A 49,994-nucleotide genomic window follows, 5' to 3' on the forward strand; every position below is an offset into this window, starting at 1 on the left:
CTGTGGTCCTACCCCCGTGCTTTTTGTTGCACGGGACCCATGGGTGCGATCGGCACCCGGCTTTCCCTGCGCCCTCATTTCTTCATGGGGGTGGAAAGTGACGCAGACCTCGGGCGCACCGCGTCGCGAGAATGCGAGCGCATATCCGATGACACCGCGAACAGGCGGTTGAGATGCGGGTCGAAAGCCGGTCAGCGACCTATGGTGGCAGAAAGCGCTACGCGCCAGCCGGCGCGGGATCGCTGGACAGCGCCGCGAACACCGTGTCCGGCGCATGCGCGATGACGGCAAGCAGTGCGCGGGCCGGCCCACGCGGTGCCCGCTTGCCCTGCTCCCAGTTGCGGATCGTCTCCACCGGCACGCCAAGCTTGGCGGCGAATTCGAGCTGGGTCAGTTGCGCCCGACGCCGCAAGTCACGCACTGCCGGCTGTGACCTCGCAGGCACCGTTTGGGTGGGCAGCGCAGGCACCAGCGGGAACTCCTGCCCGTCGCGCAATTCGACGATCCGTCCGTCCGCTTTGAGTCGCAAGCGCCGCATAATGTGCCCCTGTTGGAGTTACTGCATCATCGCCGCAGCGTGTTAAGGTCCACTTAAAGATAAAAACCCAGCAATTTCAGCCGGAACTGTGCCCGGGCCGGCGAACGAACGGCGGCCGGTCAGCGTCGATATTATCGGCGTTACCGTCGTTCGCCGGTTTGACAGGAGTGGAGGATTTGGCCGATTAATGCGGACGGACACCCATCGGCAGGGACCTGCGCAATGTGGAATGTTTCCGGCGGCCGTTCGAGCTCGAACGGAACTGCGATGTTTGTCGCCATCGCCGTAGCCTCCCTGGCCTCGTCCGCGCTGGCCGTCGAGTGCCCGCGCGCGGACGCGCTCGGAACCTCGCGCGTGCTCGCGGTCGATCCGTCGGCCTACCCCCGCGTCGGGGTGAAGAGCTTTCCCCAGACGCTGCCGCTCGAGGATCACGAGGTCGTCCTGACCTTCGACGACGGGCCGCAGCCGGCAAACGACCGCAAGGTGCTCGCGGCACTGTCGGCCGAGTGCGTGCGCGCCACGTTCTTCATGGTCGGCCGGCCGGCATTGGAGCACCCCGAGCTGGTGCGGAAGATCGCCGACCTCGGCCATACTATCGGCCATCACACCTGGACCCACGCCAATCTCAAGGATCTGCCGCCCGACAAGGCCGAGGCCGAGATCGACAAGGGGATCAGCGCGATCGAGAAGGTGCTGCACGGCAAGGCGAGCGCGACACCGAGTACACCGTTTTTCCGTTTTCCCTACTTCGATTCGACGCCGCAATTGCTCGACAATCTCGAAAAGCGTGGCATCGCGGTCTTCGGCGCCGATTTCTGGGCGAGCGATTGGGACAAGATGACACCGGATCAGCAACTGAAGCTGCTGATCCGCCGGCTCGAAGCGGCACGCAAGGGAATCATTTTGCTGCACGACACAAAGGACCAAACGGCGGCCATGCTGCCGCCTTTCCTGCGATACCTGCGCGAACATCACTATCGCGTGGTTCATCTCGTGCCGGCTGGGCCCAGGACCGCCGCCGCAGGGCGGGGTCTGGACTACGGACCGTTAAGGCGGCATTCATGGCGCCGCACGTAGGGATTCGAGTTCGTTGAAGGTGCGGCCAGATTTCATGAGCGCTAGCAACGTGATCAGTGTGCGGAAAGGGTCGTGGGCCGTGGTTTGTCTGGCGTTGCTGGGTAGCCTTGCCCCGCAAGCCGCGTTTGCGGCCAATTGCCAGGGCCGTTCCGACGCGCTCGGAACCTCGCGCACGCTCGTGGTCGATCCGAGGGAACATCCGCGGATCGGCACAATGCAGTATCCTCAGACCCTGCCACTCGCCGATCACGAGGTGGTGTTGACGTTCGATGATGGCCCGCTGCCGAAATACAGCAACCAGGTGCTGTCCATTCTCGCGAGCGAATGCGTCAAGGCGACCTTCTTCGCCATCGGCCGCCAGGCCAATGCCAACCCCGAAGGCGTGCGCAAGCTCGTCGCCGCCGGACATACCGTCGGCACGCACAGCCAGAATCATCCGCTGACCTTCAACAAGATGTCGGCGGAGAAGGCCAGACAGGAGATTGATGACGGCGTTGCCTCGACGGTGGCGGCGCTGAACGGCGACAAGAGCAAGCTCGCTCCGTTCTTCCGAATTCCCGGATTGCTGCGCGCCGAAATTCCCGAAAACTATGCTGCTTCCCAGGGCATCCAGGTCTGGAGCGCCGATTTCGTGGCCGATGACTGGCGCCACGTCTCGCCGCAGCGGGTCTATGATCTCGCGATCCAGCGGCTTGAGGCCAAGGGCAAGGGCATCCTGTTGCTGCACGACATCCAGGCGCGCACCGTCGCGGCCCTGCCGCGGATCCTGAACGAACTGAAGGCGCGCGGCTATCGCATCGTCCATGTCGTGCCTGCAACGCCGGACCGTCCCGCGACGCCGACCGAGCCGCAGCAATGGTACCTGCATCCACCGACCGAGACGGTGGCGATTACGCGCTGGCCGATCGTGCCGAACTTCGTGTTCACCGAGGCGCGAGCGTTGCCTGCGCCGGTGTTTGCCGACGTGGATTGGCGCGACGCTGACGTGCTCGATAAGGCGCAACGGACCCACGCCCCGCAGCCGCACTTGACCCGCTGGCCGCAGCCGCAACTCGCACAGGTCGCTTCACGCTCGACTTTGCCGAGCCCGGCAGCGAGTGTTTTTACAATTCCCGAAGGGCTCAGCCTGACGCTGCTCGCGACGAGATCAGCAGCCCGCGAACGGCTCGCGCAGCGAAAGCCCGATGCGTCGAGCGCAACCAACCCGGCCGCGTCCCGCTCGCATGCGCTTTCCGCGCGCCAGGCAAGTCACGCCAAGCGAGCCGCACATCAAGTCCCGGGTGCGTCGGTCCACGGCAAAGGCCGCGGTGCCGCCCAACATGCCGCGCAGCCTGGCAAGAGCGGCGGCCCAATGCATCTCGCGAGCTTAAAGAAGAGAACGCCGCGCGCAGACGCGGCCGCTATCGCCAAGCGCCCGCCGGAGTAACATGATCACACTCCGCGGAGTTAACAAATCGCAGCGTGCATACACCTACCGGGCCACTCTGGTGTGGCGATGGCAGTTAAGCCATCGCCACGAGGGCTACGAGCCGTCGTCAGCTCTTCGTCATTAGGCGAGCTGGAAGTCAGTGGTGTGAAGATCGGCTGCCTGCACACCTTCGAATACGATGGTCGCGCCATTCTCGAGATGGAGCGTCGCTCCATCATCAGTGTCTTGGATATGGGAAAGAACATCATTGATGTCCGTCCCGAACCCGGTGAGGCTGACGGAGTCATGGCCCGAATGGAAATCGGTGATATTGTCGAGCTGAACACCTTCGATCATCGAGAAACTGAAGGTGTCACTCCCGGCTCCGCCGGTCAGCACGTCGTCGCCCGAGCCGCCGGTGAGGTGATCATTGCCGTCGTCGCCATTCAGCGTATCGTTGCCGGTATCGCCGAACAAGTAATCAGCGCCGCCAACTCTGCCGACCGTATCACCGTCAATAATATCGTCACCAGTACCACCGTAAAGGTAGTCGCTCCCGACGCCGCCGTTGATCTGATCGTCGCCACCATCGCCGTACACGTAATCATTGCCGTTGCCTGCGCCGGCGTCATCCGCGAGGATAATGTCAGTACCGCTTCCACCGTGGATGATGTCGTCGCCGGCGCCGCCAATGATCGTGTCGTTCCCGGCTTCGCCATCTACCGTGTCGTTGCCGTTCAAAGCGACTATGGTGTCGTCCCCCGCAGTTCCGTTCAGCGCAGGATCCGTGCCGTCTGTGCCCGTGATGATATCGAATGCGTGTTGTTGGATGTCAGCTACTGTCTGTGCATTCATCGTAGTCGTCGTCCTCATGTGTGTTTCAACACAACCGCGTGTTGCAACACCGCCGAGGTTTGCAGTGCCGCGTTACCGAATGACTACAGGCGTTACGATGGATGGCCTTTTCCGTTACGGCTGCAATCCATGGGCTCGGCCAACTACACATCGGCGCGATATGGACTTGAGCGCGATATGAACTTGAGCCGCCAACGCCCACAAAGAAAATAAGCGGGCTTCCAGTTGGTTTGTAACCGTCCGCCGTCGCGGGACCATCGTCGGCGATCGATGGTGCACCGACGACCCACCTCCGTGATGCGTTTTGTCCGGCAAGAGGCTTCGTCACGTGGCGGCAGGCAAACGTTTTGCCCTCGACGAAGGCGTCGACCAGAGCTCCAAATCGGAGTGAGTTGAACCGGGAAGCGTTAATCAATGCAGGCCTCGCTTCGCTCAACACACAACGACTACACAGCTGATTCACCTGCGTTACGGAGGTAGCACAAAATTCCTAGATTTGTCGGAGCAAGCCTCTAAGCTCAAGGTTGTATACGCGCCACTGACGATTGCGGCCGGAGAACTCAAGCTATGAACTCGATGCCGAGGCTCGCGACGCTGGACCAGCGCGAGCGGACCGAAACGGTTCTCAGCCGTATGGTCAGTTGTTGCAAGAAGCAGTTGCTGCTGGTGGGTCTATTCAGTGGCATGGTGAATCTGCTGCAACTCACCGTTTCCCTGTACATGATGCAGATTTTCGACCGCGTGCTAACGACCCGTAACTTCAACACGCTGCTCTATCTCTCACTGATCGCAGGCACCGCCATCCTGCTGCTGGCTATTCTGGAATTTTCGCGTAACCAGATCATGCAGCGAGTGGCGAGCTGGGTGGAACTGAAGGTCGCGCCGGAGGGATTCGCAAGGGCAATCGAGAATGTTCTGTGCGGCCACACCTATCGTATGGAGGCGTTGCGCGACCTTGCCACCTGCCGCGGCTACGTCGGATCGACCGCTGCGCTCGCGTTGTACGATGTGCCCTGGGTGCCGGTGTTTCTTGGCGTCATCTTCATCCTGCATCCGATGCTGGGTCTTGTCGCGACGGGCGGTGCGATTGTTCTTTTCGTTCTTACCCTGCTCAATGAACTGATCACGTCGCGGCTGACGAAGGAAGCGAACATAGCCGCGATCAACTCGCAGCGTCGCGCCGACAGCATCGCGCGCAACGCGGAGGCGATTGACAGCATGGGCATGATGCCGGCGGTCATGGGCCGCTGGCAGGAGTCCGTGACGGAAATGATGATACCGCAGCGGCGCGCAGCGCAGCGAGCATCGGTGCTGTTGGCCATAGCCAAATTCGTGCGGTTAGGCGTGCAGATCGCCGTGCTCGGCGTCGGATGCTATCTGGTGTTGCAGCATGAGCTGACGTCAGGGGTCTCGACTGCGAGCTCTGTCATCATGGGTCGGGCGCTTGCGCCGGTCGAAATGCTGATCGGCGGCTGGAAGCAACTCGTTCAGGTGAGGCAGGCCTTCGCCCGGCTGCAGGCATTCCTGCGGCAGCCGCGCCTGCGTCCGCCCGGGCTTCCGCTACCGCAACCAGTCGGGCGTCTCACGGTGGAACGCGTCACATACGGTTTCCCCAACACCACTTCTGCAATCGTCAAAGGGGTCCAGTTCACCCTCAGCCCCGGCGACAGCCTCGCGGTGATTGGGCCGTCGGCCGCCGGCAAGACCACGCTGATCAAGATGCTGATCGGAACGCTGGCTCCCAGCGCCGGTTCAGTCCGCCTCGACGGCGCTGACGTGCATAAATGGATGCGGGAGGATTTTGGACGATATGTTGGCTACCTCCCGCAGGCCGTCGAGCTGTTTGACGGCACAGTGTTCCGCAATATCGCTCGGATGGGGGAAGCGAATCCGGAACAGGTATACGAGGCAGCACAGCTTGCGGGATGCCACGAGATGATACTGCGGTTGCCGCGGGGCTATGAGACCGAGATCGGCGAGAACGGCCAGCTCCTGTCCGGCGGCCAGCGGCAATTGATCGGCCTGGCGCGCGCCTTGTTCGGCAATCCGAAGTTCATCGTCCTGGACGAGCCCAACAGCAATCTCGATGGCGAATCCGAGAAAAATCTGATTATCGCGCTGGAGAAACTGAAGGCGCTTGAAACCACCGTCATCCTTGTCTCCCATCGTCCGGGATTGGTGCAGCACGTCGATCTGGTGCTGCTGATGCGGGATGGTGCCGTCGAGATGTTCGGACCACGCAGCGAGGTTTTGAATCGCGTTATTGCGCGGGCCGCCCCCGACGATCGCCCGGCCGCTGAAGTCCGCATCGCCAAGGTTGCCGGACCGCCACGACGCGAAAAGAGCCTCGCCGCATCATGACCCAGACCCCCGCCCTCTCGCAGAACATCGCTTTCTCGCAGCTTGAGCAGCCGGTTCCGTTACTGCCGCCGCCATGGATGAATGCGGCGCGTCCGCCGACGTACGGCGTCGTGCTGCTCGGCCTCATCTCAATAGCGATCTTCATCGGCGGCTTCGCGGCCTGGTCATTCTTCGCTCCCCTGGCCGAAGCCGCGATAGCGGAGGGCGTCATCAGCGATGAGGGAAGCCATCGGGTGATCGCCAACCAGGAGGGCGGATCGGTCCAGGAACTGCTGGTGCACAATGGCGAACACGTTCGGGCCGGTCAGGTCCTGATTCGAATGAATGACGCGCAGGCAAGTGCCACCGCCGAGACGGCGAAGGCGCAGCGATGGACGTTGCTTGCGCAACTGGCTCGCCTCGATTCAGAAACCGCGGGCGACGGCAAGATACAGTTTCAGCCGGAGCTGCTGGCCGCCGCCGTCGGGCGGGGTCTCGATGCCGCGCGAGCCGCCGATGCGATGAGCGTGCAGCGCGCGCTTTTCGAGGCGCGTACCGTCGGCCTGAACAGCCAGATCTCCGTGCTGAAGGATCGCATCGACCAGCAGCTTGCCGTCATCAGCTCAGCTGAACAACAGCAACAGGCGACCCAGCAGCAGCTCGGTCTGATACAGCGCGAGGTCGCGGTGAAGCAGACGTTGTTTTCAAAGGGATTGTCGAGGCTGAGTGAGGTGCTGCAACTACAACGCAGCGAGGCTGCGCTGAACGGCACCCTAGGTGATCTTGCCGGGCAGATACAACGCGCGCGCGCCACCATTGCTGAGTCACGTTCGTCCATCAAACAGACTCGGGATCAACGGCTGCAGGACGTATCGGACGACAGGCGTGAGGCTCGTTCCAAGCTGAACGAAACCGAGGACAATTTGCGGGCGGCACAGGATGTCGCCGTAAGGCGGGACCTCGTGGCGCCCGACGACGGTACCATTCTCAACATGCACATTTTCAATGTCGGCGCGGTCGTCAAGCCTGGCGACACGGTGATGGAACTCGTTCCTTCCCACGACCGGCTGGTCGCCGAGGTCAATCTCTCGCCCAATGACATCGACGTGGTGTACCCGGGCCTCGAAGCGCAGGTCCGTCTTCCAGCTTTCAAGCAACGCCTGGTGCCGTTTTTGGGTGGGCGTGTCATCTACGTTGCGTCAGACGTGACCACCGACGAGAAGACCAAGAACGATTACTTCAAGGTGCAGATTCTGCTGGACCGTGAGCAGCTGGACCGGCTGCCCAACATCCATCTCACGCCCGGAATGCCGGTGGAAGCGATGGTGCAGCTCGGGGAACGCAGCTTCTTCCACTACATCACCCAGCCGATCCGCGATAGCTTTCATCGAGCCTTTCGCGAGCAATAAAGCGGCGCATGTGCATCGTCACCGCCTGTCCCGGCCGACCGTAGTCGCAAGCGGAGCCGGTGAGTAGCAGCGCCGCGTGACTACGTCCCGATCGGGGGACGTTGATGTGTTCGACAAAAAGCCAGCCGACCCGCCTTCGCGGTCATCGGTGCCATCGTTACCGCCGCCGAACATCCCTGCCCGATCCCGATTGCCTCAGCTTTGAAGACCTCGCCTCTGAGATCGCAGTCGGAATGGGTCAGCCGGTACAGCTCGCAGGATCAGATCCATTGCACCTTGATCGGACGCCATCGCAAATCGGGGTTGCCGCCGCCGCAAAAGCACGAATGCGCCATCTTCGCACCTCACGAAGGCATCAGGGCGAAAGGCAAAGCAAAATCAAACCCGATTTTGGTGACTGGTGCGCTCGGAGGGACTCGAACCCCCACGATGTTACTCACTGCCACCTCAAGGCAGCGCGTCTACCAATTCCGCCACGAGCGCTTGGGATGCCGGCTGGAACCCCAGTGGGTACCGCCGGATCGACGGCGCCATGTAACAAATCACCGATGCAGGGACAAGGCGGTAAGTGACCGAAATTAACTACCTAACGCCCGGCGATTTCGGCAGCATTTGCTTGACCTCGACCGCAATCCGGTTGCGATCGACCAGCACGACGCCGCTGGCGACTGGGAGGTTGTTGGCGAGAATCTTGACCTCGTCCGCCTCGGTGGCGTCCAGTTCGATGATGGCGCCGCGGGAAAGCCGCATGACCTGGTGGATTGGCATGGTCGTGGTGCCCAGCACCACCATGAGATCGACGCTGACTTTATCGAGGGTGGCCACTTCTGAACCGCCGAACTGGAACTAGATTGTGGTTTCACCTGACCACGTTAGGGTTAGCGAATGGTTAATGATCGCCAAGGCCTTGATTTGACGAGCTTTGCCCGGGCGTCCGCCGGTGGCGAGGTCGAATGGCGGATTTCGGACCGTCCGGTCCCCTACCCCGATTCTCTGGCTGAGATGGACGCCCGCGTGGCCGCGATTGCCGCCGGCAAGGCGCCCGAACTGGTGTGGCTGCTGGAGCACCCCCCGCTCTATACGTCGGGCACCAGCGGCAAGGCCGGCGACCTGCTCGATCCCCGATTTCCGATGTTTCAGACCGGCCGCGGCGGCCAGGTGACCTATCACGGCCCCGGCCAGCGGGTCGCCTATGTGATGCTCGACCTGAAACGGCGCCGACCGGACGTTCGTGCCTATGTCGCTTCGCTCGAGCAATGGATCATCCGAACGCTTTCCGCCTTCAACATCCGTGGCGAGCGCCGCGAGGACCGCGTCGGGGTCTGGGTCAGGCGCCCGGACAAGGGGGCCGGCCACGAGGACAAGATTGCCGCGATCGGCGTGCGGCTGCGCCGCTGGGTCTCGCTTCACGGTATTGCCATCAATGTCGAGCCCGAGCTCACGCACTTCCAGGCAATCGTGCCGTGCGGAGTGGTGGATCCTCGCTACGGCGTGACGTCCCTGGTCGACCTCGGTCTGCCGGTCACGATGGCCGACCTCGACATCGCGCTCCGTCACGCCTTTTCGGAGGTGTTTGGCGGCGCCGACGCGCGCCTGCCAGAAGCGACGGAATAATTATCGGCCTCATGCCGCCTTCCGCGGCGAGACCTCGAGCTTGCCGGCGATATAGCGGCGCTCCTGGGTCAGCCCGCCGAAACCGTAGGCGTCGCCCTTCACTTCGTCGACATGCGCATAGGTTTCATTGTGCAGCGGTCCGAGCAGTTCGCCCATGCGCTCGAACAGCGCCGCGAGATAGGCCGCCTTCTCGTCCTTGGTGTTGGTGCCCTCGCTGACATGGATGTCGAGCCAGTAGCTCGCGCGCTTCTGCTCGGCCAGCGACTTGCCACCTGCGAACCAGTCGGCGGTATCGGCCGATTTTACGATGATCGCGGTGACCTTGGGATCCTTGTGCAGGATTTTTGCCGTGAGCTCCGACACGGCGGCGGCGATGTCGGCCTTCAGCGACGGCGTCTCGCTGGAGGTCGCATAGGTAACGGTGATGAGGGGCATGATCGTTCTCCTGGAATTCCGTTGACGCGATCAAATCGCGCATCTTCCAGCTAGAACTTTCCGAACCATCTTGGTAGCTTATCTATCCCAATAGCAATGATAACTATTGTTGATCATAAGATGGCGACGCTCGATATCGATACCGTGCAAGCCTTCCTCCTCGTCGCCGAGTTGCAGGGATTTACCCGTGCGGCGGAGGCGCTCGGGACGACACAGGCCGCGATCAGCATGAAGCTGCAGCGGCTGGAGACCGTGCTCGGCAAGCGGCTGGTCGAGCGCTCGCCGCGCGCGGTGCGGCTGACCGCCGACGGCGCGGCCTTCCTCCACCACGCCCGCGCGCTGATCGAAGCGCATGACCGCGCGCTATCGGATAAAGCCCCTGCGCGCCAGCAACTCACGCTCGGCATCAGCGACCACGCCGCCGGCCCCGAGTTGGTGCCGCTCCTGGAGCGCCTGCACGCCGTTGCCTCGCAGCTTGCGCTCGCCGTGACGATCGGCTTCTCGCGCGAGATGCTCGACGCCTATGACGGCGGCGAGCTTGATGCCGTGATCGTGCGGCAGGAAGGCAGCCGTCGCGGCGGCGAGAAACTCTCCGAGGACGAATTCGGCTGGTTCGCGACCAGGCGCTTCGTATGGCCGCGCGGCGATGCCCTGCCCCTCGCCACGCTGGCTCCGCCCTGCGGCGTGCGCGCCCTGACTGTTCGCGCGCTCGACAAGGCTGGCATTGCCTGGACCGAGGGTTTTGTCGGCGGGGGCGTCACCGCCGTGATTGCCGCCGCGCTCGCGGGCCTTGCCGTTGCGCCTCTCGCCCGTCGCATCGCGCCTTCGGGACTGATCGATATCGGACCGGCGAACAAACTGCCGAAGCTTGGCTCATCGAAGGTTATTCTACACTCGAAGGTCAGCGATCCCGTCAAGCTTGCGGCGCTGCGGACGCTGGCGGCGACGTTCCGGAGCGTCGCCGGGGCAGCGTGATCCTGCACTCTACAGGATCGCATCGAATGCGCTGCGCAGGGTTTCGTGGCGGAATACAAAACCGTTGCTCAGCGCCTTGTTCGGCAGCACGCGCTGGCCGCCGAGCAGGAGCTCGTCGGCGAAATCGCCGCCGACGGTGCGGAGCAGCGCCGCCGGAACGCGGAAGATCGCGGGCCGATGCAACCGGCGTCCCAATTCTTCGGTGAACTTGGTATTGGTCACTGGGATCGGCGCAGTCGCGTTGATCGGTCCTGCCAACTCGGGCTTTGCGATCACATGCGCGATCAGGCGCACGAGATCGTCGCGTTCGATCCAGGACATCCACTGCTTGCCCGATCCAAGCGGGCCGCCGAGGCCGAATTCGAATGGCGTCAGCATCCGCGTGATGAAGCCGCCGTCGGTGCCGATCACGAGCCCGATCCGCAAACAGGCGACGCGCACGCCGTAATCGCCGGCGGGCCTGGCGGCATTCTCCCAGGCCTCGCAGAGCTCATGGCTGAAGCAGGCGTGGGATTTGGCCGACTCGGTCAGCACCTGATCCTGCCAGAGACCGTACCAGCCGATCGCGGAGCCGTTCACCAGCACGGATGGCTTGCGTTCGAGCCGCGCGATCAGCGCGACGACGTCGGCCGTCATATTGATGCGCGATGCCAGGATCTCCCGGCGCTTGGCGTCGGTCCACAGCCCGTTGCCGATCGGCTCGCCCGCGAGGTTGACGATGACGTCGATCCTGGTGTCCGCGGGCAACTGGTCGAGGCTCGTGATCAGCGTAATCGGTGGCCGCAGCATCTCGGCCTTGGCAGGATTGCGAATTAGCGCGATCACCTGATGACCCGACGCCGTGAGGCTTGCGATCAGTCTGCTGCCGATGAAGCCGGTGGCGCCGGTGACGAGCACGGCCTGCCGCGCCGGCAATTTCTCGACCAGCATTTTCGCAGGCACGCTGATCATCCGACCAAGGCGCGTTGCGGCTGCAAAATCCCGCGCGCCGCACAGCGCCGCGCCGACGGCCGACGCCGCGGCGATAATGCTCAGGGGTCCGGTATAGGCGAGTTCGACCCGGGTCGGCAGCATCGCCCAGCCGATCAGGACCGGCAGCAGCAGGACGAGAATGGCACCGTAGTTGATCGCGAGCAGCGTATGGTTGATGCGTTCGCTCGGCGGCAGTTTCCGGCTTAAATCCTCCTCGACGAAGTCCATCAGCGTGATGACGACCTCGACGACCAGCACCGCGATGATGGCGATCGCGAAAACGCCGTGCACCTCAAGCCAGCCGAGAACGAGGAACAGGAATGCGTAGAGCATGTTGCGCACGCCGTGCAGCTTGAGCTCGTAGCGTTGCGAGGGACGCCAGGCCAGCCGCTCGGTGAATTCGTGGTGATAGAAGGTGTCGAACACGCCCATCGCGATCTGGACCGCGATGAGGATCCAAAGCAGCGGCGTCATGACGAGGCCTCCCTGAACACGGCCGACTGACGGATCAGCCGGCCAAAACGCGGGTGGATAATCTCGAGCGTGAAGCGGAACTCACCACAGCCGAGATCGGCATGGGTCACAGTGAGATTGCCGGGGGTCAGCCATTCTGGCGGCCGAAGCCGAAAGGGGCCAAGCTGCAGCGAATAACTGACGCTGTGAAACACCAAGGCCTCATGCTCGACGGCGATGCGCAGCGCCATGCTGACGCCGAAGCCGACATACTCCTCGAGTCCCGTCGGGCCGGCGAAGCGCTTGGCGGAATGAATGACCTGCGGAAATCCGTTGCGGCGCGCGCAGATGCGGGTCCAGATCTGGCCGCCGCTCGCTGCGTCCTCGGTGACCGTAACGATCATTGGCACGCGCGTCTCGGCGCGTGTCGGGAACGGTCCGCCTATGAGGCGCGCAGCTTGCGCCAGCCACCAGCCGATCCGGCTGAACGAGACTTCGTCGACCTCGCCGACATAGACGACGGTGCTGCCGTCCTCAAAGCGTTTCGAGAACCGTCGCCAGATCGCCAGCGGCAGCCGGCCCCAATCCTCGTCCGAAAGCAATGCGCGAAAGCGATGATCTTCGAGAAGCCTGGTGTCGGAAGCCGGCGATGTCCTTAAGGTTGGTATCCTTGCTGACGCCATCGCACACTCCCGTTGCACCCCCGCCCTATTTGGCTTTGCCGGTGGGCAGGAAACTCACGATCTTCTCGCCAAGCTTGACCAGCGCGACCAGGCGCGACCGCGGTACGGTGAGCATCTGCGCGTACCAGCGGTCGACCAGTTCGGTGAAAGCCAGCATCTCCTTCAGCCGCTTGCTTGCGACCGGGCTGATAGCCGGGTCATCGGCCGCATCGGAGACGCAGGCACGCAGCGCCGCGACCGCGGGATCGATCTCGCGCTCCTTGCGGCCGGCCGCGATCTTCGCTGCGACCTCCCAGATGTCGGTCTCGGCCTCGAAATGGTCGCGGCGATCGCCGAGGATCGGAACGCGGCGGATCAACCCCCACGACAACAGTTCCTTGATCGAATTGGAGACGTTGGAGCGCGCCATGCCGAGCGTGTCGGCGATGTCTTCGGCTGTCATCGGCGTTTCCGCGAGATAGAGCAGCCCGTGAATCTGGCTGACCGAGCGGTTAACCCCCCACTCGTCGCCCATGTCGCCCCAGTGCAGGATGAAGCGCTCGACGACGGCGGGAAGTTTCCTTCTGGCGGTTGCTTCTGTCATAACAGAAATATCAGATAGTTCGGATCAGAAGTCAAGGGCCGACCGCGCCACATGGCTGCGAAGACGATCGTGTCTTCCTGCGGCAACCTGCGGCGTTGGCCTTGCATGCAAGAAGATACAATCTGGCGGCAGCGGCTCCTGTTCGGCTCCGCGACCAGTAGCCTGCCCCGACCAGGAGCCAGTCATGACGGCATCCGACAAGGCGTTCACGGGGTCGATCCCCCAACTCTACGATCGACTGCTGGTGCCGATGATCTTTGCACCTTATGCAAGGGACCTCGCGCAGCGAGTCGATGCCCACCAGCCGCGCGACGTGCTGGAAACGGCGGCGGGCACCGGCGCTGTAACAAGCGCGCTCGCGTCGGTATTGCCGGAAAGCACGCGCATCACGGCGACCGACCTCAATGAACCGATGCTCCTGCAAGCCAAGACACGCCTTTCCAACAAGCCGCAAATCACCTGGCAGCCGGCCGACGCGCTCGCGCTCCCCTTCAGCGAGGCAAGCTTTGACGTCGTCGCCTGCCAGTTCGGCGTGATGTTCTTCCCCGACAGAATCAAGGGCTACGCAGAGGCGCGCCGTGTGCTCAGGCCCGGCGGACGTTTCCTGTTCAACGTCTGGGACAGGATCGAGGAGAACGAATTTGCCGATGTCGTGCACCAGGCGCTGCAGTCGATATTCCCGGACAACCCTCCGCAATTCATGATCCGCACGCCGCATGGTTACCACGATGCGGGACGCATTCGCTCCGACCTCATCGCCGCTGGTTTCAACGAAATTGCGATCGAGACGATCACGCACCGCAGCCGCGCGGCGTCACCGCAGGACCCAGCCGTCGCCTTTTGCCAGGGCACACCGATGCGCAGCGAGATCGAGAGCCGTAGCGCGCCGGACCTCGAGGCCGCGACGAAGGGCGCAGCGGATGCGCTGGCCCGCCGTTTCGGCAGCGGCGCGATCGAAGGCCGCATTCAAGCTTTGATGATTTCGGCCGCCGCGTAAGGCTCACACCGTCGGCAGAACCGAAAACCGCTCTCCTGCCCTGCGCAGGTTCAACAGGTCGGGATAGCCGACATCTGCCCGCATGCCGTCAACCCGCGCCAACGACGGACCGCGCTGACACGCGGCAACCATTGCGGAGACGACATCGTCAGGCCCGGAAAATACGGCCTCGACGCTGCCGTCGCGGCGGTTGCGCACCCAGCCTTCGAGAGCGCGCGACGTCGCCTCGTCCTCGACCCAGGCGCGGTAGCCGACGCCCTGCACACGACCGCGGACAGTGACATGGCGGATGGCGCCACTCACTTCTTCAAACCCAGGAATTCACCGGCGCGCGCCTCGGTCTCCGCCCTGCGCATCACGCGGCCGGTGAGTTCGGGAGACGCTAGTCCCTTGAGACTTTTCGGCGAACCGCCCTCGCGCAACGCCTTCAGCGTCTCGTACACGGCCTGCGTCGCGGCCGCGAACGGCGCGTGGCCCTGCAACGCGATTTTGACGCGCCGGCTTGCAAGAAAGGCTGTATCGTCGAGCTCGCCCTGGGTATTGCCGAGCACGATCGGAAGTGTCGTCACCGCGGCAATCGCGTCGAGCTCCCGGCGCGTCGTCAGTCCGGTGAAGAACAGCGCGTCAACTCCAGTCGTGTCATAGGCTCTGGCACGGGCGAGGCAATCGTCAAAGCCCGACGCCTGCGCGCCGCCGCCGCGCGTGCCAGTTCGGCCCATGATCACCAGCGCCGGATCGCCGCGGCCGTCGAGCGCCGCCTTCATCTTGCCGATTCCTTCTTCCAGCGGAATCAGTTGCGGCCCGGTGACGCCGAAAGCCTGCGGCAGCAAAGTGTCCTCGATCGTCAGCCCGGCGACGCCCGCGGCCTCCAGCTCCTGCACGGTGCGGCGGACGTTGAGCGCGTTCCCATAGCCATGATCGGCATCGACGAGCACGGGCAGATCAGAGGCACGCGACATTCGCCGCACCTGCTCGGCGAGCTCGGTGAGCGTAATCAGCGCGATATCGGGATCGCCGAGCACGGCGAGCGAAGCGACAGAGCCGCCGAACATGCCGAGCTCGAAGCCGAGATCCTCCGCGATCCGGATCGAGGTCGCATCGTAAACCGAGCCCGGACGAATACAGGCCGATCCACTCAGGATCGACCGTAGTGCTTCGCGTCGTTTGCGGAAGGCCATGGCAAAAGACTCCTCAATTCGTCATCGCGAGGGGCGCGGTGGCGAAGCAATCCATAATTTCATCGTCGCGTCATGGATTGGGTCGCTGCGCCCGTGTGACGGGTCTAAGCGAACTCCAGGATCAAGGCGTCGACCGCGAGTGTCGCGCCGGCGGCCGCGTGGATCTTCTTCACGGTGCCGTCGCGCTCGGCGCGCAGAACGTTCTGCATCTTCATCGCTTCGACAACCGCCAGCGTCTCGCCAGCCTTCACCTCCTGCCCCTCCGTCACCGCAATCGAGACCACGAGCCCAGGCATCGGGCACAGCAGCTTTTTGCCGGTGTCGGCCGCCGAATTCACCGGCATCAGCCGCGCCGATGTAGCCTCGGTCTCGGTGAAGACGTAGACCGGAACCTCGAAGCCCTGATGCGCGAGACGGAAGCCGTTGTTGATCGCGCGAACCTGCAGCGCCACGAAGTTGCCGTCGATCGTGCCCTGCCATACCGGCTCGCCCGGCACCCAGCCCGACACGAGGTTGTGCGGATTGCCCGGCAAGCCGTCGCCGCCAACGAAGCGCACCACAATCGAATCGCCCTCACGCGCGACGTCGAGCGCGATCTCCTCGCGGTCCAGCCACACCGCGCGGCGGCGCTCGCGCTGCACCACGCGGCCGCCCAGCTGGCCGGAAATCTGCCGCTTGCGTTCGCCGAGCACATGATCCATGGCGGCGCCGACCGCGGCGAGCCGCCGCGCGATCTCGCCCTCCGGCGGCCGCGACGAAAATCCCTTCGGATATTCTTCCGCGATGAAGCCGGTGGACAGCCGCCCTTCGCGCCAGCGCGGATGGTTCATCAGCGCCGACAGGAATGGAATATTGTGCCTGATGCCGTCGACATAGAAAGCATCGAGCGCAGTGGCCTGCGCCCCGATCGCCGCGGCGCGCGACGGCCCGTGGGTCACGAGCTTGGCGATCATCGGGTCATAGTGGATCGAAATCTCGCCGCCCTCCTGCACGCCGGTGTCATTGCGGATCGTGATGCCATCATGGCTCGCTTCCGCCGGCGGACGATATTTCACCAGTCGTCCGATCGACGGAAGGAAGTTGCGGAACGGATCCTCGGCATAAACGCGCGATTCCACAGCCCAGCCGGTCAGCGTCACGTCCTTCTGCGCGATCGAAAGCTTCTCGCCGGCCGCAACGCGGATCATCTGCTCGACCAGGTCGATGCCGGTGACGAGCTCGGTGACGGGATGCTCGACCTGCAGCCGGGTGTTCATCTCGAGGAAGTAGAAGCTCTTGTCCTGGCCGGCGACGAATTCGACGGTTCCGGCGGAATCGTAGTTCACGGCTTTCGCCAACGCGACCGCCTGTTCGCCCATCTTGCGACGGGTCTGCTCGTCGAGCAGCGGCGACGGTGCTTCCTCGATGACCTTCTGGTTGCGACGCTGGATCGAACATTCGCGCTCGCCGAGATAAATCACGTTGCCGTGCTTGTCGCCGAGCACCTGGATCTCGATATGGCGGGGATCGACGATGAATTTCTCGATGAAAACGCGATCATCGCCGAATGACGATTTTGCCTCCGCCTTCGCGAGGTTGAAGCCTTCGGCGACCTCCGCCTTCGAATGCGCGATGCGCATGCCCTTGCCGCCTCCGCCGGCAGAGGCCTTGATCATCACGGGATAACCGATCTCCTCGGCGATCTGCACCGCATGGCGGTCGTCCTCGATGACGCCGAGATGGCCCGGCACGGTCGTGACCTTGGCTTTGGCGGCCGCCTTCTTGGATTCGATCTTGTCGCCCATCGCGGCGATCGCGCCGGGGTTCGGACCGATGAACACAACGCCCGCGGCCTCCAGCGCACGCGGGAAAGCATCACGCTCGGACAGAAAGCCATAACCGGGATGCACCGCCTGCGCGCCGGTCTTGCGGCAGGCCTCGACGATCTTGTCGATCTGGAGGTAGCTCTCGGCGGCAGCTGGCGGGCCGATCAGCACGGCTTCATCCGCCATCTCGACATGCAGCGCGTCTCGGTCGGCCTCCGAATAGACGGCGACCGTCTCAATCCCCATACGGCGGGCGGTCTTGATGACCCGGCAGGCTATCTCGCCGCGATTGGCGATCAGGATTCGTTTGAACATGCTCTTCTTGCTTGCTCTTTTTCGGGCTTTTCGACTTGGGTAGGATCCTCTCCGCGCAATCTGGCACGGCCGATTGGGCGTAACCAGTCCGTGGTACAGCAAAACGCCTGGGAGGCAACGGTCTAATGCGGCCCGCCCGATCCATCCCGGCGCCACGAGCGGTATTTTCAACCCGAATAGGTTTGAAATCGGCCGCGTGCATGGGCGCGCGCGACTGCCTTCATCAATTCGCCAACCTCATGCTCGAGAAATTCATTTGCAACGATCAATGCGCGGATGGTCGCGCGCATATCACCGCCGCAGGCAGCAATGGCCTGGTCCACCGAAGCTTCGAGCCCGTCTTCATCATCGGATTCGGGCTGTGGGGAAGGCATCGGTCGATTCCGGGATTCCGTCGGGAGGCTCATGTTCCTATTTTGTTCTCTTCAAGTCAATGCTCCCGTCACCAGAATCTCGGGACAGTCCGGGGGCGCCTGCTGTGCTCGCTCATTCACCCAACGGGCGCGGCATAATTTTCAGCAGGACGACAGCTTGTGTTTGGCTTGACCGAAGACGTGCTAGAAGAGCGCCCGCTCGCCAGAACACATTGAAGTGAGATAATGCGCTTACGAGCTTTCCATGTCGCGGCCTTGCTGCTCGCGTGTCTCTCCGTAAACTCAACCCTTGCCGCCAATGCCATCGTTCGTGACGCCGGCACGATCCAGCTCGGCAACATGACCTACCGGCTCGACGGCATCGACGCGCCGGCCCTCGACCAGCTATGCATCGACGAACACGCCGAGGTCTGGACCTGTGGCGTCGAAGCGCGCGATCGGCTGACGAAGTTGATCGCAGGAAAGCAGGTTCACTGCGACGATATCGGCGTCGATCCCACCTACAAGAAGCGCCGTCTCGGGGTCTGCAAGATCGAGGATGATCCGACCAACCTGAGTCAGCTTCTGGTCAGCCAGGGCTATGCCCTGAATCTCGAAGCATCGGCCACCGGCCGCTTCAGGCCCGATGAAGCCGCCGCACGGGACGACCGCCAGGGACTTTGGAAAGGCTGCTTCGTAGCGCCGCGGGAGTTTCGCCTCGGCAAGAAGGACGGCACCCTGCTCGGCGGCTCCTGCCCTCCCGATCGCGACAAGCAGATCCGCGACGCGCTCTTTCCTGACGACCGCATCATGCCCGCCGGCTGCAACATCAAGGGCAAATATGCAGCCCGCGCCCGCATGACGGGAAACATTGGCATTTACCACCTGCAGGCGTGCCGCAGTTACCCCGGCTTAACCAATCCGGACCGCTGGTTCTGCTCGGAAGACGATGCGCAAGCCGCCGGGTTCCGCAGGGCCTATAATTGCCGGGCCGGCGCCAAGGCCAAATGAATCGCAGCAAATCATCGCTGGCAAAAACGCCTCGTCCTGTGTGAGACTGGGCCAAGAGGTCGCCGGCGCGTATGACTCCCCCCGATCCCACCGATGCGCTTCCCGAGGCTGCTGCAGCGGAACGACTGCGGCAGCACCTGGAGGAGATCGCGCGCGAACGCGACCAGGCGCACCGCGCCCTTCTCGACCGCGAAGCCGAGCTGGCACGGATCCAGCGTATCGCGCGGGTCGGTGGGCTCGAGATCGATTTCCGCGACGGCGTCAGAAACCGTCGCTCACCTGAATATCTGCTCGTTCACGGACTGCCGCCCGGCGAAGCAAACGAGACCTACGAGAACTGGATCGCGCGCATCCATCCGGAGGATCGCGAGCGGACGATCGAGCACCTGTTCGAAGTTCTGAAGGGCGGAGGCGAGGATTATTCAGACGAATACCGCATCATCCGGCCAAACGACGGCGAGAGCCGCTGGATCCGCGTCGTCGCCAAGATCGAGCGCGACCGCACCGGCCGCGCGCAGCGACTGGTCGGCGCCGATCTTGACGTCACCGATCAAATGCTCGCGCAGGAGGTCTTGCGCGAGAGCGAGGAGCGCTTCCGCCTGATCGCCGACAGTGCGCCGGTCCCGATCTGGGTGACAAAACTCGACCGCACGCGCTCTTTCGCCAACCAGGCCTATCTCGATTTTATCGGCCTGCCCTTCGAGGAAGCGATTGTGTTCGATTGGCGCAAGGCGCTGCATCCGGATGACCTGCCCCGCATCCTGCAGGAGCAGATCACGGGTGAACTCTCGCTCAAGCCGTTCGTGCTCGAGGCGCGCTACCGGAACGCGGCGGACGACTGGCGCTGGCTGCGCTCGGAGTCGCAGCCGCGATGGGATCCGAACGGCAAGCATATCGGCTTCATTGGCGTTGCTCACGACGTCACCGCGGCCAAGGAAGCTGAGATCGAGCTCAGGAAGCTCAACGAGACGCTGGAGCGGCGGATTTCGGAACGCACGGCGCAGCTCGAATCCAACGAAGCCCAGATGCGCGCGATCCTGGAGACCAGCCATCAGTATCAGGTGTTGCTCAACGAGAAGGGCGAGCTCCTGTATGCCAACAAGACGGCGCTAACCGGCATTCGCGCGGACGTAGCCGACGTCATCGACAAGCCGTTCTGGGATACGCCCTGGTTCAGCGCGACCGAAGGTGCGTCGCAAATGGTGAGAAACGCCTTCACCACGGTGATGCTCGGCGAGGACGTCAAGACGGAGATATTGCTTCGGCTGCCGATCGGTGACCGCAGCTTCGACTTCGAGATGCGGCCGCTGCGTGACCAGCACGGCACCATCATCGGCGCGGTGCCGGAAGCCGTCGATATCACCGAGCGCCGCCGCGGCGAGGAAGCCTTGCGGCAGTCGCAGAAGATGGAAGCGGTCGGACAGCTCACCGGCGGCGTCGCGCACGACTTCAACAATCTCCTGACCATCATCCGTTCCGCGACCGATTTCCTGCGCCGGCGCGAACTGCCCGAAGAGCGTCGCCGCCGCTATATTGACGCGATTGGCGAGACGGTGGAGCGCGCCTCCAAGCTGACCGCCCAGCTGCTGGCGTTCGCGCGCAGGCAGCCGCTCAAGCCCGAGGTGTTCAATGTCGGCGCACAGGTCGAAAGCGTCGCGCGGCTGATCCGTCCGCTGGTCGGCGCCCGCATCTATATCGACGTCAGGATTGACGACCCCGATTGCTTTGCGATCGCCGACATCGGCCAGTTCGAGACCGCGCTGATCAATCTCGCCGTCAACGGCCGCGACGCGATGAGCGGCGAGGGCCATCTCACGATCGCCGTCAGGAAGGTCGGCACCATCCCTCCCCTGCGCGCCCAGACGACGCGCAACGGCGACTTCGTCGCGATCTCGATCGAGGACACCGGCACCGGCATCTCGCCTGAAAATCTCGACGCAATTTTCGAGCCGTTCTTCACGACCAAGGAAGTCGGCAAAGGCACCGGTCTCGGGCTCAGCCAGGCCTTTGGCTTCGCCAAACAGTCCGATGGCGACATCGAGGTGAGAAGCGCCCTCGGACAGGGCGCGACCTTCACCATCTATCTGCCGCAAGCGACGCGACCTGCGAGCGAGAAGGTGGCGACTGCGACCGGCAGCGAGCAGGCCTCGATCGGCCGTGGCTATCGCGTCCTTGTCGTGGAAGACAATGACGATGTCGGCCGCTTCTCCACTGAGCTCCTTGAGGACCTGGGCTATTCGGTCAAGCGAGCGGCCGACGCCAACGCTGCGCTGGAGATCCTGTCGGAGAACGAGTTTTCCGCCGACCTGGTGTTCTCTGACGTGATCATGCCCGGCATGAATGGCGTCGAGCTTGCCGGCATCATCCGCGACCGCTTCCCCGGTCTGCCCGTGGTACTGACCAGCGGCTACAGCAACGTTCTCGCCGAGAACGTCCACAGCGGCTTCGAACTGATCCAGAAGCCCTACTCCGTGGAAGCGCTGTCGCGCACGCTCAGGAAGGCAATTGGCGAGCAAAGGGCGGCGGCCGCCAAGTCCTGATGCAAGTCCTGATGCCAGTGCGGATCATCTCGCGCATCATCGACCGGCACCCTATTCGATCATCACGTGCGCAAGGCCGAGTTGCAGGATGCCCAGCGCCCGCGCTGCCGCGGTCGAGACATCGATGATCCGTCCGCGGACGAACGGGCCGCGGTCGTTGACGCGGCACTGTATCGATCGTCCCCGATAGGAAACCCTCACCATCGTGCCGAACGGCCTGCTGCGATGGGCGCAGGTCATTTCCCCGCTTTTGCCGATGCCGCGATAATAGGACGCAAGGCCGCTCTCCGCGTTTGCCGTGCAAATGGCAAACAGCAGCAGAGCCGCGGACGTTGCTGCGGTTCTCATTGATCAACCTGCCGGTCGCCCCGGTCGACAACACGGTTCCGCAGCCCGGGTTCCCTCCGTTCGACCTTCACCTTGAGAATTTGGAACGCCTTCGCGCGCGGCCGGCCTGTAAAGCAAGCGGAGAACAGACCATGGCACGTTCGCACGATGCCACCGAGCAGATGACCGCCCCGGGTCGTACCGTCGGATAGACCGAGTACGATATGAACATGACGTCCGGCACCGGCCACAGCTCGGATGAGTTGATCAGCCATCCCCCGGCGTTGAAGAGGTCGAGCCCGCCGACATGGGGCGGCGGCCGCTCCTGGTCCTTGATTGACGGAATCCAACATGGTTAACCCACGGCCCGCAAGGCAATGAACGTAATCATGGGCTCGCAGTCTGTGGCGGCTTTTCTTTCTATGGATTCTCTCACACTGTTCGGCTTGTTCGCGGTGACGATGATGCTCGTCTGCTACGCCGCCGAGGATCGAAGTCCCTGGTTCATTCTGGCCTTCGCGATGGCCTGCGCGCTCGGCTCGGCCTACGGCTTCCTGCAGGGCGCTTGGCCATTCGGCCTTGTTGAGGCTGTGTGGGCCGTCGTCGCCGCGCGCCGGTGGTTCGCGCGTCGCAACGCGGCCAGCCTTTGAGTAGCCAACACAGTTTTCATCACAGTTCTCCGTCCGGGCAACCGAGGCCAGGACCGCCCGGCCCACGAGCGACGCCTCGTTTCAGGCGCATACAGGCAAAACTCTGGCTATCATCTCGTCGCGAGGCTGCTGTAACAATTCTGTCATATCGCAAATCTAAACGAGGGCTGCGGGATCAGTCAAAATTGATTATGGGGAATAACAAAATGCGCCGTGCCGTCACACTCTTGTCCGCCAGCATCATTGCGTTGTCAGCGGGCGCCGCATCGGCGCAGAATGCCAAGCCGCGCAACCTCATCCTGTTCGTCCCGGACGGCCTGCGCGGCGGCATCGTGACGCCGGAAACCGCGCCGGCGATGGCCGAAATTCGCGACAAGGGCGTCAACTTCAAAAACTCGCATTCGCTGTTTCCGACCTTCACCATGGCAAACAGTTCGGCATTGTCGACCGGCCACTATCTCGGCGACACCGGCACGTTCTCGAACACAATCTACACCGGCTACACCTCGACGCCGGCCGGCGACACGGTGGTGCCCTTCATCGAAAACGACGCGGTGCTTGCCGATGTCGACGATCACTTCAACGGCGACTACCTCAACGAGGAAACGATCCTGAAGATGGCGCGCGGCCACGGCTTAAGCACCGCGGCGATCGGCAAGGTCGGCCCCACGCTGCTGTTCGACCACACCGATCGCGGCAGGAACACGATCGTGATCGACGACTCCACCGGCGGAAAGACCGGCGTTCCCCTTTCCGACGAAATGAAGGAGGCTCTCACCAAGGCGAACCTGCCGCTGGTCACGCCCGGCCGCGGCGACAACGCCAAGGCGGGCGACGCCAAGACACCTGGCACGACGAGCGCGAATGTGGCGCAGCAGGCCTACATGGCGGATGTCGCGACCAAGGTGGTGCTGCCGATGTTCAAGGCGCGCAACAAACCGTTCGTTTTGGTGTTCTGGTCGCGTGATCCCGATGGCAGCCAGCACAATACAGGCGACAGCCTCAACACCATCACGCCCGGCATCAACGGCCCGACCTCGATGGCCGGCATCAGGAATGCCGACAACAATCTGGCGCAAATCCGCAAGGCGCTCGACGAGCTCGGGCTTGCCGCCGACACCAACATCATCGTCTCCTCCGACCACGGCTTCTCGACGATTTCGAAGGAGAGCAAGACGAGCCCTTCGGCAAAGATTTCCTATGACGACACACCGAAGGACTTCCTGCCGATGGGCTTTTTGGCGATCGATCTCGCCAAGGCGTTGAACCTGCCGCTCTACGACCCCAACGACAAGAACGCGCGCGTCGCCGACGACGCCCATCCCAAGGCCGGCAACGGCGTGCTCGGACAGGATCCGGCCAAGCCCGACGTCGTGGTCGCGACGAACGGCGGCTCCGACCTGATCTATCTGCCGGGCAGGGACAAGAAGCTGGCCGACCGCGTCGTCAAGGCGCTGCTCGAGCAGGACTATGTCAGCGGGCTCTTCGTCGACGATAAGCTTGGCCGCTTCCGCGGCACGCTCCCGATGTCGGCCCTCAATCTGAAGGGCAAGGCGCTGACGCCGAACCCGTCGATCGTGGTCAACTTCCGCTCCTGGTCGAGCGGCTGCGAGATCGCGACCAACTGCTCGGTGCAGATCGCCGACACCGTGTTGCGGCAAGGCCAGGGCATGCATGGCAGCTTCAGCCGCGGCGACACCTTCAACTTCACCGCGGCGATCGGACCCGACTTCAAGTCCGGCTATGTCGATCCGCTTCCCGTCAGCAACGCCGACGTCGGAATGACCGCCGCGCAGCTCCTCGGTTTGCGCAGCCCGGGCAATGGCGGTCTGATGGGCCGCGTGATGTCGGAAGCGCTCCCGAACGGTATCGTGCCGAAGATGGCCGAGGGTACTATGACCTCCAAGCCGGCCGCAGGCGGCCTGCGCACCGTGATCAAGTTCCAGCGCGTGCTCTCGACTCGCTATTTCGACGTCGCGGGATTTCCCGGGCGCACGCTCGGACTGGACGCTAGCGACGCCAAACAGAAAACGGCGGGGAAATAACCCCGCCGCACTGTGGAATCCGTTGTCGGGATGATGATGTTACATCATCCCGATGTCGAGCACATTGGGTAATTGGGCAGCGAGCGGCAACGCGGTCGCGCCAACAAGCGTCGCAACCATCGCCGCCAGCGCGTGGCTGGCGCGGCGTTTGCTGCGCATCTGCTCGGCGATCCATTCCAGCACCTTGGTGTCGATCTTGGTTGCCTCTGTCGGCGCCCAGCTCTCGATGTCGGTGTCAGGGGACAGTGCGACCGTGCGCGGCGGGACCGGCAGACCGGACTCGGACGCCGCGTGATGGGCGACAGCCTTGGCGAGCAGATCGTCGAAGCGACCATCGTCGCTGCGCTCGGCGGCAGCCTCGTTGATCTCGAACAACGCCTCGGCCTCCGCCCGGCTGACAGGCTGATGCTCGACGGCGGATGCGGTCAGGATGCGCGCGCACCATGCGGCGTCATCGGCATCGAGCGCGCGGGAGAAATGGATGCGGCCCCTGGTGGTCGGGCCTTCGCCGGTGATGACGCCGTCGCGAACGATAGCCAGAGCGTGAGCGGCGGTCTTGCGGCAGGACGGTTGCAGTGCACCGCTGAAGAACTCAGCGGTCTTGGTACTTGGGGCAGACATAGTGAGAGCTTTCAATTCCTATCTCAGGCCAGCTTTTCCATGCGGGCGTAAATGGGTAGTTAATGATTCGAAACTTCCATTTCGAGATTTTTACATGGTTGCCATTTGGTCGCTGTGATCCCTGTCACGGTTCGCCCATATAGCAGCAGGCGCGAGCGTGGTGGCGGCGATAAACGGCATTATCTGGGCATTTCCAGGCTTTTCCTGTCGCAGTGGTTATTTCGTCGCATGAGCGCGCATCGGAAGAAGGTGCTAAGAGTTCCACGCCGAAGAGAAGGATTTCACGTTTTTTCGTCAGCCCGTTCACTTGGCCCCTTCCGCCTCGTATATTGTAGGGGACGGACCAACACGAATTTCATAGTAACTTCAATAGCATGAGGTCAAACCATGGCACTCCAGATCGGCTCTATCGCCCCCGACTTCGAAGCCCAGACCACCGAAGGCAAGATCAAGTTCCACGACTGGATCGGGAACGGCTGGGCGATGCTCTTTTCGCACCCCAAGGACTTCACTCCCGTTTGCACCACGGAACTCGGCGCGCTCGCGAAGCTGAAGCCCGAATTTGACAAGCGCGGCGTTAAGTTAATGGGCCTGTCGGTGGACCCCGTCGACCGGCACGCGAAATGGTCTGAAGACATCAAGGAGACGCAGGGAGCCGCGCCGAACTACCCGATGATCGGCGACACCGACTATAACGTCTCCAAGCTCTACGACATGCTGCCGGCCTCGACCTCCGGCGATCCCCTCGCCCGCACTCCTGCCGACAACCAGACCGTCCGCAACGTTTTCGTGATCGGACCCGACAAGAAGATCAAGCTCGTGATGGTCTATCCGATGACCACTGGAAGGAACTTCCAGGAGATCCTTCGCTCAATCGACTCGCTGCAGATGACCGCCAAGCACCGCGTTGCCACGCCGGCTGACTGGAAGCAGGGCGAAGACGTCATCATTGCAGGCTCGGTCACCGATGATGAGGCCAAGACGATCTACCCGCAGGGCTGGAAATCGCCGAAGCCGTATATCCGGATCGTTCCGCAGCCGAAATAGCGCCGGGAAGCCGGCAACTGCGGCACCAATTTCAACAAGCCGGCGGTCGGCGAGACCGCCGGATGCACAGGCCGCGAAGGCGCACGTCATCACGCCGCGCGCACACCATCGAGGAACTTCTCGACCTCCGCTTTCAGATGCAGGCTCTCGCTAGACAGCGATTGGGCGGATGCAAACATCCGGCTTGAGGTCTCGCCGGTTTCAGCCGCGCCCTGGGCTGCATTGCGCACATTGGTGGCGACGTCGGCGGTTCCACTCGCTGCCGCGCGAACGCTCTGGGCGATGTTCGCAGTCGCTCCACGTTGCTGCTCGACCGCTGCGGAGATCGAGGTCGCGATATCGCTGATCCGCTCGATGGTCTGGCCGATCGCCTTGATCGCGCCGACCGATTCTTCGGTCGCAGTCTGCATCTGAGCGATCTGGCTCGAAATCTCCTCCGTCGCCTTCGCGGTCTGGCCGGCGAGGCTCTTGACCTCCTGCGCCACCACGGCAAATCCGCGGCCGGCATCGCCGGCACGCGCCGCCTCGATGGTCGCGTTCAGCGCGAGCAGATTGGTCTGTTCGGCAATCGTGGTGATCAGCCTGACGACATCGCCGATCCGCGCTCCCGCTTCAGAAAGTTCGGTGATACGCGCATCGGTTGCATTCGCCTGTTTAACCGCCTCGGCGGCAATCCCGTTTGACTCCTGCACGCGGCGGGTGATCTCGGAGATCGAGTTCGACAGTTCGTCGGAGGCACCTGCGGCCGAGCGAACATGTTCGGAGGCGAGTTCCGAGGCGCTCGCGGTTTCCTGCGACAGCGTCGCGCTCCTCCGCGCCGTCTCGGTGAGCTGTCGCGCGACGCGCTCAAACTCACTGGACGATTTGAGCACATTTTCGATGATGCCGCCGACTCCAGCCTGGAACTCGTCGACGAAGCTGCGCAGCTCGACCTTGCGCTGCTCGGCAGCAGCCATGGCATTCGCCGTCTGTTCGTCGCGAAGTCGCTTGCGCTCGAGCGAATTGCTCCTGAACACCTCAACCGTGCGCGCGATTTCGCCAATCTCGTCGGTGCGGTCGTGGCAGTCGATCTCGACCTCGTTGTTGCCGTTGGCGATCGCCGTCAGCGATGCCGTGACCGAGGTCAGCGGCTTCGTCACCCGGCGCACCAGGAACATGGTCAACAGCAGCACCATCAGGACGGCGACGGCGGCAGCAATCGCCATGTTGCGCGACGCCCCCGCCAGCACGACGTCGAGCTCGTCCGTCGCGATCCCGACATAGAGCACGCCGATCACTTTCCCGCTCGCGGTAACGACGGGGTAATAGGCCGTCATGAACGACTTGCCAAACAGGTTGGCCGGGCCCTTGTAGGCCTCGCCGCGCCGTAGCGCCGCCTGGCCAGGGTGATCCGATGCTAGTTGGGTACCGACGGCGCGATCGCCGTTTTCCTTCTTGACGTTGGTGGAGCGGCGCACGAACTGACCGCTTGCATCGTCATAGACAAAAAGGGTCGCATTGCCACCGACATAGGACACCGCCCGGTCGACGACTGCATGGTCCTTGAATTCGGGCATGCGTGGCGCTTCGGCGCGGACGACGGCGCCATCCTTGAGCGTGATCTTCGCTTCGGCGAAACTCTCGCCGAACGCCAATGCCAGCGTACGGAGGTTGACCTCAACGTCGCGCTGCGCTCGCTCGGCGAACTCGGACGACAGCGACCAATAGGCCGCTCCCGCCACCAATGCGGTGTTGACCGCAATCAGCAGAATGGCACTGATCACTGCTTTGGTGCCGAGCTTGAGCTTTAGCGACGGCAGGTACTTCTCGAACGACCGCCCGGTCATGTTTGTGGCCCCCGTAAAAGCCCGACATTGACGGGTCTTGTTTACGATCGGCTTAACGGTATTGGGCTCCTGTCGATACTTGCCGAAAATGTGAGGGAAGGCTTGTGAAACAGGCAAAGCCGATCATCGTCTGGTTCCGCGACGATCTCCGGGTGTCGGATCACCCTGCCCTGCATGAGGCTGCGACCAGCGGCGCACCGGTCATTTGCCTTTACGTGCTCGATGAGGTGAGCCCCGCGTTGAGGCCGCCGGCCGCGCGGCCCCTCGGCGGCGCGGCGCGCTGGTGGCTCGCGCAATCGCTGCGCGCTCTCGGCAAGAGTCTGGCCGCGATCGGCGGATCGCTGGTGCTGCGCAAAGGTGCAGCGCGGTCCGTGGTGGCAACACTCGCGCGAGAGAGCAACGCGCGCGTCGTGTTCTGGAACGAGATCGCGCAGTCACCGCATCAAGCCGTTGCGAAGGATGTTGAAGCTGCGCTCGCAAGTGACGGCATCGGCGCGCAAATCTTCCCAGGAGACCTACTGGCCGAACCGCGGGCAATCCGCGCCAACGGCGATCGGGGCTTCCGCGTGTTCACACCTTTCTGGCGGCGCCTGCAGGCGCACGGCGATCCGCCGAAGCCGCAGTCGGCGCCAAAGCAGCTCAATTGTGTTCCCGGCATAGCGAGCGACGCGCTCGATGACTGGAAACTTGAACCGACGCGGCCAGACTGGGCCGGCGGCCTGGGCGCGAGCTGGACGGCTGGCGAAGCCGCGGCGCAAGCCCAGCTGAAAGCATTCCTCGCCAACGTCGCTTCTCGCTACGCCAGGGATCGCGACCGGCCTGATCGCGATGGGAGCTCGCACCTGTCGCCGCATCTGCGTTTTGGCGAGATCAGTCCGCGCCAGATCTGGCATGCCGCGCGCTTCGCCGCCGCCGAGGACAACAGCCTCGCCGGCGACATCGAGAAATTCCTGAGCGAACTCGGTTGGCGCGAGTTCTGCCGCCATCTGCTGTTCGACGTCCCCGACATGGCCGAGCGGAACCTGCAGGAAAGTTTCGATGCCTTTCCGTGGACGCGCGATGCCAGCGCATTGAAGGCCTGGCAACGCGGCGAAACCGGCTACCCGATCGTTGACGCCGGCATGCGTGAACTCTGGCATTCCGGCGTGATGCACAACCGCGTGCGGATGGTGGTCGCCTCGTTCCTGGTGAAACACCTTCTGATTGACTGGCGTGCCGGCGAGCGATGGTTCTGGGACACGCTTGTCGATGCCGACCCCGGCAGCAATCCGGCCAATTGGCAATGGATCGCTGGCTCCGGCGCGGACGCCGCGCCCTACTTCCGCATATTCAACCCAATCCTGCAGGGTGAAAAGTTCGATCCGGAAGGCGCCTATATCAGGCGTTGGTTGCCCGAACTGGCGCGCCTGCCCGACGACCTCATCCACCAACCTTGGACCGCGACGCCAATCGAGCTTGCCAGCGCCAGCATCGAACCCGGCAAGACCTATCCGCGGCTGATCATCGATCACAGGTACGGACGCGAACGCGCGCTTGCGGCCTACCGGCAGTTTCGATTGCGTCAGAAACGATAAGTGCTCTAGCCGCGGCGGTTGACCAGCAGTACCGCCGCGGCGCAAGCGCCCATGCCTGACATCGCGAGGGCGTCGAGCCGCTCGCCGAACAGCACGAAAGCCATCAGGGAGGTTACCGCCGGCACCAGGTAGAACAGGCTCGCGACCGATGTCGCGGCATGATGGCGAATGAGCCAATACAACAGTCCGATCGAACCGATCGACAGCGCGAACACAAGCCAGGTCAGCGCCAGCACAAACTCGGTTGTCCAGTGCACGACATTGGTTTCAAACAGCCAGGCACCACCTCCGAAAAAGATCGCGGCCGCGACGTATTGCACGACGTTGCCGGCACGCCAGTCGATCCGACTGCAGAAGCGGCGTTGATAGAGAGTGCCGAGTGTAATGCTGACGAGCGAGACGCCCGAAGCCAGCCAGCCCCAGCCCGCCTCGCCGGTCATCGGCCGGTTGTGCAGGATCAGCACGACGCCCGCCAGGCCGAGTACAAGTCCACCCCATTGCAGCGGCGTGACGCGCTCGCCGAGCCAGCGGTTTGCGATCGTCGAGGTCAGGATCGGCTGCAGGCCAGGGATCAGCGCCGAAAGCCCGGCCGGAATCGAATGTGCGATCGCAACCGCGGTGCCGCCGAGATAGAAGCCATGCACCAGTATGCCCGCGACCACGCTATGGAATACACCTTTCCCGTCCGGCCATTTCGGCCGTGCGATCGCGGCGATAATCCCCATCACCACGACCACCAAAGCCATGCGGATCGCCAGATAGGTCAGCGGCTCGGCGTTGTTGATGACGTATTTGGTGCCGATGAATCCCGTACTCCACAGCACGACAAAGATCGCCGGCGCAAGGCGCGCGCTGATTTCCTCCAAGCTCCTGGTCATCGCGGCGTGATTGCATGAACATCGCGCGTCGCGCAATCGCAATTTTGGAACCCAGGATCAATTCGTTGAAATGCAAGCCGCCGGGCGGAAATGCACGCCCGATAACGGACCCCACCAGACTGTTCATGGCTGAGCGTCGCGGAAGGAATTACGATTCCCTCTCACGTCGGTAGTGCTGATGGCAGCCGATCAAACTCCGAAGGAATGCCGCATCTGCCTCACCATTTGGCCGACCGCAGTTGAGTATTGGCCGTACCACCAGTACTGATCAACAAGGTAGAGGACGACGATGATCGTAACGGCAATCAAAAAGCCCTTCATGTGAACACCCGAAAATAAGGCGCCGGCGCACCGGGGTAGACACGTTGAAATCAAGGATGTGCAATTCCGTCAGCACAGTGCGCCTGAGGCCTGGGAAAGCCTAGACATCTGGAGTTGCGACCCACAGCGAAATTTAACCTGAGTGCGCCACCATGGAACCTTGGTCTGGCAGCGAACGACGTTGCGGCCGGGAAAAAGCGATGAGGGAACTTCGCCTGGGAGGCCGGCCCGTCACCGCGTATTCGACTCATCGCAGCAACATAGTTGATCGCCGGGACGGCGACGCGCGCACCCGATCGTACGATGGGCTTTGGTTGAACGGCCATTGAAGCATCGCCGCCCAGATCGAGGATCGTTGCAGTCAGTTGGTCACGTGTGGCGGTCCGGCTCCCGCGTTTCAGCCGGCATCCTTTGGCCTCTGGCTTCATCTCGCATATTTGCCGCAAGGCGATCGAGCTGGTTTGCTAGGCCCGCCAAGCTTCGGGCTATGTTGCGCAACAACACTGCGCGGTCCTCGGAAATGTCGGAGCGCTGAGCCAGGCTTTTGTACTTGGCTGCCTGCGCTTGGCATTCTGCCGCGGTCAGCATAATCATTCCTTCGGATGGTCAGGACAATTTCGCTGGAACAGATCGTCTGCAAGCGAGCTGATCCTGTTCCGAGAAGGGCCGTGATGGTGAAATCCGTCCCTTTCGACTTGCCTGCAGATCGCCGAAGTGCCGCACCAGGGCGAGCGTGCAGACGGTGATGTTCCCTACGTCGCTTTGCATGGAAAACCTCCAGCCTTTTCGGACACGAAGGAAGAGCGCCAATTATTCTGCGCGAGCGTGAAGCAATAATGACGCGGCAAAGAACCGGTTCGCCCGGTCGGTTTCACCATTCCTTGATTGATCCAATGCGCCGAGAGCCGCCACAACGCGATGTCGCGAGCTAGCCTTCGCGCATCTCTTCTGGCCGCCGTATCATCTGATGCGGTCATATCGACGCAATCAACGCACGGCTATGCAATCCCGATGCCATGCGCGAGGTCGCCTGCCTTGCACCCACGTCAAGAAAAGGTGGCGCGCATCAGCGGTTCCGGCGCAGCAGCCACTTGCCCACCGGCCGATCAGTCATGTCATCCGACACACCGGGGATAACCGCGCTACCACTCTTCAGGGCAGGGATCGACGATCTTCCAGAGCTCAGCCCCGTTCTTGATCTTCTTCATCTCGGTGGTGAGCCCGCCGTTCCTGCGAATCCAGTCCTTCACCGCGTCGGGATAGTAAGACATCAGGTCCGAGGTACCTTCAAGACTGGTGACCTTGATGCCGAAGGTGAAGGCCTTGTCGTAGTAGGCTTGGTGGAAGCCGATGCTGGCCCTCGGCGTCACGCAGATCTTGTTGATCGGCACGATGCCGAACACAAGGGTGCAGGCCGAGTTGCAAATGCCGTCGATGATGACCCGCTCGCCGCGCTCGCGGACGCGCTTGTACTTCGTCTTGTACTCCTCGACATAGCCGCCATGGTCGCGCGTGATATGCAACTCCGCCCGCGCCGGCGCAGCGGCCAAAACCAGGACCAGCAAGGCAAAGGGCGTGATGCGCATAGGGGTTCGAAACCAGGAACCTTTCGGGAGGGTTCGGTCCGGGCGGACCTGACCGCGAAACTCTGGCCGGACTGTGTTGGGAAAGCGTTAAGCATCAGAAAAAGGGCGGAATTCGGCAGGCTGTGACCGAATTCCCGCAGCTTTTCGCCCCGATTCGGGTTAAATGGGACCGGGAGCAGCCGAAAAGGTGGATTCCAGCCGATTGTCCGGAGAGTGCTGATGACCAAAGTGAAGCTTTTCGCCGCAGCCGTGGCCGCCATGGCCCTTACCCCCGCGGTCGCGGCCGATATGTCCGTCTATCCGCGCCACCGACATCACCACCACGCGTATTGGGCGCTGCCCTACCAGATCAGCTACCTGCACAATTATGGTCCCGGCCCGACGGCCGGCAGTTTCGCCTATTATGACGGCCCCGCGACGGTCAAATGCCTCCAAGGCGCCGCAGCCTATCTCGGCCAGGACGGCCGCCGGCATCCCTGCTTCTGAGGCTCGCTGCAGCATTGGCTGATGTTGCAGCGGGGGCTGCTGGCCTCGGATCGACAAGTCTGATAATCGACCCTCCCACAGGCGCTCGTAGCTCAGCTGGATAGAGCATCGGATTTCGATTCCGAGGGTCGGAGGTTCGAATCCTTCCGAGCGCGCCATCAAAGTCCATTATAGATCAAATACTTATGCTCTTCAGGTCGACTCGCCCCGGCCGTTTCTTTGTCGCGTTTTGTCGCACTATTTCTGTAATGATTTCAATGAGTGAAAGTTGTTACAAATATCTCGATGCGACAAAGACGCGACAAAACCAGCAAACCGAAGAGCGGTCGTCCGGCCGCCTCGCAAGATCCGGAGGATGATCCGGCCCTCATTAAGTTGAAGCATCAGCACATTCCAAGGGATGCGCAGGGAGATCCGGTCTTCCTGATCCTCCCGAAGGGCTTGCGTGCCCGCTACGATGAGTGGATGGGGAACCTTGAGGCTTTCTGGAAAGCAACCGAAGATCCGATCGCGGTCAGTGAGGCTCACACTCTCACGCTGATTTACCGCCAGGTGTCGCCGCTGTGGCTCGACGAGGCCATCTATCGGCTTGCCGATCAACGCCGCAGCAAAAACCACCCCAAGCGTGTCCGCGAGGCGGTCATTCGATCCTCGCGGTATATGGCTGTGCGCGACGCCAAGAAGCGCGGTCTGACCTGGCCCGAGGCCTACGAGGCAGCCGAAAGATCTTGCGCCTCTAACTCGGCAACGGCCGGCACATGGGAGACCATGCGCCGGGCCTACATGGACGTGAAGGCAGATCTCAAGGCAGGCCGGGGCGGACTCTACTTTCTGCCGCACGAGCAGAACCCCGCAGCGCGCGAGGCAATGAAAGCGGGCCGCAGTCTCGTGAAAGAAGGACGTGACGCGACACGCCTAAAGGAAGCGGAACGTAAGGCTTCGACTCGCCCGAAAAAAGAAAAAGCAGGTACAGGCACGACGCGCCGTACTCGTACCTAGAAACACGCACGACCCTCCGTACCTATCACTAGGGGTACGCACGAGCCCTTGTACTGGGTCTCGGTGCGTCGTTTTCAAATTCAGTAGAACTGCGTGCACCGCATTCGAATCATTCGAAAGGTCCACGCTAATGTCATCTAAATTCCTGGTAGGCGCCGCAGCCATTGCCGAGCATCTGCGCAGCAAGGGCATGGATGTCAAAGATCCGGATGTCTACTACCTGCACCAATCTCAAAAGCTGCCGATTGGAAAGCTGGGAAAGAATCTAATCTCGTCCGAAGAGCAACTTGACCGCGTCCTTAAACGCGCCGCTCAACCCTCTGCCGAAAACAGCGCCTAAGCCGATCCGCCGTGCGGTGCGGGTCGTCGGCCCGCGCGCTCATGTGACAATGAAGTCTGAAGGAGGCGGCGGCCGGGAGGAACGCTCTCGTCAACTCAAACGCCCGGCCGCCGATTTTCATCAATCCCGCTCTCGCAAAGCAGGAAGAGATCAATGCCCGATATCGCCCTAGCATCAACAAGTGTCAACCCCGATGGGTTGTGCTGTCACAACCCATCGGAACTGAAAGTCCGTCTCGGCCAGGAAGCTATGGCTCGCCTACGCCGGCGCTGGGAGGACTGGATGATCATTGCCGAAGCGCTTGACGTCGGCCGCACCGAAGTCATGCGCGATCTGCACACCAATCAACCCAAAGGCCGTCGGTACGAAAAGGCAATGGGCGAATGGTTGGTAGCAAACGGCTTTAAGGACGTCGACAAGGGCGCTCGCTGTCGGCTGCTCGAATGTCTTCGCCACCGCGAACATATCGAACGGTGGCGCGCGCTTCTAACGGACAACGAGCGATTCAAGCTCAACCACCCGGATGCGGTTTTGCGCAAATGGAAGGCCGCGATTGCAATTCCCGACCCGAACGCTACGCCGAAGCCGTCGCCCTTCGCACAGCTCAAAGACGCGCACGCCCAACTCATCGAAGAGAATCATCGCCTTCAGCACAGGATCGAAGCCGCTGATGGCGATCTGTGGAAACCCACCGACACGGCTGCGGACATTGCCGACGTGATGGTTGCCACGTTGTCGCCCGCGAAGGCGGAACGCACTGCTAGGGAAATCCTCAAGAGGGTCAAAGAACGGAAGGCCAGCGGAACATGAAAAGCAGTCCGGTCGGTGCCGGCTGGCGCGTGCACGACAGCCATCGTGAACGGCACACCGTGTGGATTCGCCGCCGCCCGGTGGTGCCGAGTCGAGTGCGACCATGATGACGGCTGGCGAGATCGCCCATGCGCTCGGCGGCCACCGCGTTGGCCAGAACAGTTTCGTAGCCCGGTGTCCTGCGCATGAGGACCGCTCGCCGAGCCTGTCGCTATCGGACGCAGGCGAGCTCGTGCTGTGGCACTGCCATGCCGGGTGCAGGCAGGACGCGGTGCGCGTGGCGCTGATCGCGCGCGGTCTGTGGCTGGGACCATCCGAGCCACGGCCGATTCGCGCGACTGCACGGCCGGCAAAACCGCCGGTGAACCCCGATCGCAGCGGCTTCGCCGCGGCGATCTGGCGCGAAGGCGTTGATCCACGCGGCTCGCTCGCCGAGCAATATCTCAAGGGTCGCAAGCTCGCCCTCGATGATGACCTGGTGATGCGTGTGCTGCGCTTTCATGGGCATTGCCCGTTCGGAAAGGACAAGGACGGCAGGACAGTGCACGTGCCGGCGCTGATCGTCGCATTCCGGCCGATCCGCAACGACGACGAAACCCATCCGCCGCCGGCGATCCATCGGATCGGGCTGAAGCCGGACGGCAGCAAGCTCGGCAAGCAAATGCTCGGCCCGGTGGCCGGCTGTGCGGTGAAGCTCGACCCGGACGAGCACGTCGAGGAAGGACTCGGCATCTGCGAAGGCATCGAGACCGCATTGGCGGTTCGCGCCAACGGCTGGCGGCCGGTGTGCGCGCTCGGCAGTGCCGGCGCGATCGCGAAGTTCACGCCGATACCTGGCATTGAGGCGCTGACGATCTTCGCCGATCACGATGCGAACGGCGTTGGCATGGCGGCGGCAAAGCAATGCGCGCAAGCGTGGCAGGCCGTCGGCCGCGAGGTGTTCATCCGCACGCCGCACAGTGTCGGCGCGGATTGGCTGGACCTGCAGCCATGAGCGATCAGGGACCCGAAGCGTTTTTCGACGCGCACGGCACCACCGAGCAATTTCCGCCGCCCGCGCCCCCGCGACCACTGGTTCGCGCCACCGCCTGGCGCTGGATCGATCCCGAAAAGATACCGCGCCGGCAATGGCTCTACAGCACCAGCGTGATCCGCAAGTTCGTATCCGCGACGATCGCGCCGGGCGGTGCCGGCAAGTCATCGCTGGTGATGGTTGAGGTGCTCGAGATGGCCTCGGGCAAGCCGCTGGTACTCGACGTTGCGCGCACTCCGCTCAGCGTCTGGTACTGGAATCTGGAGGACCCCAGAGATGAGATCGAGCGGCGGATCGCCGCCGCCTGCGGCTTCTACAAGCTCACCGCTGGCGATCTGGTCGGCCGTCTGTTCGTCGATAGCGGCCGCGATCGACCCTGCGTGATCGCGCGCTACAATGGACATCGTCATATTGTTGTCGATGAGGACCTGATCGGCGGCATCGTCGACGAGATCAAGCGGCGCAGGATCGACGTACTGGTGATCGATCCGCTCAAGCGCGCACACCAGATCGATGAGAACGACAACACCGCTGTCGATATCGTTGTAAAGGCGTTCGCCGGCATCGCCGACGAGGCCAACTGCGCCGTCGTGTTGCTGCATCATACCCGCAAGGCTGGTGGCAGTGAGATCACCGCCGAGACCTCGCGCGGTGCCAAGGCGCTGATCGACGGCTGCCGATCGGTGCGCGTGCTCAACGGCATGACGAAGGAGGAAGGCGAGCGAGCCGGCATCACCGACGATCACCGCCGCTACTTCCGCGTCTATCCCGACAAGCTGAATCTGGCACCACCGCCCGACGCTTCGGACTGGTTCAAGCTGGAAAGCGTGCACCTCGGCAACGGCAAGGACGAGAGTGCCGGCGACAATGTCGGGGTGGCCACGCCCTGGCAATGGCCCGACGCGTTCGCCAACGTCACCGTGGCAACGCTGCTGGCGGTGCAGCGCAAGATAAACAGCGGCCAGTGGCGCGAGCACCCGCAGGCGGGAAACTGGGTCGGCAAGGCGGTGGCCGAGATCCTCGACCTGGATCTGGACCGCAAGCCCGATCGGGCGACCGTGAACACTCTGCTCAAGACCTGGATCAAGTCAGGTGCCTTGAAGCGAATTGAGCGTCTGGACGAACACCGCCATGAGAAAACGTTCATCGAGGTTGGCACATGGGCGACATGACGCAGGTGCCGCAGCCGAGAACGTTTGCGGCACTAACGCCAGGTGCCGCAAACCTAGTGCCGCAAAAGGCTCCTTCATGCGCTGCGTCGGGCTGCGGCACTAGGGGTCCCCTCTTTAGAGGGACCCTAGGTGCCGCAACCGGCGCATTGGCCGTGAAGCAAGCAAGGAAGAAAGAACACAGGTGCCGCACCGGCCGCATGCCGGCAACCATCTCACCACAGGGACCGTCCGGTCAATTTCCGGATCACTACCACCACTGCCACCACTGTCGGGAACCGCGCCGGCCGGTTGCCGGCAACTAGAGGAGAAATGACCATGACCGCACAGCAAATCCGCGACATCATCATTGACGAGACCGGACCCAACATGACCCCGGAGGAATTTGCCGCGTTTACCGCGCAGCGGTTTGCCGGCGTCGATCCCGGCACGATCGAATTGGGTCTCGACCTTGCCTCCAAGGAGCTGCGACGCCAAGCCAAGGTCGAAGCCGACGCGGCCAGCGAACTCGCGCGCTACCAGCAACGCCGTCGCTTGCGCGTGGTCTAGTGTTTACAGACACAACCATATCCCGGCGTGCGCGGTGATCTCGCTGGCCAAGACGCGGGCGTGGATGTCGGGGCGGTCCTTGCGCAAGCGACGGAGGGATCGGCCGAAGGGATGAGGCACAACCATGAACCGGCATGCTCGCCGCAGTGACATGCGACTATTCCGCCGCAGCGATCTAATCACGCACCTGATCGCCGCCGACGTGCCACTCGATGATCACGCGACACTGCACAGCGCGGTGCTGCACTGGTACGGCAACATCGAGATCCGCAAGCCGGTGTGCGTTGGCTGCAAAATGACGTTCGTCGGTGGCAAAGCGCGGGTGGGTGCCTTCTTGCTCTCAACGCCGGTCAGCGCGCCCGACATTGTCGCGACGAGCGCCTTCTGTGCGGAATGCCATGAGGCGCTGTCGATGAACGAGGTTGATGCCATCGCCACCCGCGTTCTCAGGGCGCTATCGCCGAATGGCCGCTTTCTCGACGCGAGGTGACGCATGAAGCCGCTCCATCATCCGGTGCTACCTGCTGGCCCTGGTCACAGATCGCCGCAAACGCTTTTGTTGATCAGCGAGCGCGACCGTCTGGTGCGCACGGCTCGCCGTTTCTTTCCTGACAGCATGAGCGATCGCGAGATCGCGCGGCGGCTTCGCATCGCGTTGTCGACGTATTATTCGGGTCGGTGGCGTAGAGACCGCGCCGAAGCGACTTGCCCGGCGCGGCATCGAGGCAAGCTGACGGAGATACTGTACCTCCTGCTCCGCGTGCGAGATCACGTGCCGTCTGCGAGGCTGATTCGGGCCGTGTTGTCGCGCGCCTGATGTCCTTGCGAGTGAGGCCGATCTCGGCGGCGGTGACTGGCGCCGGCAACCGTTCTTGTCTGGAACGGTTTTCGGTCGCCCGTCGATGATCACTAACCCGCTTGCGCACCCCCTTGTCGGTGATGCCAAGATCGGCGGCGACCTTGCTGGTGACAGTCGGAGGATTGGACGGAAGTGACTTCCGTCCAATATCGGCGTGAGCATTGTTGCTCTTGGATTTGCCCTGTGCCTTCCGTCCATTGACCACGCTGCCGTGCTGCTTGAGCAGTCCGGCATAGAGTGTCGTATGTGCGTCACGTTCTTCCGGCGTCAGCTTCAGAGATTTCGACGTGCTCGATCAACGAACGGCCCTTGGCCTGTATTCGTTGCCCACTGCCGGTGCGATCCTCTTGGCCATCATCATCGAGATGACGGAGAACGTCATGGCCGAACACGAACAACCCGATGGCTGGCGGCAGTGGGTGCGCAACATGGCAGAACCCACAGCAAGTGGCTTCACACCGGCAACGGACTTTGGGCCGGTTGTCTTTCACGGCGACAGAACGCCGGATGATGCGGCGGCGCTGCTGCCCGATGCAGCGGCCACAAGAATCATCGCGCTCCGGCAGATCGCAAGTGATCTCCATTCGGCAATCCCAACCCACGAAGAGATTTCGGAACTGCGGCTCGAAGTCACTGCCCTCAAAAATCGCCTTGCCGATCTTAAGCGACTCTTGAGCGAGGGAGGCAGCCCGGTGCCCGCAACCGCGTGGCAGGTGGCCGACGTTGAGCGCAAAGTGGCGCGCGCCGAGAAAGAATTCGCGAGGCAGATTGAGCTGAAGGAAACCCGCGCTGTCAGATGGAACGCTGCCGGACGACTGCATCAATCCGTCAGCGACTGGGTTCTGCGCGGAATTCCCGGCGGCTGCGCGCTCGACGTTGTCGAGGATGCGCCGGTTTCGGAGCTGATGACGAAGGCTGACGGCGGTCGCATCGAAGCGGCTGTCGAACGCTACAGAATGCGGCAGCGGGAGTGTGTCGCTGAGCGGCACCGCGTGAATTCGCAGCAGTGGCCGATCTCGATGGCGGAAGCTGCTGCGAGAGAATTCATCACAAGGCGCGCGGAGGCTGCCGCACCCGACCTCGATAGCGCCATTGAGCACAATTTGCCGATCAGCTTTGCGACAAGGCGTTTGCAGTCGCAGATTTTCAACGCGCAGCCGGGAGCCGTCGGATACGGCACGCCCGAAGACGCTATTGGCCTTATTTGCTGGTTGTTCGGCCAAGAGCTTTTGGAAAAAATCAGCGCCGGTTTCCGTGAGATCGGGGACGACAAGCATGCGCTCGATCAGCGGCAGCGCGAGGAGCTACTCGCGACCATCGACGCAGACGATTTAGCAGCGCAGAGAGCCGAGTGCAGTCTCATTTGGGCCGCTGCCGCTCGCGGCGAGATAATTGATTTCCGCAGCACGACGATGCCGATGGCAGTCCTCGGCGTGGCGCTTCGAACCGTTCCGCGTGCGGACCCGCCGCCAACGTCGCCGGAGCATGGTTACAACATCTTCGGCGTGCCGGGATGATCGAGATGCGCGTCTGCTCCGGCTCGCATGCCAACGGCTCGGGATAGATGCGCGCGGGGAGGCTGTCGATCCTTCGGCCTCCCCGCACCCCTTATCACGAACACGGCGCTGTCGGGAACGGCAGCACGTTAGCGCGGCGCGCATTCACGGCCGGAGCCGCCGTGCCGGGCCGGGATGAATGACCATCTCGGCCCGCCCAACCCAAACGCGGCGCTATCCACGGTGTCGTGCGCCGCGTAGGGCCGGATGGTGTGCTTGCGCATGACCATCTCGGCCCGCCTCATCCCTCAAGCCGGACTGGCCTCCGTGCTCAGGATCGCGACGCACGCACTTCAGGATGAGATCACTAGTTTCACCGCCTTGGAGCCTTTGCCATTCTTGTCAGGCTCGAGATCGAATGTAATGCGTTGTCCTTCAGCCAAGTCCTTCAGTCCGGCCCGCTCGACTGCGGCAATATGAACGAAGACATCGCGGCCCCCGTCATCGGGCTTGATGAAGCCGTAGCCTCGCTCTCGATTGAAGAACTTGACTGTACCAGTCATGGCCATCGGGAAAACTCCTCCCCCTATTGTAGGCTCGCCCTGAAAGCGGACGACCGATCCTTCGAATGGCCCATTACGCTACATTGGTTGGTTTAAACTTAAGATTGTCGTCGATCACGGCAGATTTCGACACGGATCGCACAAGGGCGAGGTGTACCCCCATCGCTTTCGCGGTCCTTTGGAGGGCGTCACCCACCGCCGGCACCGCGCGACCGCAGGCTTTCCGCATATTTGGGATTTCTGTTTTTCGACTTTCTTTTGCTGAATTAAGCTCGCGACATGCGGCGCACTGATTTGACTGAGGCGGTGATGCAAGGCTGGGCGCGGCTCGACACAGCGGAGCGCGACCGGTTTCTCGAGGCGTTCCTGCGTGCGGCGCTGCGGCTCGACAAGCTCAAACTGCGAGCTTGGCTTCGGCGGCGGCTCAAAAATCGGCCGCTCGCCCCTCCGTTCGATCCGGCTTGCTTGACTTTAGCGATGCCGACATTGCCCGCGCCCTGGCGGGCAATGCCGCCACAGGGCCCGGACGCGGACGGGGCCGAGGGTGGCCCAGACACCGCCATGGCTATTAACAAGGCAGTGAGCTCACTTCCGCTTTCGGCGGCATAGCGGACCATGCCCGGACTTGCCGCTGGCCAACCGGGTCGCGAATGGACCCAATGGAGACATTCCTGCCGTTGCGTTCAGTGCTATGATTGGGGTACCGACGGCAGTGCAGCATTTGGGTTTGGGGATCCCATTGGTGCCTAAAGAAGAGTCAGGGGTTCAACGCCACGCTCTCGTCAGCGAGCCGGCGCTAGAACGTGCCGAGCGTTTGGCCAATCTGCTGGCCTCCATAGTTGAGGGCAGCGACGACGTAATCGTTAGCAAAAATCTAGACGGCATTATTACAAGCTGGAACAAGGCGGCTGAGCGCATCTTCGGCTACTCGGCCGCCGAGGCGATCGGCCAGCCCATTACACTTGTGATCCCGGAGGACCGGCAAAACGAAGAACGCGAGATTTTAACCCGCATTCGACGAGGTGAGCGCATCCACCATTTTGAGACTGTTCGGCGACGTAAGGATGGTAGCTCAATCATCGTTTCGCTTACCGTTTCTCCTGTCAAAGATGCCCACGGCAACATCATTGGCGCATCAAAGATTGCTAGAGATATTACCGAGCAGAAGCGAACTCTGGAGCAGATTAGCATTCTGGCTCGCGAGGCGGAGCACCGAAGCAAGAACATCCTCTCGAACGTACAGGCAATCATCAATCTTTCTCAGTCCGACACCTCCGAGCGCCTTAAGGAAGTGATCAGCGGGCGCATCCAAGCGATGGCAAATGTTCACTCGCTGTTTGTTGAAACGCGGTGGATAGGAGCCGAAGTCTCGGCGATCGCCAAGCAGGAGCTCGCCCCTTATCTCGAAGAGGGCCACGACAAGCGGATTGTGATGGAGGGTCTGCCAACCGTACTGGAACCCACCGCCGCGCAGGCGATTGCTGTGGTTTTGCATGAATTGGCAACCAACGCTGCCAAGTATGGAGCGCTATCCAACGCGAATGGCCGAATTGGATTGGCTTGGTCGCGCACCGAGGATGGACAACTAGCGCTCCGCTGGACCGAATTGGGCGGTCCGAAGGTAAATGCGCCCGAACGCAAGGGCTTTGGTAGTCGCCTCATCGAAGGAACGATCAGCCCACTTGGCGGCAAGGTGCTCTTTGACTGGCGCGCGGAAGGGCTTGTTTGCGAAATCGTCGTTCGTAAATCCCAATCGAGTTTGGCCTAGCCTGCTCTCGGCCTAGCACTTCTCCTCATGTGACCGTCGCGTCATTTCGCCGCGAAGCCGCTGGCCAACCCAGTCGCGAATGGCCCGAAGCCGCGCTGGCGCAAACTGCATAGATCCCAACCTTTGGCCAGAAGTCCTGACGTTTCCGGTCGTTTAAGCCTTAGCTGTTGCATCTCGGGTACACGGCTTGAGCAGCAAATCGCTTAGGCTGCGAGTGCATGGGAATGGGAATGCCACTGGTATTGACGATCGTTTAAATCGCCATCCGAGGCGACGCCAAAAAGGACGCGCAATGAAGAAGTTTTTCGTGGGGACTGTAGGATTGATTGCACTCGGCATGGCCGCGCCGGCGCTGGCCGCCGATATGGCCGTTAAGGCACCGCCACCGGCTCCGCTTCCAGTGATTTACAATTGGAGCGGCTTCTACATCGGCGCCAACGGCGGCTGGGGACAGAGCCACAATTGCGTGGATTTCATCACTGCCGTAGGAACGGTTGCCAGCGATTGCGCTGATCGTTCCGGAGGCGTTGTCGGCGGACAGATCGGATATCGCTGGCAAGCCAATCAGTTTGTGTTTGGATTGGAAGCGCAGGGCGATTGGGCCGACCTCAGCAACACGCGCGTCAGCCTGCTCAACCCGACGCTCTCAACCACAGTGAAGACCGACGGCATCGGCCTGTTCACGGCCCAACTCGGTTGGGCGTGGAACGCGTCACTGCTCTACGTGAAGGGGGGCGCGGCCGTGACCAGCAATCACTTGGATATATTCGACAACAGCACCGGACTCGGTCTGATCTCGGCTAGTAACACGCGCTGGGGCGGCACAGTGGGTGTGGGATGGGAGTATGGCTTCGCACCGAACTGGTCAGTCGGTGTTGAATACGACCATCTGTGGATGGGGGATGCAAACAACTCCTTCTCGGTGGCCGATCCGCGCCTTGCGGGCATACTCAATGACCGGATCAGCCAAGACGTGGATATGGTCACTGTGCGGTTTAACTACCGCTTCGGCGGCTACGGCGCCGGGTACGCGCCGCGCTACTGATTTCCGTGATCTCCGCGCAAAAACTATAAGCCCCGGCATCGTCTGGGGCTTTTTGTTGTGCGCTCCCCTGTAACCACCGATTTTCTCGCACCAGATATTCTCGGGGGTGTCGCGCGTACCCGCTTTTCGCGCGCGCCCAAAGGACCCATATCGACCCCCCGGTAGGGACTGCCATCCTTCGACGGTCCCCGCGTCGGGATCGCGGGTGAGAAGCGAGAGTATTTCGCCAAATTGTATCGCAGCTTACCGCGACGGCGGATCAAGCGGAGGACCTTCATAAATGGAGCGGTGAGGTCCGATACGTTTCTGGATCGAAAAAACCTACGAGCCGTTCCCTAGAGAGGATGAGTAAAACGCCGTCTCAGGCGCGCTGTTGCGCAGCGCCTGCAATGCAATGCGGGCGTGGCGGGCAGCTTCATGGTTTCCGGCCTTCTCAATTTCTTCCAGTGCCCAAACCAAATACTGCACAGCAGTTTCAACGTGAGCATCGTGGCGGCGAATGGTCATTGAGTCCATCCGTACCGAGTTGCACTACGTTGGTCTCCCACTTGTCCCGCATGGCGGATATGCATCGGAGGTCTAAAGTAAAGTTCAAAAATGAACAGACGCGGTCTTGCCGCTCGCCTCTGTTCGTCGCCACCGTTGACCGTCGTCGTGCTGCCGCTGGTAGACTCGCGGCTGATCACGTTGCCTCTCGCCTCGTCGTTCGTCACCGTGCCTTGGCTGTCGGTCGCGGATCGGGCGACGACCTTGCCGCTCGCGTCGTAGTAGGTGCGCTGCTGCGCCGAGGCTGCGCCGGTCACCATCGCGAGCGCGAGCAGCGCTGGCAGGATGACCTGGGTCATCGGTTGCGACCATCCGGTGAATATAGCAGAGCACCGGCAGCATCACGACGGCCTGCGCCAGCATCGACCGCGTCATCACGACGGGCAGTCTGAACTGAAGCGGCAAACCCCGCCCCCCCGATCTCAGAACGACAACACCGCGACTGCCATGAGCACTGTCGAGCCGATCCCCGATAGCACGATAAGAACGGTAAACAAGCGGTCGCTGGTCTGCATGACGCCCCACCCATCTAACTTGCAGCGCTGAGAGCGTACACTCTTTGCGCGACGTATCCAGTGTCATAATTGCGCGGCTCGGCATCGCCAGCGCGCTCGCGTTGAGCCCTCTGAATTTTGTACCGATCCGCAACGCAACCCGGAAAACGGCGGACCCCAATATGCTGGATGTGTGCCGTCGCGCGGTGCCCCCATTTATCCACGCTCACCGAAGGACCCCATCCCCAATCGCAACGAGGAACGCCACTGAGCCTGTTTGGCCTGTCCTGCTCGATGTCCGCTATGCACTGATAGCGACCAACTTCCGGAGCGCATCGAAATGACGCGATGGGCCAGATGCTGGCTTGCTAGACCGGGGTTTCATTTGCGTCGAGCCTACCATCTTTTCCGAAATAGGAACGCAAGTTGCCTAACGGAGTTTATTGGCTGTCTTGCGGTTGGGAGGCTCCAATGGAAGGACCCGTGCTGGTTAATGCCATGATGGCGGTTGTCTTGGCAGCCGTAATGCTGGTCGGAGGTCAGTTCTTCATCCGCCATCTCCCAGAGCGCGGGGCGCCGACATGGGCCGCACTGAATAGTGCCAAGATGGCAATTTCGGAGATAGGTTATGTTGAGCGCAGCGGAATGCGAGGAGTACGCGACTGAATGTAGACGTCGCGCAGATCAACCCGGCGTTTCGAACGAGTGCGCTCTTGTCCTGAAGAATATTGCGAGGAGCCTTCGAGGCCTGTCGGGCCAGCTCGATCGGTTTGCCGCGCTTCAAAGAGATCAGCGCACTTCCCCAACAACTCCATTGAAACGGGCCTCTGGCCCGATTTGAAGCACGCGTGCCGTGAGCGCAAACTGTGAAACGCGATCTTCAGATGGGTTTAGTTTGGGCCTTCGCCTTTGCCATGTTGCTTTGGCTGTTTTGGAGCCATCCTGACACTACGGTTCAGGCCTTCTGGTGACAGACGCACGCCAAGCATTAGGGTCACCGGCGGTGATGGCACCAGCAAACGGCTCATGGATACCGAGGCATGAGCTACCAAACTCCTTAGTTCCAATGTCGCCGGGGATCGGAGCGGCGAAAGCGCAAACAGTAGTGACGTCTTAGCGGTTTCCGTTGATGGAACACCTCCTATACCTCCTGCCGTCAAAGCAGCCTGTGGCGCTACGCTACGGTTTATCGGCCCTCCTGGCGGCGTGCGCCCTCGGCGTATTCGCCGCGATGGAGGCGCAAACCGGATTCATCGGTCTGTATATTCTGTTACCCGCGATCTTCCTCGCGGGTCTGATGTTCGATCGCGGCAGTGGATTCTTCGCGACCCTCTTGTCGGTAGCAGGCGTGTTGTGGGTATTGCGTTTGCAGTTGTCGTCCGCGCTCGCACTCCCTCTGATCTTCTTTGCCTTCGTAGGAATCGCCTTCGCCGCGCTCGCCGAACTCCTTCGCAAAGAAATGGAAAAGGTGGTCGCTTCAGAACGTTCAAAGACGCTCTTGCTTCAAGAAGTCGCGCACCGTACCAAAAACAACCTAGCGCTGCTCAGCGCAATGGTGCGCTTGCAATCTCGAACTCTCGGTCAAGAGGCATCCGACGCGCTGGAAACGACGTCACAGCGCATTCAAACGATGGCCGAAGTGTACGACCACCTTATGCTGCGCGACCAGACAAAAATCGTCGATCTGAAGGAATACATCGGCGACATCGTGCGGAGGCTTATGGTGCTCAGCGGCGACAAGCCAGTCGCAGTACGTTGCGAACTAGACGAAGCGTGTGCGCACAGCGAGGTCGCCGTACCCATTGCGATTATCATTAACGAGTTGGTTACAAATAGCATCAAGTACGGTTTTCCCGATGAGCGACCGGGACAGATCCTCATCAAGCTCCACACGAACGACGAACTGGTGATTTCGGTCTCAGACAATGGCGTCGGAATGCCGGCGCATGAACAGGCGAAAAAGGGCTTCGGTTCGAAGGTAGTAGCGCTATTGGTTCAACAGCTAAACGGCGAGCTAGTGTACGAGGATGCACAGCCGGGTAGCCGCGCGGTACTTCGGATGCAGAAACCGAAGCTGTAGGGCTTCCAGCGAGTGCAGCACGGGGGATCTGGTCGGCTCGCTGCTAAATATGGTACGTTCCTGCAATACGTTGGATGACCGGATTGGGTCATTCGCGACCGAGTTGGCCATCGGCAAGTCTCGGCATAGTCCGCCGAAAGCGGAAGTAAACCAACGGACGCAAGGCAGGAGTCGAGCTGACGGCCAGGTTGCGTCGACGACCGACGCGAGGCTAAACGGTCGGGCTAGATGTTTGATCTTCGCGGGCATGAACCGAACGACATGCGATACCAGTCTGACCTTCCGCGCGCGCGATAGCGCCACGGTTCGAACGTCGTGCAAATTTACAAACAGCACTGACTGCACAGGGACGCGTCGTGGTGCGAGTCTGCCCCGTCGCGTGTCGGGTACACGCCCAGCCCTTTTTGAACGCACCAGCGCGCGTCCCTGCGAATCGGGGACAAGTGGATCAGTGCTCGAAACGGACAACTACAGAGCAGGAGTCAAGACGGGTTGCAACGTCGGGGGAAGCTCGCGCCACCCTCCCTCGCGCCCTCGCCTCTGGGGTCATGGTTTGTCGAATGCCGGCACCCAGCACCGCAGGCGTGGGGTCTGAACGCCTGCGCGAGGCGTCAGAGCGCGTTTCCAAGGAAGGCCTGCTCGGCGGCGGCCAATTCCGCGCCATCATCGCCGCGCGGAAACAGATGGCCGTAGCGATCGGCCGTCAGCGTGATCGTGGCATGACCCAATCGGGCTTGCACCAGCTTGAGCGGCAGCTCGAGGCCACCGTCGACACGGCGATTGATGCACCAACTGGCATAGAAGTGCCGCAAGCTGTGCAAACCGGTGTATTTCGCCTTGCCGGATTTGGTGACGACACCCGCCGCGATCATCGCCGGTTTGAGTCCACGGGCGACAATGTTGGTCAGGTTCTCGACGTTGCCCTTGCCGTTCGGGAAGACCAGATCGAGCGTCCCCTTCGGACATGCCAGCCGATGCGCCCGCAACGTCGTCACCACGATCGGCGGCAACGGAATTGTGCGCTCTCCGGCTTCCGATTTCGGGCGCCCGATGCTGTTGAAGTAATCGGCCCGCTGGCGCACGTGCAGTTCATCGCGCTTGAAATCGACATCCGCCCAGCGCAGGCCGCGCAATTCGGACGCGCGCAAGCCGGTGAAGATCGCGGTCAGGAACAGCGGTCGCCAGCGTCCGTTGAGGGTCTGGATAAGGGCGCGGATTTCGTCGGGCGCTGGGATGTGTATGCCGATCTTGAGCTTGCCCTTCTGGCGCCTCTCGGCGCGGACTTCCTTGCCACGATGACGGCGCTTGCGCAGGGAATGAACGACGTTCTGTCCGACCAGACCGCGTTCCTGGGCGTCGGCCAGGAGGGCGCCGAGCGAGCCCCTGACCTTGCGGACCATCGCAGGCGAGCGATCGAGTGCGAGCTTGTCCTCGAAGGCGCGCACCATCGGCGCCGTGAGGCGGGATAGTTTCATCGCGCCGAGCAACGGAATGATGTGGAGTTCAAGGTGCTCCTGGTAGGAGACTAGGGTTGACCGTTCGAGCCCGGCGGCTTCACGGCTCTGCAACCAGAGCCGGCCGGCCTCGGTCACGGTGATGCTTTGACTGTCGGGAACGTGAAGACCGGAGCGCGTCTCGACGGAAACGCTGCCCTGGTAATTGTCGGCATCGCGCTTGCGGTCGAAGCTCTTGATGCGACGCTTGCCGGCCTGATCGGTATAGGAAACGACCCACGCCTCGCCGCTGGAACCGTCGCCGTTGCGCCAGGTGCGCTTACGAACAGACATGACAAACCTCTTTAAGTAATTCGAATAAGTACCATTATAAACGCGCGACAAAGGCGCGACAATAGCATAATTTATTCAACAATATCAATACGATTTGTCGGATTTCGATTCCGAGGGTCGGAGGTTCGAATCCTTCCGAGCGCGCCACAGGAAATCAGCCCAACCAATTTGATTTCTTGGCCTTTCTTCTTGGCGGCGCGGCCGCGAAAATCACCCTCAGCCAGCACCTTTGAGCGCAGCGACCAGTGAGTAATTATTCTCCAGCGCGAGGATCGCTGGGCGCGCTTACATGGTTCGCCTTGCCCTGCGCTCCGCCGCCTCGATCGCTCCATTGGAGACGCATTCACATCACCAGTTCGGTTTCCTTGATATCGGCGATCGGACCGAGGATCGCAGGATCGAACTCGTTCAGGGCGCTGCGGCGGGAAAGACGCCGTGGCAAGTCCGGATTTGCAAGGGCCCCTCGAGCTATCGTCACGATATCGGCCCCATCGTCGAGCGCAGCCACCGCCTTCTCGATGTTGTGCAGGCTGCCATTGGCGAGGATCGTTGCCTTTGGGGCGTAGCGCTTGGCGAGACGCATCAGCGACGGGCCTCCCTCGGCGAAAGCGGGCTTCCAAGCCTCAAACTCCGTCACATGGATGAAGTCGGCGCCGGCATCGGCGAGGCCGCCGAAGATGATTTCGGCATCGCGTTCCGCATCCGCCCACTTGTGATAGTAGTCGTTCACCTTGCCTTGTGAGATGCGAATCCCGACCGGCACCTTGGCACCGACTTTCGCACGAACCGCCTTGAAGGTTTCCAGGATCAACCGCACGCGATTGTCCGTGCCGCCACCCCAGCGATCGGTTCTGGCGTTAGCGTAGTCGGTCAGGAACTGGTCGAGCAGGTAGCCGTTGGCACCGTGAATCTCGATGGCGTCGAACCCGGCGATCTCAATTGCTCGCGCGGCCGAACCAGCAAAGCCGGCGATAGCGTCGGCGATCTGCTCTTCCGTGATCGCGGCCGGCGGCACGAAGCGGTCCCTGCCGCGATAGAACGTCATCTGCTTGCCCTTGGGCTGAATCGCCGACGGTCCTACCGTGCCGTCGCGAAAGCGATTGCCTTGGCTAATCGCGCCGGCATGCATGATCTGAGCGATGGCGAACGCGCCGTGCGCCTTGATGCCGTTGACCACCGGCTTCCAAGCGCTGGCCTGTATGTCGTCGGTCATGCCTGGCTGATGAAAGTAGCCCTGTGAGAACGCCTGATCCGTGTAAATGCCCTCGGTGATGATCGTCCCGAAGCCACCCCTGGCGAAGCGCTCGTAGTAGCGGCTCATGGTCTCGGTTGCCCGGCCGTCCTCGGTTGCGGTGATACGAGTCATCGGCGCGACGGCCAGGCGGTTCTTGGCAACGTGGCCGTTTATAACGATGGGAGCGAAAAGCGCGTCAGTGTCGATATCCATTGTCCAAGTCTCCAAAGGCTCGAAATGAGGGCCTTTCCCTCAAAAGCGAGGACGCCTCGCTTGTCGGGGCTGGATTTAGCGTCTGCGCGAGAAGGCAGAAGTCAGAC

General features: G+C 62.1%; 48 protein-coding genes, 2 tRNA genes and 1 pseudogene. 28 read left to right on the forward strand and 23 right to left on the reverse strand.

Features of this window, described 5'->3' with window-relative positions; all coding sequences use genetic code 11:
- Positions 1–217: 217 nt before the first annotated feature.
- Entirely contained in the window at positions 218–538 is a 321-nt protein-coding gene (locus JQ553_RS33140; protein ID WP_212504286.1) for a DNA-binding transcriptional regulator, read from the reverse strand.
- A gap of 222 nt (positions 539–760) precedes the next feature.
- Here JQ553_RS33140 and JQ553_RS33145 point away from each other — a divergent pair, with 222 nt between their 5' ends.
- Positions 761–1,615 carry a polysaccharide deacetylase family protein gene (locus JQ553_RS33145; protein ID WP_409363114.1) on the forward strand — a complete coding sequence of 285 codons (855 nt, stop codon included), beginning with the start codon at positions 761–763 and terminating at the stop codon, positions 1,613–1,615.
- A 34-nt stretch (positions 1,616–1,649) separates the two neighbouring features.
- Positions 1,650–3,041 (forward strand): polysaccharide deacetylase family protein, encoded by a 1,392-nt coding sequence (locus JQ553_RS33150; protein ID WP_212504287.1) that lies wholly within the window; start codon positions 1,650–1,652, stop codon positions 3,039–3,041.
- A gap of 123 nt (positions 3,042–3,164) precedes the next feature.
- On the opposite strand, the gene JQ553_RS35025 is transcribed toward JQ553_RS33150, so the two are convergent.
- Entirely contained in the window at positions 3,165–3,878 is a 714-nt protein-coding gene (locus JQ553_RS35025) for a calcium-binding protein (protein WP_283817320.1), read from the reverse strand.
- 567 nt (positions 3,879–4,445) lie between these two features.
- Here JQ553_RS35025 and JQ553_RS33160 point away from each other — a divergent pair.
- Entirely contained in the window at positions 4,446–6,239 is a 1,794-nt protein-coding gene (locus tag JQ553_RS33160; RefSeq protein WP_212504288.1) for a type I secretion system permease/ATPase, read from the forward strand.
- Positions 6,236–7,627, forward strand: a complete 1,392-nt coding sequence (locus tag JQ553_RS33165) for an HlyD family type I secretion periplasmic adaptor subunit (protein ID WP_212504289.1) — start codon at positions 6,236–6,238, stop codon at positions 7,625–7,627. Before JQ553_RS33160 ends, JQ553_RS33165 begins: the two co-directional genes overlap by 4 nt.
- A 398-nt stretch (positions 7,628–8,025) precedes the next feature.
- Here the strand turns inward: JQ553_RS33165 and JQ553_RS33170 are convergent.
- A tRNA-Leu gene (locus tag JQ553_RS33170) sits at positions 8,026–8,110 on the reverse strand.
- Between the two features lie 99 nt (positions 8,111–8,209).
- Positions 8,210–8,452 (reverse strand): FliM/FliN family flagellar motor switch protein, encoded by a 243-nt coding sequence (locus tag JQ553_RS33175; protein ID WP_212504290.1) that lies wholly within the window; start codon positions 8,450–8,452, stop codon positions 8,210–8,212.
- A 60-nt stretch (positions 8,453–8,512) separates the two neighbouring features.
- Between JQ553_RS33175 and lipB the strand changes: the two genes are divergently transcribed.
- Positions 8,513–9,241 (forward strand): lipoyl(octanoyl) transferase LipB, encoded by a 729-nt coding sequence (lipB, locus tag JQ553_RS33180; RefSeq protein ID WP_212504291.1) that lies wholly within the window; start codon positions 8,513–8,515, stop codon positions 9,239–9,241.
- A 9-nt stretch (positions 9,242–9,250) separates the two neighbouring features.
- Here the strand turns inward: lipB and JQ553_RS33185 are convergent, their stop codons facing one another.
- Entirely contained in the window at positions 9,251–9,676 is a 426-nt protein-coding gene (locus tag JQ553_RS33185; protein ID WP_212504292.1) for a 4-oxalocrotonate tautomerase family protein, read from the reverse strand.
- Between the two features lie 120 nt (positions 9,677–9,796).
- On the opposite strand from JQ553_RS33185, the gene JQ553_RS33190 reads away from it, so the two are divergent.
- Positions 9,797–10,651 carry a LysR family transcriptional regulator gene (locus JQ553_RS33190; RefSeq protein WP_212504293.1) on the forward strand — a complete coding sequence of 285 codons (855 nt, stop codon included), beginning with the start codon at positions 9,797–9,799 and terminating at the stop codon, positions 10,649–10,651.
- A 9-nt stretch (positions 10,652–10,660) separates the two neighbouring features.
- Here the strand turns inward: JQ553_RS33190 and JQ553_RS33195 are convergent, their stop codons facing one another.
- Genes JQ553_RS33195 through JQ553_RS33205 form a run of 3 tightly spaced genes read right to left on the reverse strand, consistent with a single transcriptional unit; the run spans position 10,661 to position 13,342 of the window.
- Entirely contained in the window at positions 10,661–12,097 is a 1,437-nt protein-coding gene (locus JQ553_RS33195) for a TIGR01777 family oxidoreductase (RefSeq protein WP_212504294.1), read from the reverse strand.
- Positions 12,094–12,759 (reverse strand): DUF4166 domain-containing protein, encoded by a 666-nt coding sequence (locus JQ553_RS33200; RefSeq protein WP_212504295.1) that lies wholly within the window; start codon positions 12,757–12,759, stop codon positions 12,094–12,096. The genes JQ553_RS33195 and JQ553_RS33200 overlap by 4 nt, the downstream gene beginning before the upstream one ends.
- A 25-nt stretch (positions 12,760–12,784) precedes the next feature.
- Positions 12,785–13,342 carry a GbsR/MarR family transcriptional regulator gene (locus JQ553_RS33205; protein WP_212504296.1) on the reverse strand — a complete coding sequence of 186 codons (558 nt, stop codon included), beginning with the start codon at positions 13,340–13,342 and terminating at the stop codon, positions 12,785–12,787.
- A gap of 184 nt (positions 13,343–13,526) precedes the next feature.
- On the opposite strand from JQ553_RS33205, the gene JQ553_RS33210 reads away from it, so the two are divergent.
- Positions 13,527–14,339: a class I SAM-dependent methyltransferase gene (locus JQ553_RS33210; protein WP_212504297.1), complete on the forward strand. Its 813-nt coding sequence runs from the start codon at positions 13,527–13,529 to the stop codon at positions 14,337–14,339.
- Between the two features lie 3 nt (positions 14,340–14,342).
- Here JQ553_RS33210 and JQ553_RS33215 read toward each other — a convergent pair whose 3' ends face one another.
- From JQ553_RS33215 to JQ553_RS33230, 4 genes are all read right to left on the reverse strand, one after another.
- Positions 14,343–14,642 carry an acylphosphatase gene (locus tag JQ553_RS33215; protein ID WP_212504298.1) on the reverse strand — a complete coding sequence of 100 codons (300 nt, stop codon included), beginning with the start codon at positions 14,640–14,642 and terminating at the stop codon, positions 14,343–14,345.
- A complete protein-coding gene (locus JQ553_RS33220; protein WP_212504299.1) occupies positions 14,639–15,517 on the reverse strand; it encodes an oxaloacetate decarboxylase in 879 nt (292 codons plus the stop codon). The genes JQ553_RS33215 and JQ553_RS33220 overlap by 4 nt, the downstream gene beginning before the upstream one ends.
- A 104-nt stretch (positions 15,518–15,621) precedes the next feature.
- Entirely contained in the window at positions 15,622–17,637 is a 2,016-nt protein-coding gene (locus JQ553_RS33225; protein ID WP_212504300.1) for an acetyl/propionyl/methylcrotonyl-CoA carboxylase subunit alpha, read from the reverse strand.
- 167 nt (positions 17,638–17,804) lie between these two features.
- Positions 17,805–18,011, reverse strand: coding sequence for a hypothetical protein (locus JQ553_RS33230; RefSeq protein ID WP_212504332.1), 207 nt, complete (start codon positions 18,009–18,011; stop codon positions 17,805–17,807).
- A 225-nt stretch (positions 18,012–18,236) separates the two neighbouring features.
- Between JQ553_RS33230 and JQ553_RS33235 the strand changes: the two genes are divergently transcribed.
- Both JQ553_RS33235 and JQ553_RS33240 read left to right on the forward strand, forming a co-directional pair.
- Entirely contained in the window at positions 18,237–19,001 is a 765-nt protein-coding gene (locus JQ553_RS33235; protein WP_212504301.1) for a thermonuclease family protein, read from the forward strand.
- A 71-nt stretch (positions 19,002–19,072) separates the two neighbouring features.
- Positions 19,073–21,541: a PAS domain-containing protein gene (locus JQ553_RS33240; RefSeq protein WP_212504302.1), complete on the forward strand. Its 2,469-nt coding sequence runs from the start codon at positions 19,073–19,075 to the stop codon at positions 21,539–21,541.
- Between the two features lie 51 nt (positions 21,542–21,592).
- On the opposite strand, the gene JQ553_RS33245 is transcribed toward JQ553_RS33240, so the two are convergent.
- Complete coding sequence (locus JQ553_RS33245; protein ID WP_212504303.1) at positions 21,593–21,889, reverse strand: septal ring lytic transglycosylase RlpA family protein; 297 nt, start codon at positions 21,887–21,889, stop codon at positions 21,593–21,595.
- 140 nt (positions 21,890–22,029) lie between these two features.
- A pseudogene (locus tag JQ553_RS34745) lies at positions 22,030–22,110 on the reverse strand (DNA-binding protein); the annotation flags it as partial.
- Positions 22,111–22,290: 180 nt separating this feature from the next.
- Here JQ553_RS34745 and JQ553_RS33250 point away from each other — a divergent pair.
- Positions 22,291–22,518 carry a hypothetical protein gene (locus JQ553_RS33250; RefSeq protein WP_212504304.1) on the forward strand — a complete coding sequence of 76 codons (228 nt, stop codon included), beginning with the start codon at positions 22,291–22,293 and terminating at the stop codon, positions 22,516–22,518.
- Positions 22,519–22,724: 206 nt separating this feature from the next.
- Entirely contained in the window at positions 22,725–24,563 is a 1,839-nt protein-coding gene (locus JQ553_RS33255) for an alkaline phosphatase family protein (RefSeq protein ID WP_212504305.1), read from the forward strand.
- A gap of 39 nt (positions 24,564–24,602) precedes the next feature.
- Here JQ553_RS33255 and JQ553_RS33260 read toward each other — a convergent pair whose 3' ends face one another.
- Positions 24,603–25,184 (reverse strand): hypothetical protein, encoded by a 582-nt coding sequence (locus JQ553_RS33260; protein WP_212504306.1) that lies wholly within the window; start codon positions 25,182–25,184, stop codon positions 24,603–24,605.
- 387 nt (positions 25,185–25,571) lie between these two features.
- Between JQ553_RS33260 and JQ553_RS33265 the strand changes: the two genes are divergently transcribed.
- Positions 25,572–26,231 (forward strand): peroxiredoxin, encoded by a 660-nt coding sequence (locus JQ553_RS33265; protein WP_212504307.1) that lies wholly within the window; start codon positions 25,572–25,574, stop codon positions 26,229–26,231.
- Between the two features lie 89 nt (positions 26,232–26,320).
- Here the strand turns inward: JQ553_RS33265 and JQ553_RS33270 are convergent, their stop codons facing one another.
- A complete protein-coding gene (locus JQ553_RS33270) occupies positions 26,321–28,057 on the reverse strand; it encodes a methyl-accepting chemotaxis protein (protein ID WP_212504308.1) in 1,737 nt (578 codons plus the stop codon).
- Between the two features lie 104 nt (positions 28,058–28,161).
- Here JQ553_RS33270 and JQ553_RS33275 point away from each other — a divergent pair, with 104 nt between their 5' ends.
- Positions 28,162–29,631, forward strand: coding sequence for a deoxyribodipyrimidine photo-lyase (locus JQ553_RS33275; RefSeq protein WP_212504309.1), 1,470 nt, complete (start codon positions 28,162–28,164; stop codon positions 29,629–29,631).
- A 5-nt stretch (positions 29,632–29,636) separates the two neighbouring features.
- On the opposite strand, the gene JQ553_RS33280 is transcribed toward JQ553_RS33275, so the two are convergent.
- Together JQ553_RS33280 and JQ553_RS33285 are read right to left on the reverse strand one after the other, a co-directional pair.
- A complete protein-coding gene (locus JQ553_RS33280) occupies positions 29,637–30,509 on the reverse strand; it encodes a DMT family transporter (protein WP_212504310.1) in 873 nt (290 codons plus the stop codon).
- Positions 30,510–31,972: 1,463 nt separating this feature from the next.
- Positions 31,973–32,416 (reverse strand): hypothetical protein, encoded by a 444-nt coding sequence (locus JQ553_RS33285; RefSeq protein ID WP_212504311.1) that lies wholly within the window; start codon positions 32,414–32,416, stop codon positions 31,973–31,975.
- Positions 32,417–32,635: 219 nt separating this feature from the next.
- On the opposite strand from JQ553_RS33285, the gene JQ553_RS33290 reads away from it, so the two are divergent.
- From JQ553_RS33290 to JQ553_RS33335, 10 genes are all read left to right on the forward strand, one after another.
- Positions 32,636–32,902: a hypothetical protein gene (locus JQ553_RS33290; RefSeq protein WP_212504312.1), complete on the forward strand. Its 267-nt coding sequence runs from the start codon at positions 32,636–32,638 to the stop codon at positions 32,900–32,902.
- An 81-nt stretch (positions 32,903–32,983) separates the two neighbouring features.
- A tRNA-Arg gene (locus JQ553_RS33295) sits at positions 32,984–33,060 on the forward strand.
- Positions 33,061–33,163: 103 nt separating this feature from the next.
- Positions 33,164–33,901 carry a hypothetical protein gene (locus JQ553_RS33300; RefSeq protein WP_212504313.1) on the forward strand — a complete coding sequence of 246 codons (738 nt, stop codon included), beginning with the start codon at positions 33,164–33,166 and terminating at the stop codon, positions 33,899–33,901.
- 130 nt (positions 33,902–34,031) lie between these two features.
- Positions 34,032–34,241 carry a hypothetical protein gene (locus JQ553_RS33305; RefSeq protein WP_212504314.1) on the forward strand — a complete coding sequence of 70 codons (210 nt, stop codon included), beginning with the start codon at positions 34,032–34,034 and terminating at the stop codon, positions 34,239–34,241.
- Between the two features lie 153 nt (positions 34,242–34,394).
- A complete protein-coding gene (locus JQ553_RS33310; protein WP_212504315.1) occupies positions 34,395–35,051 on the forward strand; it encodes a hypothetical protein in 657 nt (218 codons plus the stop codon).
- A 103-nt stretch (positions 35,052–35,154) separates the two neighbouring features.
- Entirely contained in the window at positions 35,155–36,045 is an 891-nt protein-coding gene (locus tag JQ553_RS33315; RefSeq protein WP_212504316.1) for a toprim domain-containing protein, read from the forward strand.
- On the forward strand, positions 36,042–37,256 hold the full coding sequence (locus JQ553_RS33320) for an AAA family ATPase (protein ID WP_212504317.1): 1,215 nt from the start codon (positions 36,042–36,044) through the stop codon (positions 37,254–37,256). Before JQ553_RS33315 ends, JQ553_RS33320 begins: the two co-directional genes overlap by 4 nt.
- 315 nt (positions 37,257–37,571) lie before the next feature.
- A complete protein-coding gene (locus JQ553_RS33325; protein WP_212504318.1) occupies positions 37,572–37,802 on the forward strand; it encodes a hypothetical protein in 231 nt (76 codons plus the stop codon).
- Between the two features lie 124 nt (positions 37,803–37,926).
- Positions 37,927–38,292 carry a hypothetical protein gene (locus tag JQ553_RS33330; protein WP_212504319.1) on the forward strand — a complete coding sequence of 122 codons (366 nt, stop codon included), beginning with the start codon at positions 37,927–37,929 and terminating at the stop codon, positions 38,290–38,292.
- Positions 38,293–38,948: 656 nt separating this feature from the next.
- Positions 38,949–40,178 carry a hypothetical protein gene (locus JQ553_RS33335; RefSeq protein ID WP_212504320.1) on the forward strand — a complete coding sequence of 410 codons (1,230 nt, stop codon included), beginning with the start codon at positions 38,949–38,951 and terminating at the stop codon, positions 40,176–40,178.
- A gap of 332 nt (positions 40,179–40,510) precedes the next feature.
- Here JQ553_RS33335 and JQ553_RS33340 read toward each other — a convergent pair whose 3' ends face one another.
- On the reverse strand, positions 40,511–40,726 hold the full coding sequence (locus JQ553_RS33340) for a cold-shock protein (RefSeq protein WP_212504321.1): 216 nt from the start codon (positions 40,724–40,726) through the stop codon (positions 40,511–40,513).
- A 273-nt stretch (positions 40,727–40,999) separates the two neighbouring features.
- On the opposite strand from JQ553_RS33340, the gene JQ553_RS33345 reads away from it, so the two are divergent.
- From JQ553_RS33345 to JQ553_RS33355, 3 genes are all read left to right on the forward strand, one after another.
- Complete coding sequence (locus tag JQ553_RS33345; protein WP_212504322.1) at positions 41,000–41,329, forward strand: hypothetical protein; 330 nt, start codon at positions 41,000–41,002, stop codon at positions 41,327–41,329.
- Between the two features lie 16 nt (positions 41,330–41,345).
- A complete protein-coding gene (locus tag JQ553_RS33350; RefSeq protein WP_249144827.1) occupies positions 41,346–42,488 on the forward strand; it encodes a PAS domain S-box protein in 1,143 nt (380 codons plus the stop codon).
- Positions 42,489–42,780: 292 nt separating this feature from the next.
- A complete protein-coding gene (locus JQ553_RS33355; RefSeq protein WP_212504323.1) occupies positions 42,781–43,533 on the forward strand; it encodes an outer membrane protein in 753 nt (250 codons plus the stop codon).
- 321 nt (positions 43,534–43,854) lie between these two features.
- On the opposite strand, the gene JQ553_RS33360 is transcribed toward JQ553_RS33355, so the two are convergent.
- Both JQ553_RS33360 and JQ553_RS33365 read right to left on the reverse strand, forming a co-directional pair.
- Positions 43,855–44,040 carry a hypothetical protein gene (locus JQ553_RS33360; protein ID WP_212504324.1) on the reverse strand — a complete coding sequence of 62 codons (186 nt, stop codon included), beginning with the start codon at positions 44,038–44,040 and terminating at the stop codon, positions 43,855–43,857.
- Positions 44,037–44,378, reverse strand: coding sequence for a hypothetical protein (locus JQ553_RS33365; RefSeq protein ID WP_212504325.1), 342 nt, complete (start codon positions 44,376–44,378; stop codon positions 44,037–44,039). Before JQ553_RS33365 ends, JQ553_RS33360 begins: the two co-directional genes overlap by 4 nt.
- Before the next feature lie 666 nt (positions 44,379–45,044).
- On the opposite strand from JQ553_RS33365, the gene JQ553_RS33370 reads away from it, so the two are divergent.
- Positions 45,045–45,239 (forward strand): hypothetical protein, encoded by a 195-nt coding sequence (locus JQ553_RS33370; protein ID WP_212504326.1) that lies wholly within the window; start codon positions 45,045–45,047, stop codon positions 45,237–45,239.
- Between the two features lie 463 nt (positions 45,240–45,702).
- Positions 45,703–46,653, forward strand: coding sequence for a sensor histidine kinase (locus JQ553_RS33375; protein ID WP_212504327.1), 951 nt, complete (start codon positions 45,703–45,705; stop codon positions 46,651–46,653).
- Positions 46,654–47,264: 611 nt separating this feature from the next.
- Here the strand turns inward: JQ553_RS33375 and JQ553_RS33380 are convergent.
- Positions 47,265–48,440 carry a site-specific integrase gene (locus JQ553_RS33380; protein ID WP_212504328.1) on the reverse strand — a complete coding sequence of 392 codons (1,176 nt, stop codon included), beginning with the start codon at positions 48,438–48,440 and terminating at the stop codon, positions 47,265–47,267.
- 343 nt (positions 48,441–48,783) lie between these two features.
- The gene (locus JQ553_RS33385) at positions 48,784–49,887 is read right to left on the reverse strand and encodes an NADH:flavin oxidoreductase (protein ID WP_212504329.1); all 1,104 of its coding nucleotides are present in this window, start codon (positions 49,885–49,887) and stop codon (positions 48,784–48,786) included.
- Positions 49,888–49,994: the final 107 nt, after the last annotated feature.

It is taken from the genome of Bradyrhizobium lablabi, from assembly GCF_018131005.1.
In the GTDB taxonomy this organism is placed as follows: Bacteria; Pseudomonadota; Alphaproteobacteria; order Rhizobiales; family Xanthobacteraceae; genus Bradyrhizobium; species Bradyrhizobium lablabi_D.

Coding starts and splice junctions, on each gene's coding strand:
- JQ553_RS33140 (WP_212504286.1), bottom strand. CDS start 538: ATGCGGCGCTTGCGACTCAAAGCGGACGGACGGATCGTCGAATTGCGC.
- JQ553_RS33145 (WP_409363114.1), top strand. CDS start 761: ATGTGGAATGTTTCCGGCGGCCGTTCGAGCTCGAACGGAACTGCGATG.
- JQ553_RS33150 (WP_212504287.1), top strand. CDS start 1,650: ATGAGCGCTAGCAACGTGATCAGTGTGCGGAAAGGGTCGTGGGCCGTG.
- JQ553_RS35025 (WP_283817320.1), bottom strand. CDS start 3,878: ATGAATGCACAGACAGTAGCTGACATCCAACAACACGCATTCGATATC.
- JQ553_RS33160 (WP_212504288.1), top strand. CDS start 4,446: ATGAACTCGATGCCGAGGCTCGCGACGCTGGACCAGCGCGAGCGGACC.
- JQ553_RS33165 (WP_212504289.1), top strand. CDS start 6,236: ATGACCCAGACCCCCGCCCTCTCGCAGAACATCGCTTTCTCGCAGCTT.
- lipB (WP_212504291.1), top strand. CDS start 8,513: ATGGTTAATGATCGCCAAGGCCTTGATTTGACGAGCTTTGCCCGGGCG.
- JQ553_RS33185 (WP_212504292.1), bottom strand. CDS start 9,676: ATGCCCCTCATCACCGTTACCTATGCGACCTCCAGCGAGACGCCGTCG.
- JQ553_RS33190 (WP_212504293.1), top strand. CDS start 9,797: ATGGCGACGCTCGATATCGATACCGTGCAAGCCTTCCTCCTCGTCGCC.
- JQ553_RS33195 (WP_212504294.1), bottom strand. CDS start 12,097: ATGACGCCGCTGCTTTGGATCCTCATCGCGGTCCAGATCGCGATGGGC.
- JQ553_RS33200 (WP_212504295.1), bottom strand. CDS start 12,759: ATGGCGTCAGCAAGGATACCAACCTTAAGGACATCGCCGGCTTCCGAC.
- JQ553_RS33205 (WP_212504296.1), bottom strand. CDS start 13,342: ATGACAGAAGCAACCGCCAGAAGGAAACTTCCCGCCGTCGTCGAGCGC.
- JQ553_RS33210 (WP_212504297.1), top strand. CDS start 13,527: ATGACGGCATCCGACAAGGCGTTCACGGGGTCGATCCCCCAACTCTAC.
- JQ553_RS33220 (WP_212504299.1), bottom strand. CDS start 15,517: ATGGCCTTCCGCAAACGACGCGAAGCACTACGGTCGATCCTGAGTGGA.
- JQ553_RS33225 (WP_212504300.1), bottom strand. CDS start 17,637: ATGTTCAAACGAATCCTGATCGCCAATCGCGGCGAGATAGCCTGCCGG.
- JQ553_RS33230 (WP_212504332.1), bottom strand. CDS start 18,011: ATGCCTTCCCCACAGCCCGAATCCGATGATGAAGACGGGCTCGAAGCT.
- JQ553_RS33235 (WP_212504301.1), top strand. CDS start 18,237: ATGCGCTTACGAGCTTTCCATGTCGCGGCCTTGCTGCTCGCGTGTCTC.
- JQ553_RS33240 (WP_212504302.1), top strand. CDS start 19,073: ATGACTCCCCCCGATCCCACCGATGCGCTTCCCGAGGCTGCTGCAGCG.
- JQ553_RS33245 (WP_212504303.1), bottom strand. CDS start 21,889: ATGAGAACCGCAGCAACGTCCGCGGCTCTGCTGCTGTTTGCCATTTGC.
- JQ553_RS33250 (WP_212504304.1), top strand. CDS start 22,291: ATGGATTCTCTCACACTGTTCGGCTTGTTCGCGGTGACGATGATGCTC.
- JQ553_RS33255 (WP_212504305.1), top strand. CDS start 22,725: ATGCGCCGTGCCGTCACACTCTTGTCCGCCAGCATCATTGCGTTGTCA.
- JQ553_RS33260 (WP_212504306.1), bottom strand. CDS start 25,184: ATGTCTGCCCCAAGTACCAAGACCGCTGAGTTCTTCAGCGGTGCACTG.
- JQ553_RS33265 (WP_212504307.1), top strand. CDS start 25,572: ATGGCACTCCAGATCGGCTCTATCGCCCCCGACTTCGAAGCCCAGACC.
- JQ553_RS33270 (WP_212504308.1), bottom strand. CDS start 28,057: ATGACCGGGCGGTCGTTCGAGAAGTACCTGCCGTCGCTAAAGCTCAAG.
- JQ553_RS33280 (WP_212504310.1), bottom strand. CDS start 30,509: ATGACCAGGAGCTTGGAGGAAATCAGCGCGCGCCTTGCGCCGGCGATC.
- JQ553_RS33285 (WP_212504311.1), bottom strand. CDS start 32,416: ATGCGCATCACGCCCTTTGCCTTGCTGGTCCTGGTTTTGGCCGCTGCG.
- JQ553_RS33290 (WP_212504312.1), top strand. CDS start 32,636: ATGACCAAAGTGAAGCTTTTCGCCGCAGCCGTGGCCGCCATGGCCCTT.
- JQ553_RS33305 (WP_212504314.1), top strand. CDS start 34,032: ATGTCATCTAAATTCCTGGTAGGCGCCGCAGCCATTGCCGAGCATCTG.
- JQ553_RS33310 (WP_212504315.1), top strand. CDS start 34,395: ATGCCCGATATCGCCCTAGCATCAACAAGTGTCAACCCCGATGGGTTG.
- JQ553_RS33315 (WP_212504316.1), top strand. CDS start 35,155: ATGATGACGGCTGGCGAGATCGCCCATGCGCTCGGCGGCCACCGCGTT.
- JQ553_RS33320 (WP_212504317.1), top strand. CDS start 36,042: ATGAGCGATCAGGGACCCGAAGCGTTTTTCGACGCGCACGGCACCACC.
- JQ553_RS33325 (WP_212504318.1), top strand. CDS start 37,572: ATGACCGCACAGCAAATCCGCGACATCATCATTGACGAGACCGGACCC.
- JQ553_RS33330 (WP_212504319.1), top strand. CDS start 37,927: ATGAACCGGCATGCTCGCCGCAGTGACATGCGACTATTCCGCCGCAGC.
- JQ553_RS33340 (WP_212504321.1), bottom strand. CDS start 40,726: ATGGCCATGACTGGTACAGTCAAGTTCTTCAATCGAGAGCGAGGCTAC.
- JQ553_RS33345 (WP_212504322.1), top strand. CDS start 41,000: ATGCGGCGCACTGATTTGACTGAGGCGGTGATGCAAGGCTGGGCGCGG.
- JQ553_RS33355 (WP_212504323.1), top strand. CDS start 42,781: ATGAAGAAGTTTTTCGTGGGGACTGTAGGATTGATTGCACTCGGCATG.
- JQ553_RS33360 (WP_212504324.1), bottom strand. CDS start 44,040: ATGACCATTCGCCGCCACGATGCTCACGTTGAAACTGCTGTGCAGTAT.
- JQ553_RS33365 (WP_212504325.1), bottom strand. CDS start 44,378: ATGACCCAGGTCATCCTGCCAGCGCTGCTCGCGCTCGCGATGGTGACC.
- JQ553_RS33370 (WP_212504326.1), top strand. CDS start 45,045: ATGGAAGGACCCGTGCTGGTTAATGCCATGATGGCGGTTGTCTTGGCA.
- JQ553_RS33375 (WP_212504327.1), top strand. CDS start 45,703: ATGGAACACCTCCTATACCTCCTGCCGTCAAAGCAGCCTGTGGCGCTA.
- JQ553_RS33380 (WP_212504328.1), bottom strand. CDS start 48,440: ATGTCTGTTCGTAAGCGCACCTGGCGCAACGGCGACGGTTCCAGCGGC.
- JQ553_RS33385 (WP_212504329.1), bottom strand. CDS start 49,887: ATGGATATCGACACTGACGCGCTTTTCGCTCCCATCGTTATAAACGGC.